45 protein-coding genes and 3 pseudogenes (2 of these 48 running past the window's edge) are annotated in these 57671 nt (G+C 62.2%); 21 read left to right on the top strand and 27 right to left on the bottom strand.

The features are described 5' to 3' along the window. Positions 1–619, top strand: the 3' portion of a protein-coding gene (locus tag ASE22_RS01570) for an NAD(P)H-dependent flavin oxidoreductase (RefSeq protein ID WP_056354028.1). The gene continues 380 nt to the left of window position 1, outside the view; the window shows 619 of its 999 coding nt (coding positions 381–999); the start codon falls outside the window, past its left edge; its stop codon occupies positions 617–619. Positions 620–663: 44 nt separating this feature from the next. Next, positions 664–1161: an SDR family NAD(P)-dependent oxidoreductase gene (locus ASE22_RS01565; protein WP_082545763.1), complete on the top strand. Its 498-nt coding sequence runs from the start codon at positions 664–666 to the stop codon at positions 1159–1161. A 10-nt stretch (positions 1162–1171) separates the two neighbouring features. On the opposite strand, the gene ASE22_RS01560 is transcribed toward ASE22_RS01565, so the two are convergent. The 4 genes from ASE22_RS01560 to ASE22_RS01545 all read right to left on the bottom strand — a co-directional run bounded on the left by ASE22_RS01560 (position 1172) and on the right by ASE22_RS01545 (position 5748). After that, positions 1172–2056: a crotonase/enoyl-CoA hydratase family protein gene (locus ASE22_RS01560; RefSeq protein ID WP_056354024.1), complete on the bottom strand. Its 885-nt coding sequence runs from the start codon at positions 2054–2056 to the stop codon at positions 1172–1174. A gap of 5 nt (positions 2057–2061) precedes the next feature. Then, positions 2062–3495, bottom strand: a complete 1434-nt coding sequence (locus ASE22_RS01555; RefSeq protein WP_056354022.1) for an aldehyde dehydrogenase family protein — start codon at positions 3493–3495, stop codon at positions 2062–2064. Positions 3496–3529: 34 nt separating this feature from the next. Then, positions 3530–4498, bottom strand: a complete 969-nt coding sequence (locus ASE22_RS01550; RefSeq protein ID WP_156397450.1) for a hypothetical protein — start codon at positions 4496–4498, stop codon at positions 3530–3532. 65 nt (positions 4499–4563) lie between these two features. Beyond that, complete coding sequence (locus ASE22_RS01545; RefSeq protein ID WP_162248278.1) at positions 4564–5748, bottom strand: CaiB/BaiF CoA transferase family protein; 1185 nt, start codon at positions 5746–5748, stop codon at positions 4564–4566. 153 nt (positions 5749–5901) lie between these two features. Between ASE22_RS01545 and ASE22_RS01540 the strand changes: the two genes are divergently transcribed. Further along, entirely contained in the window at positions 5902–6651 is a 750-nt protein-coding gene (locus ASE22_RS01540) for an SDR family oxidoreductase (protein ID WP_082545761.1), read from the top strand. A gap of 53 nt (positions 6652–6704) precedes the next feature. On the opposite strand, the gene ASE22_RS01535 is transcribed toward ASE22_RS01540, so the two are convergent. The 5 genes from ASE22_RS01535 to ASE22_RS01515 are packed head-to-tail and all read right to left on the bottom strand — an operon-like array spanning position 6705 to position 11992. Then, positions 6705–7904 (bottom strand): acetyl-CoA acetyltransferase, encoded by a 1200-nt coding sequence (locus ASE22_RS01535; protein ID WP_056356186.1) that lies wholly within the window; start codon positions 7902–7904, stop codon positions 6705–6707. Between the two features lie 23 nt (positions 7905–7927). Next, positions 7928–9376 (bottom strand): hydroxymethylglutaryl-CoA synthase family protein, encoded by a 1449-nt coding sequence (locus ASE22_RS01530; RefSeq protein ID WP_056354014.1) that lies wholly within the window; start codon positions 9374–9376, stop codon positions 7928–7930. Further along, positions 9373–10206, bottom strand: coding sequence for a MaoC/PaaZ C-terminal domain-containing protein (locus ASE22_RS01525; RefSeq protein ID WP_056354011.1), 834 nt, complete (start codon positions 10204–10206; stop codon positions 9373–9375). Before ASE22_RS01525 ends, ASE22_RS01530 begins: the two co-directional genes overlap by 4 nt. Positions 10207–10211: 5 nt before the next feature. Beyond that, on the bottom strand, positions 10212–11132 hold the full coding sequence (locus ASE22_RS01520; RefSeq protein ID WP_056354008.1) for an SDR family NAD(P)-dependent oxidoreductase: 921 nt from the start codon (positions 11130–11132) through the stop codon (positions 10212–10214). A gap of 41 nt (positions 11133–11173) precedes the next feature. Then, positions 11174–11992, bottom strand: a complete 819-nt coding sequence (locus ASE22_RS01515) for a crotonase/enoyl-CoA hydratase family protein (RefSeq protein WP_056354005.1) — start codon at positions 11990–11992, stop codon at positions 11174–11176. A 143-nt stretch (positions 11993–12135) separates the two neighbouring features. Here ASE22_RS01515 and ASE22_RS01510 point away from each other — a divergent pair, with 143 nt between their 5' ends. The 5 genes from ASE22_RS01510 to ASE22_RS01490 are packed head-to-tail and all read left to right on the top strand — an operon-like array spanning position 12136 to position 17503. Next, on the top strand, positions 12136–13218 hold the full coding sequence (locus ASE22_RS01510; RefSeq protein ID WP_162248277.1) for an aromatic ring-hydroxylating dioxygenase subunit alpha: 1083 nt from the start codon (positions 12136–12138) through the stop codon (positions 13216–13218). A gap of 46 nt (positions 13219–13264) precedes the next feature. Further along, positions 13265–14413: an acyl-CoA dehydrogenase family protein gene (locus tag ASE22_RS01505; RefSeq protein ID WP_056354000.1), complete on the top strand. Its 1149-nt coding sequence runs from the start codon at positions 13265–13267 to the stop codon at positions 14411–14413. After that, on the top strand, positions 14410–15168 hold the full coding sequence (locus ASE22_RS01500) for an acyl-CoA dehydrogenase family protein (protein ID WP_056353997.1): 759 nt from the start codon (positions 14410–14412) through the stop codon (positions 15166–15168). The genes ASE22_RS01505 and ASE22_RS01500 overlap by 4 nt, the downstream gene beginning before the upstream one ends. Next, entirely contained in the window at positions 15165–16352 is a 1188-nt protein-coding gene (locus tag ASE22_RS01495) for an acyl-CoA dehydrogenase family protein (RefSeq protein ID WP_056353994.1), read from the top strand. The genes ASE22_RS01500 and ASE22_RS01495 overlap by 4 nt, the downstream gene beginning before the upstream one ends. A 23-nt stretch (positions 16353–16375) precedes the next feature. After that, positions 16376–17503 (top strand): acyl-CoA dehydrogenase family protein, encoded by a 1128-nt coding sequence (locus ASE22_RS01490; RefSeq protein WP_056353991.1) that lies wholly within the window; start codon positions 16376–16378, stop codon positions 17501–17503. Between the two features lie 46 nt (positions 17504–17549). On the opposite strand, the gene ASE22_RS01485 is transcribed toward ASE22_RS01490, so the two are convergent. The 4 genes from ASE22_RS01485 to ASE22_RS01470 are packed head-to-tail and all read right to left on the bottom strand — an operon-like array spanning position 17550 to position 22564. Then, positions 17550–19097, bottom strand: coding sequence for an acyl-CoA synthetase (locus tag ASE22_RS01485; protein ID WP_200933259.1), 1548 nt, complete (start codon positions 19095–19097; stop codon positions 17550–17552). Positions 19098–19146: 49 nt separating this feature from the next. After that, a complete protein-coding gene (locus tag ASE22_RS01480) occupies positions 19147–20259 on the bottom strand; it encodes a CaiB/BaiF CoA transferase family protein (protein ID WP_056353988.1) in 1113 nt (370 codons plus the stop codon). Positions 20260–20280: 21 nt separating this feature from the next. Next, entirely contained in the window at positions 20281–21552 is a 1272-nt protein-coding gene (locus ASE22_RS01475; RefSeq protein ID WP_056353984.1) for a spinster family MFS transporter, read from the bottom strand. A gap of 46 nt (positions 21553–21598) precedes the next feature. After that, positions 21599–22564 (bottom strand): fumarylacetoacetate hydrolase family protein, encoded by a 966-nt coding sequence (locus tag ASE22_RS01470; protein WP_056601328.1) that lies wholly within the window; start codon positions 22562–22564, stop codon positions 21599–21601. A 650-nt stretch (positions 22565–23214) separates the two neighbouring features. Between ASE22_RS01470 and ASE22_RS01465 the strand changes: the two genes are divergently transcribed. The 3 genes from ASE22_RS01465 to ASE22_RS01455 are packed head-to-tail and all read left to right on the top strand — an operon-like array spanning position 23215 to position 28422. After that, the gene (locus tag ASE22_RS01465; protein ID WP_235538112.1) at positions 23215–25410 is read left to right on the top strand and encodes a TonB-dependent receptor; all 2196 of its coding nucleotides are present in this window, start codon (positions 23215–23217) and stop codon (positions 25408–25410) included. A gap of 28 nt (positions 25411–25438) precedes the next feature. Continuing rightward, positions 25439–27232, top strand: coding sequence for a thiamine pyrophosphate-requiring protein (locus ASE22_RS01460; RefSeq protein ID WP_321163663.1), 1794 nt, complete (start codon positions 25439–25441; stop codon positions 27230–27232). Between the two features lie 2 nt (positions 27233–27234). After that, complete coding sequence (locus ASE22_RS01455) at positions 27235–28422, top strand: alpha-hydroxy acid oxidase (protein WP_056353973.1); 1188 nt, start codon at positions 27235–27237, stop codon at positions 28420–28422. Here ASE22_RS01455 and ASE22_RS01450 read toward each other — a convergent pair. From ASE22_RS01450 to ASE22_RS27960, 5 genes are all read right to left on the bottom strand, one after another. Beyond that, positions 28408–29181 (bottom strand): IclR family transcriptional regulator, encoded by a 774-nt coding sequence (locus tag ASE22_RS01450; protein ID WP_156397449.1) that lies wholly within the window; start codon positions 29179–29181, stop codon positions 28408–28410. The two genes, ASE22_RS01455 and ASE22_RS01450, sit on opposite strands and share 15 nt — an antisense overlap. A gap of 1 nt (position 29182) precedes the next feature. After that, on the bottom strand, positions 29183–30910 hold the full coding sequence (locus tag ASE22_RS01445; protein WP_056353967.1) for an N-acyl-D-amino-acid deacylase family protein: 1728 nt from the start codon (positions 30908–30910) through the stop codon (positions 29183–29185). A gap of 137 nt (positions 30911–31047) precedes the next feature. Continuing rightward, positions 31048–33501, bottom strand: coding sequence for a helix-turn-helix transcriptional regulator (locus ASE22_RS01440; protein ID WP_056353965.1), 2454 nt, complete (start codon positions 33499–33501; stop codon positions 31048–31050). Further along, a complete protein-coding gene (locus tag ASE22_RS27425; RefSeq protein WP_056353962.1) occupies positions 33498–35999 on the bottom strand; it encodes a helix-turn-helix transcriptional regulator in 2502 nt (833 codons plus the stop codon). The genes ASE22_RS01440 and ASE22_RS27425 overlap by 4 nt, the downstream gene beginning before the upstream one ends. A gap of 424 nt (positions 36000–36423) precedes the next feature. Further along, on the bottom strand, positions 36424–36672 hold the full coding sequence (locus ASE22_RS27960) for a phage integrase central domain-containing protein (protein ID WP_414894451.1): 249 nt from the start codon (positions 36670–36672) through the stop codon (positions 36424–36426). A gap of 66 nt (positions 36673–36738) precedes the next feature. Between ASE22_RS27960 and ASE22_RS01430 the strand changes: the two genes are divergently transcribed. From ASE22_RS01430 to ASE22_RS01410, 6 genes and pseudogenes are all read left to right on the top strand, one after another. Beyond that, entirely contained in the window at positions 36739–37323 is a 585-nt protein-coding gene (locus ASE22_RS01430) for an amidohydrolase family protein (protein WP_414894450.1), read from the top strand. 162 nt (positions 37324–37485) lie between these two features. After that, positions 37486–37764: pseudogene (locus tag ASE22_RS27420) on the top strand (Lrp/AsnC family transcriptional regulator); the annotation flags it as partial. 148 nt (positions 37765–37912) lie between these two features. After that, positions 37913–38331, top strand: a pseudogene (gene tnpA, locus ASE22_RS01425) (IS200/IS605 family transposase). 286 nt (positions 38332–38617) lie between these two features. Further along, on the top strand, positions 38618–40348 hold the full coding sequence (locus ASE22_RS01420; RefSeq protein WP_082545794.1) for a long-chain-fatty-acid--CoA ligase: 1731 nt from the start codon (positions 38618–38620) through the stop codon (positions 40346–40348). A 167-nt stretch (positions 40349–40515) separates the two neighbouring features. After that, positions 40516–41268 (top strand): enoyl-CoA hydratase/isomerase family protein, encoded by a 753-nt coding sequence (locus tag ASE22_RS01415; protein ID WP_056353957.1) that lies wholly within the window; start codon positions 40516–40518, stop codon positions 41266–41268. Between the two features lies 1 nt (position 41269). Beyond that, positions 41270–42043 (top strand): creatininase family protein, encoded by a 774-nt coding sequence (locus tag ASE22_RS01410; RefSeq protein ID WP_056353952.1) that lies wholly within the window; start codon positions 41270–41272, stop codon positions 42041–42043. A 66-nt stretch (positions 42044–42109) separates the two neighbouring features. On the opposite strand, the gene ASE22_RS01405 is transcribed toward ASE22_RS01410, so the two are convergent. The 7 genes from ASE22_RS01405 to ASE22_RS01375 all read right to left on the bottom strand — a co-directional run bounded on the left by ASE22_RS01405 (position 42110) and on the right by ASE22_RS01375 (position 52746). Further along, positions 42110–43375 (bottom strand): spinster family MFS transporter, encoded by a 1266-nt coding sequence (locus ASE22_RS01405; RefSeq protein WP_235537499.1) that lies wholly within the window; start codon positions 43373–43375, stop codon positions 42110–42112. A 214-nt stretch (positions 43376–43589) separates the two neighbouring features. Beyond that, positions 43590–45719, bottom strand: a complete 2130-nt coding sequence (locus tag ASE22_RS01400; protein ID WP_056353947.1) for a TonB-dependent receptor — start codon at positions 45717–45719, stop codon at positions 43590–43592. 825 nt (positions 45720–46544) lie between these two features. Further along, on the bottom strand, positions 46545–47657 hold the full coding sequence (gene ribB / locus ASE22_RS01395) for a 3,4-dihydroxy-2-butanone-4-phosphate synthase (protein ID WP_056353944.1): 1113 nt from the start codon (positions 47655–47657) through the stop codon (positions 46545–46547). A gap of 72 nt (positions 47658–47729) precedes the next feature. Further along, positions 47730–49577, bottom strand: a complete 1848-nt coding sequence (locus ASE22_RS01390; RefSeq protein WP_056353942.1) for an AMP-dependent synthetase/ligase — start codon at positions 49575–49577, stop codon at positions 47730–47732. A 1-nt stretch (position 49578) separates the two neighbouring features. Then, positions 49579–50367 (bottom strand): enoyl-CoA hydratase/isomerase family protein, encoded by a 789-nt coding sequence (locus ASE22_RS01385; protein WP_056353939.1) that lies wholly within the window; start codon positions 50365–50367, stop codon positions 49579–49581. Positions 50368–50396: 29 nt separating this feature from the next. Then, complete coding sequence (locus ASE22_RS01380; RefSeq protein WP_056353937.1) at positions 50397–51536, bottom strand: LLM class flavin-dependent oxidoreductase; 1140 nt, start codon at positions 51534–51536, stop codon at positions 50397–50399. A 331-nt stretch (positions 51537–51867) separates the two neighbouring features. After that, positions 51868–52746: an AraC family transcriptional regulator gene (locus tag ASE22_RS01375; RefSeq protein WP_082545757.1), complete on the bottom strand. Its 879-nt coding sequence runs from the start codon at positions 52744–52746 to the stop codon at positions 51868–51870. Positions 52747–52981: 235 nt separating this feature from the next. Between ASE22_RS01375 and ASE22_RS01370 the strand changes: the two genes are divergently transcribed. From ASE22_RS01370 to ASE22_RS26570, 4 genes and pseudogenes are all read left to right on the top strand, one after another. Then, the gene (locus tag ASE22_RS01370; protein ID WP_056353935.1) at positions 52982–53485 is read left to right on the top strand and encodes an Lrp/AsnC family transcriptional regulator; all 504 of its coding nucleotides are present in this window, start codon (positions 52982–52984) and stop codon (positions 53483–53485) included. A gap of 172 nt (positions 53486–53657) precedes the next feature. Further along, positions 53658–54434: an SDR family NAD(P)-dependent oxidoreductase gene (locus ASE22_RS01365; protein ID WP_056353930.1), complete on the top strand. Its 777-nt coding sequence runs from the start codon at positions 53658–53660 to the stop codon at positions 54432–54434. Beyond that, positions 54431–55228 carry an SDR family NAD(P)-dependent oxidoreductase gene (locus ASE22_RS01360; protein ID WP_056353926.1) on the top strand — a complete coding sequence of 266 codons (798 nt, stop codon included), beginning with the start codon at positions 54431–54433 and terminating at the stop codon, positions 55226–55228. The genes ASE22_RS01365 and ASE22_RS01360 overlap by 4 nt, the downstream gene beginning before the upstream one ends. Before the next feature lie 96 nt (positions 55229–55324). Next, a pseudogene (locus tag ASE22_RS26570) lies at positions 55325–55663 on the top strand (IS3 family transposase); the annotation flags it as partial. 616 nt (positions 55664–56279) lie between these two features. Here the strand turns inward: ASE22_RS26570 and trpS are convergent. Both trpS and ASE22_RS01345 read right to left on the bottom strand, forming a co-directional pair. Beyond that, positions 56280–57278 carry a tryptophan--tRNA ligase gene (trpS, locus tag ASE22_RS01350; RefSeq protein ID WP_056353919.1) on the bottom strand — a complete coding sequence of 333 codons (999 nt, stop codon included), beginning with the start codon at positions 57276–57278 and terminating at the stop codon, positions 56280–56282. Between the two features lie 48 nt (positions 57279–57326). After that, positions 57327–57671, bottom strand: partial view of an FAD-binding oxidoreductase gene (locus ASE22_RS01345; protein WP_200933257.1) — the 3' portion only. Its footprint extends 1041 nt past the window's final position; the window shows 345 of its 1386 coding nt (coding positions 1042–1386); the start codon falls outside the window, past its right edge — the gene reads right to left on this strand; the stop codon is at positions 57327–57329.

Below are 57671 nucleotides of genomic sequence, written 5' to 3'. Positions count from 1 at the left end.
CTACGCGCTGTCGGCCGAACGGATGGGCGTCGATGCGATCTCGATCGACGGGTTCGAATGTGCCGGCCATCCCGGGGAAGACGATATTCCGGGGCTGATCCTGATTCCAGCAACGGCCAACCAGCTCACTATTCCGATGATCGCGAGCGGTGGCTTCGGCGATGGCCGGGGTCTGGTCGCGGCGCTTGCCCTGGGCGCGGACGGCATCAACATGGGCACGCGCTTCTGCGCGACCCAGGAGGCGCCGATCCACCCTAATTTTAAGGCGCAGATGGTCGCCAACAGCGAGCTAGACACTAACCTGATGTTCCGGAGCTATCGCAACACGGCGCGCGTGGCGAAAAACAGCATTTCGACCCTCGCGGTCCAGCTCGAACGGGAAGGCAAGACCTTCGAGGAGATCAGCCATCTGGTGCGCGGCACCCGTGGCCGCGCCGCGCTCGGCAATGGCGACCTCGAAGGGGGCACCTGGGCCGCGAGCCTAGTGCAGGGGCTTATCTATGACGTGCCGACCGTCGGCGAGCTCGTAGCGCGGATCGTGTGCGAAGCGGAGCAGATCATCGAGAGGCGACTTCAGGTGATGGTCGAGCAGGCCAGCGCGCTTCGCGCGGCATGCTGATGAGCGCCGCCCTGCGACTCGCATCGCCCTCGTAACCGGCGCCAATAAGGGCATCGGCTTCGAGATCGCGCGGGGGGGCGCAAGGTGGCGATCATGTCTTCCTCGCCTGTCGCGACGGCACACGCGGCTCGATGGCAGCGGTTCGCCTGCTCTCGGAGGGCGGTTCGGTCGAACGGCTGGCATGCGATATTCGCAGCGACGCATCGATCGCCGCCGCCGTCGCGGCGATCGAACCCGTTGGCCGCCTCGTCAACAAAGCCGGCTTCGGCGCGGACGATCTGGAAGCGCAGAAGTCGGTGGAAGGTATCCGGGATATCTTCGAGACGAACTTCTTCGGCGCTGTCGCGATGACTTGGGCTGCGCGATGCGCCCATCAAGGTGAATGCGGCCCAGTTCGGGACATTGCGCGACCGACTCTTACCGGGAACAGCGACCGACCGGTCAGCCGCCCAGTGCGGGGCGACGCCGCTGCGTGTGGCGCAGCTTCCCTCCGACGGGCCGACCGGGGATTCTTCGAAGATGCCGGCCGCGCCCCGTGGTGAAGCCCCGCTGTCAATAGGCCGGATCGGTGTACCATGGAAAATAGTCGGGCATGTCGCGCGACACGCGATCGGGATAGTTGGCGGGGCGCTTATCCAGGAAGGACGCGACGCCTTCGGCGGCATCGGCGCTGCGGCTACGGGCCAGCACGCCCCGGCTGTCGAGGCGGTGCGCCTCCATCGGATGCTGCATCGTCAAGCCGCGCCACATCATCTGACGCGCCAGGGCAACCGACACGGGAGCTGCATTATCGGCAATTTCCTTTCCCAGATCATAAGCGGCGGCGAGAAGATCGGCTTCGGGCAGCAGGCGCTTCACCAGACCACCTTCGAGCGCTTCCTGTGCAGGGAAGACGCGGCCGGACATCGTCCATTCGAGCGCCTGGGAAATACCGACGACCCGCGGCAGGAAGAAGGAGGACGCCGCTTCGGGGACGATCCCGCGCCGAACGAAAACGAAGCCGAAGCGGGCCCCATCGCTCGCCAGGCGAATATCCATCGGCAGCGCCATGGTCGCGCCGATGCCGACGGCGACGCCGTTGATCGCGCCGATCACCGGCTTGAGGCAGCCGAAAATCCGGAGCGCGAGTTTGCCGCCCCGATCGCGCGCTTCCTCCGTCTCATAGGCGATCGATCCGTCCGGACGGATGAGTGTGTCGGAATGGTGGCGCTTTCCGAAGGTGCCGCCCCCCTGAAGGTCCGCGCCCGCGCAGAAGGCGCGGCCGGCGCCCGTGACGACCACGGCGCGGACTGCATCGTCGGCATCGACCAGATCGAAGGCGGCGATCAGTTCCTCGGCCATGGTGAAGGTCATCGCATTCATCCGGTCGGGCCGGTTCAGCGTGATCGTCGCGATACCGCTATCGACCGCGTAGAGGATATTCTCGAAACTCGACATCGACGTCAGGCCCTCGCCGGCGCGGGTTCGAAGCCGAGCACCGCTTTCGTTTCGAGAAATTCGTCAAAGGCGCGTTCGCCCCATTCGCGCCCGTTGCCGCTCATCTTGAACCCGCCAAAGGGTGCGGTAGGATCCTGAGCGCCATTGATGGCGACCTGGCCCGCCCGTAGACGGGCGGCGATCGCGCGCGCCGTTTCATGGTCGCTGCCGTTCACATAGGCGGCCAGGCCATAAGGCGTGTCGTTTGCGATGCGGATGGCGTCATCGATCGCGTCATAGCCGATGATCGTCAGGACGGGGCCGAAGATTTCCTCTTGGGCGATCGTCATGCCATTATCGACGCTGGCAAAAATGGTGGGTTTGACATAATAGCCGATCGACTGGCCATCGGGCTTGCCCAGGCCGCCGGCGACCAGCTCGGCGCCCTCGGCGATGCCGGCCTGGATCAGTTTCTGGATCTTCTGCCATTGGATCTCGGATACGACCGGGCCCATCCTGGCGCTGGAGGGATCGCCGACCGTGATACTCGCCACGGCCTCACGCGCCGCATCGGCTGCCTCGGCCATGCGGGCCGCGGGGACCAGCATGCGCGTCGGCGCATTGCAGCTCTGGCCCGAGTTGACCATGATATGCGCGACCCCGCGCCCGACATTGCGCGCGAGCTGATCGTCGTCGAGGACGATGTTGGGGCTTTTGCCGCCCAGTTCCTGATGCACCCGCTTGACGGTCGGCGCGGCATTATGCGCGACCTCAATCCCGGCGCGCGTCGAGCCGGTGAAGGAGATCATATCGACACAGACGTGGCTCGAAAGCGCCGCGCCGGCAGCCGGCCCGTCGCCCTGGATCATGTTGAACACGCCCGGTGGCACCCCGGCGGCGTCCATGATCTCGGCGAAGATTTGCGCGGAGAAAGGCGCGACTTCGGACGGCTTGAGTACCATGGTGCAGCCCGTGGCGAGCGCGGGGGCGACCTTACAGGTGATCTGGTTCAGCGGCCAGTTCCACGGAGTGATGAAGCCACACACCCCGATCGGCATCTTGTCGATTAGCGTCGCCCCGCGACGTTCGGAAAATTCATAGCTGGCGAGGATATCGATTGCCGAGGCGATGTGCACCCGGCCGATCGGAACCTGCGCCTTCTTCGCCAGCGCCGTCGGGGCGCCCATCTCCTGTGTGACGGCCGCGGCAAGGTCCTCGGCGCGTTCGTCATAGCAGGCCAGCACCCGCTTTAGTACGGCGAGGCGATCCTCCCGCGTGCTGTCTGACCAGGCCGGAAAGGCGCGGCAGGCGGCGGTGACCGCCGCATCGACATCCTCGCTCGTCGCCAATGCGATCGTGCCGTTCACCTGCTCGGTTGCAGGGTTGATGACATCCAGCGTCCCGGACGACATCGGATCGACCCATCCCCCGTCGATGTAGAATCTCAGATAATGTCGCATGCTCGTCTCCCTGCCGCCACGTCCACACCGGTTCTCATGCCTCGCGCGCGGCTTTGATATGGATGTCGAAAAGATCGGAAATCTCCGGCGTCGTATGCGCCCGGCCGATCCCGCATTCGGTGGAGATACCGAAACGTTCGATGTGACGCCGGGCGGCATCGATGCGCCGCCGCGCGCCTTCGACCCCGTCCGACAGATGGACCAGACCGAGGAACAGCTCGGTCTCCTCGTGAAGCTTCAGATTCGCGAGCGGGGCGAAATAGGCCTCGTCACTGCGCGCGACTGGCACCGGCATATGGATCCATTGCAGCGGCCTCGCGCTGAGCGCGGTGATCCAGTTGGCAAAAGCGGTGAGCTTGCCCGTATTTGCAGGTTCGATGACATGCTTGCCGTCGAAATCGCCATAGCACAGATGCATGCCCAGATGGACGCCCGGGGGCACGGCGGCGGTCAGTCGCTTGAACCGGCCCGAATGCGCGCCTGCGTCGAAGGGGGGCAGCGCCGGGCTGCCGCCGTCGAACTGTAGCATTTCGAGGCAGATATCCCATTGAATGGCTAGGCGATCATGCGGAATATGATCGCATATTGCCGCGATTTCGCGAAGCATTGCCGCTTCATAAGCGGGCTCCACCTGCGGCAGCGTATCGACCTCGACCGAGCTGATGAGGCAGGCATAGGGCGTCGGCAACGATACCTGAAACCGCATGTGCGCCGGAATCCGGCCGGCCGCCACTTCCTGTTCGAACCAGCGGAACGAATTGCGCGCCTCGCGCGCATAGCCGAGTTCGGGAAATTCGATCTCTTCGGCCCGCACGCCGCTGCGCAGGACTCGCTTAGCGTTGATGTCGGCTATGCCCGTCCGGGCGGCGTCGGGTGAGGCGGCGAGCCATTTGTTATGGGTGAACATCGGCCGCTGATAGAAGATCCAGCCGCGTCGCGGGCCGGGTTCGCCATCGGGCAGGCGCAGCAGGCCATCGCCCATCGTCGATGCAGCGAGCGTCATGGCATATTCCGCCGTTGGGAGATTCATGCTCCCGACCAGATGGATATGACGAGTTTCCGCCATTGTCAGATCGCTTCCCTCTGTCGTTCGATATCTTTCGGCTGATCGCTTGGGCCGGGCCGAGGCCAGGCGCCGCCCGGCATGACGAGCGCGGCATGTTCGTTGAGGTGCGGCGCCCGAAGGAGCGAGTCATGCGCCTCCCGCGGCGGCGTGCCGGGGAGATGGGCGACGGGAAAGCGGCCGACGCCATCTTGCGAGGCCCAGGTGAACATGTTCGTCTGGCGGACATGTTCGTCATCGAGAAAATCGAGATAGGTCCGCACGGGATAGTGGAGGAGGTCCGCCGCCGACAGGCGCTCGCACCATTCGGCCGTGGAGATTTCGGCGAAGCGGGCCTTCAGGATCGGGTCGATGACGTCCGATTGGCGATGCCGATCGGGAAGCGCCGCGTAGCGCGGATCGCCCAGCACCTCGGTCAAGTCCATCGCCGCCAGCAATTTCGGCCATTGCGCGTCGGACATGACGACCATGTAGAGCAGGCCGTCCTTCGTCTCGAACGTGCCACAGGGGCAGGACATGTCTCTCCGCGCAGCCTCCCCATCGAGCACGGCTTCGATATATTTGGCAGACATAAGCGCTGCGATTGATCCGGTGAGGCTGATGTCGAGATGCGTTCCGCCGTGGACCGGCCGAGCATAGAGGGCGGTAATCGCGGCCTGATAGGCATAGAGCCCGGCGGTGAAATCCACCGCGACATAGCTCAGTTTGTGCCCGGGGCCTTCGGGCGGGCGATTGGCGTCGATGATCCCGGTATAGGCCTGGATCACGCCATCGGTGCCGGGCAGATCGCGATAAGGGCCGGTCTGGCTGAAGCCGGTCACCGAGACATAGATGATGCCCGGGTTGACGGCACTGACCTGTGCATATCCCAGCCCGAGCCGATCGCTCACGCCGGGTCGGTTATTCTCGATCAGGATATCGGCCTGCGCCGCCAGGGCCAGCGCCGCTTCGCGCCCGGCATCGTCGCGCAGATCGAGCGACAGGCTCCGCTTGCCCCGGTTGAAGGCGAGAAAATGCGCGGAAAGATCGTCATGGCTTCGGCCGAGCCGGCGAAGCCAATCGCCCGCCGGCGGCTCGACCTTGATGACGTCCGCGCCATGTTCGGCGAAGATCAGGCCGCAATGTGGGCCGGCCACGCCTTGAGACAGATCGAGAACCTTGATCCCCTCCAGGGCCTTGTGTCTTGGCACCCGTCGCTCCTTTATTACATGGATTGACGCTATTCCGCTGCCTTGCCTTGCTCACCCCCCGCCTCGGGTGGGGGAGGCGTGGCTGGCGCCATCTATCCATCCAGGCTCGACCATATGGCGTACAAGGGCCGGACAACGGAAAGGAAGTGTCGCATGGGAAGATTGCAAGGCAAGGTGGCACTCGTCACCGGATCGTCGCGCGGGATCGGGCGCGCGATCGCGGAAAGCTTCGGGCGCGAGGGGGCATCGGTCATCGTCAACTATCAGACGGACCGAGTGGCGGCCGATGACGCCGTTCGGGCTATCGAGGCCGCCGGCAGCAAGGCCGTTGCGGTGCAGGCCAATATGGCGAACGCCGAGTCGATCCGGGCGCTCTATCGACAAGCGCTGGGCGCCTTCGGCCAGCTCGACATCGTCGTGAACAATGCCCATCCCAACAGCAGCATCGGCGAGATCGGATCGCTGAGCGAAGCGCTGATAGACGAGCAGCTGCTGACCCTGAAGGGATACATCATCTCGATGCAGGAAGCGGCGCGCACCGTCCGTGATGGCGGCGCGATCATCAATTTTTCCTCGGGCCTGACGCGCCTCGCCATTCCGAAGGTGGCGCTGTATTCGGCGGTGAAGCTAGCGATTGAGCAGCTCGGGCGGGCGCTATCTCGGGAGCTCGCGCCGCGCGGCATTCGCGTCAACACGCTTGCGCCGGGCCTCACCCTGACCGACCGGACCGCCGCCACCGCATCCGGCGACGGCACCGGCACCGAGCCGGGATCGACTCCGTTCGCGCGCCCCGGCGACCCCCAGGAAATCGCCGACGCGGTGCTCTTCCTCGCCTCGTCGGACGGGCGCTGGGTAAACACCCAGTCGCTCTATGTGAACGGCGGCTCGATCTACGCGCAATAAGCGCTGGCAGAGGGGGGCGGCCCCCTCTGCCCCCCTCTGTCATGGGCCTGCCCTCAGGCGAGGCCGACGATCGCGACGGCCGATACATTCTGACTGGGCATGCCGCCCAGATTGTGGCTGAGCGCGAGGCTGGGCGGCTTCTTGCGCTGCCGCTCACCCGCGCGGCCGAGCAACTGGAGATAATTCTCGTAGATCATCCGCAGGCCGGATGCGCCGATGGGATGGCCGAAGCATTTCAGGCCGCCGTCGATCTGGCACGGAATCGTGCCGCCCGCGTCGAAAAAGCCGTTCAGCACATCTTTCCAGCCTTCGCCTTCGCGCGAGACATGGAGATCCTCCATCGTCACCAGTTCGGTGACCGAGAAGCAGTCATGGACCTCCATCAGGCTGATCTGGTCGCGCGGGGCGGTGACGCCGGCTTCCTGATAGGCACGGGTGGCCGCGACGCGGGTGGTGTGGAAATAGCTACCGTTCCAGCCGGCCCCCTGGATCTCCCATCCATTCGAGGCCGCGATTTGCAGCGCCTTCACGGTGACGAGATCGGTCTTGCCCAGGCTGCGCGCGATTTCTGGCGTTGTCACGATCGCGCAGGCGGCGCCATCGGATACGCCGCAGCAGTCATAGAGGCCCAGCGGCTCGGCGATGAGCGGCGCGTTGAGCACCGTTTCGATATCGATGCGCTTGCGCAGATGCGCCTTCGGATTCTTAGCGCCATTATCATGGCTCTTGACCGAGATGTGCGCCATGGCGCGCTTGAGGTCATCCTTGCTCACATCGTGCGCGGCGCGATAGGCGGAGGCGAGCTGGGCGAACTGGCCCGGCGCGGAGCCGGTGACGCCGACCATATCGAAGGTCGTGCCGCGCGAGCGCACCGGGAGGCCGCCATAGCCCGTGTCCTTCAGCTTCTCGACGCCCATGGCGAGCGCGATATCGGCAGCGCCGCTCGCGACTGCGTAGACCGCGCCGCGAAACGCTTCCGTCCCGCTGGCGCAGTAGTTCTCGACCTTGGTGACACCGACATCGCCGAGACGCAGGGCCATTGCCAGCGGTATGCCCGAAGGCCCGATGTTGACGGCGTCGAACGCGACCGAGAGCCAGGCGGCATCGATCTGCGACGTGCCGATTCCGGCGTCTGCAATCGCCTCCTCATAAGCCTCGACCATGAGGCTGTCTCCGTCCTTGTCCCAGCGCTCGCCGAATTTGGCGCAGCCCATTCCTAATATGGCAACTTTGTCCTTGATGCCGCTCGGCATATCGATCTCCTCCGCGCGCCCGATCAGTTGGCGGGCGCGGCTTTCCAAAAATATTTGACGAAGTCGCGCTGCTCATCGAAAGCCTTGATCCGGAACACCATCCGCATCGCGCATCCCACCTCGATCTGGTCCTCGGTCGCGTCGGCAAATTCGGTCATCATGCGACCGCCGCCTTCGAAATCGATGACGCCATAATAGCTTGGCGGCGCGGGTGAATAGGTCAGCCGATCGGCGGTATAGGTGACGATGCGCGCGGGCAGCTCGGCCAGCGGATAATCCTGCTGCGTGCCGACCGCGTGATCGTTGCGACCCACGCTGACGTCGCTCTTCGGGAACTGCACTACGCCGGTCTGGGTACAGCGTCCGCCGACCAGCCCGAGCACCGCCTTGCGATGCCGCCACAAGGTCGTGCCCGGCTGCTTCTGATCGAACTCCGCGCGCATGCCGCGATCGAGATCGAGCAAGCCGCGATGAAACAGATAACGCGGGTAATTGTCGTCCGGCATCCGCCGATCGAGCGCGCTGGCAACGCCGCGCCGGCCGGGCAGGTCTGCAAGGGCGGCAGTTGTCTCGAAGGCGACGATGTCGACGCCCTGGCCGAAGCCGATCAGCACGATCACCTGCCCGGGCTTCGCCCGTTCGAGCGCCGCCGACAGCATCAGCAGAGGATGCGCGGCGCCCGTGTCGCCGACCTGCTGGAGCAGCGGATCGATCAGGGCCTGACTTCGGATGCCGACGCGCTTCGCGATGCCTTCGCCGACGCCGCGCGCCGTGACCGGCACGATCAGATGATCGACGGTGTCGACGGCGATGTCCATGGCGCCGAGCGCATCGCGCAGCGCCTCCCCGATCATGCAGAGATAGCCTTCGTCCCGGATCCAGCGCGCTTCCCAATGATAATCGAAGTCGGAACGGGTCATCCGATAATGATCGACGAAATCGATCGTCACGCTGCGCGATCCCAGATGACGGGCAATCACCTTGCCCCGGCCGACGAGCAAAGCGGCCGCCCCGTCTCCCTGGGTCATTTCCGCTTCCGAGGCGGGGCGGGCCTTCCGGAGCTCGCCCGCCAAAGCGAGATGGACGCCCCGGCCAGCGGCTTGCAGCGCCTGGGCGAGCCCCGAGGTCGCCGCTCGCTGGCTGCCGGTGAGATCATAGGCCGCCACGTCATCGGGCAGGTTCAGAGCCTCCTTGACGATGCCGGCGTTCAGCCGATCCGCGAAGGGCAGGGTCGTCGAGGCGAGCGAAAGCCCGGTGATCGACTGGCGATCATGATCCTCGAGCGCAGCGCGCGCCGCTTCCACCGCCATGGTGACGCTGTCTTCATCCCAATCGGCGATCGTGCGTTCGCCGCGCGCCAGACCCTCGAGACCGGGTGCGAACCAGCCGTTGGCGGCGTGGATCGCGGCACGCTGCAGCCTCTTGCGAGGCAGATAGACGCCGTAGGACAGGATACCGGATGCCTCTGTCATGCGAACTCCACCAGACCGTTGTTGAGGACTATGACATCGCGATCGGGGATGCTGGCCCGGAACGAGCCGTGATGATCGCCGTCGCTCCAGATCTCGACCCGGATCGTCTCGCCGGGATAGACGGGGCTGGCGAAGCGTGCGCCAAGCGCCTTCACACGTTCGGGCTCATTATCGCAGAGCTCGGCCAGAACGGCGCGGAAGGCGACGCCGAGCGTGCACAGCCCATGCAGGATCGGGCGGGGGAAGCCGCCGTCAGCCGCAATTTCGGGATCGGCATGCAAGGGGTTCATATCGCCCGATAATCGGTAGATCAGGGCCTGGGTTTCGGCCGTCGCCATGTCGATGATGGCGGTGGCTGGCCTCGCCGGGATCGGGTGGGGGGCGGGCTGGCTGTCGGCCGTCCCGCCATTGCCGCCATCGCCGCGCAGGAAGCTGCCGCTCCTTATGGAGGCGACGAGCTCGCCATTCTCGGTGAAGATTTCGCGGTTCTGATAGACGATCGCCCCCTTATCGCCCTTGTCGTAGACCGGGCCGAAGGTCGTACGGCCGACGAGATTGCCGCTCGTCGGCAGCGGCTTGTGGATCCGGGCGTAGCTTTCGCCATGCAGGATGCGCCGCCAATCGACGTCATATTCGGGTTCGGGCCAGAAGAAGCCGGGCGTCGCCATGGTGAAGGCCATGGTCGGCAGCACCTTCAATCCCTTTTCATAGAGGAAGGGAAGTTCGGATGCGCCGACGCCAAGCCCATATAGGATGACATCTTCTTTCGAGAGCTTGTGCAGCGTCTCGATCGGGGGTTTGGCGACCAGCGCCGCAGGGTTCAGAGCCATGGTGATTATACCGGATCATAGGGCCAGATGTCGGCGGAGCGCGCGAGGGGCTCCATCACCGGCTTCATGGCAGGCAGAAGTTCCGCCGCGATGCTTTCGGGCGTCCACCCTTCCGATCGGTGCATCGTCTTGATCGGGCGCGGCTTGGAGAAAAGGAAGATCTCGTTCTTGCGAACCCCGAAGATCTGGCCGCTGATGCCGTCCGCCGCATCCGACAGCAAGGTGGCGACCATCGGGGCGATCTTGTCGGTTGACATCGATTTAAGGCGTTCGAGCCGCTGGACTTCGGCTTCGTCCTTTGCCGGGATGCTCGCGATCATCCGGCTCCAGGCGAAGGGGGCGATGCAGTTCGAGCGAATGCCGAAGCGCGCCATATCGAGCGCGATCGAATTGGACAGGCCGACGATGCCCAGTTTCGCGGCGGCATAATTGGCCTGGCCGAAATTTCCGACGAGCCCGGTCGTCGAGGTGAAGTGGACGAAGGCGCCCGATCCCTGATCCTTGAAATAGGGTGCTGCCGCCTTCGAGACGAGGAAGGCACCGTTAAGATGTACTTCGACCACCTGACGCCAATCGATTTCCGACAGGCGGTGGAAGATACGATCGCGCAGGATGCCGGCATTGTTCACGACGCCGTCGATGCGGCCAAATGTCCGCACCGCATCTTCGATGATCGATGTCGCGCCCTTGGGATCGGCGACGCTGGCATGGTTGGCGATGGCGCGGCCGTCTGCGGCGGTGATCTCGGCGACCACCTCATCGGCAGGGCTGGCATCGCCGCCTTCCCCCTCGGTGCTCACCCCCAGGTCGTTGGCCACGACGGAAGCGCCCTGGCGCGCGCATAGAAGCGCTATGTCGCGCCCGATCCCTCGGCCGGCCCCAGTGATCGCTATTACCTTGCCGTCCAGACGTGTCGAATGATTCAATGCGTCCTCCAATCTTCGTGCTTGCCGGTTGAGCGGTGCGCTCAGGATCCGGTAAAAAGGGGCGCGCGCTTCTGCTGCAGCGCGTCGATGGCTTCGACATGGTCGCGCGTCGCGTGGCCGAGAGCCTGCATTGCCGCCGCCATTTCGAGTGAATGGTCGAGCGAGGCTTCCCGGCTCTGCCAGAGGAGGCGCTTCGTCATGCGGACAGCAAAGGGAGGATTGCAGGCGATGCGCATCGCCAGTTTGCGCGCCTCGTCCATCAGGTCCGCATCCGGGACGACGCGCGACACAAGACCGATGGCGAGCGCATCTTCCGCACCCACCGGATCGCCGGTCAGCGCCATTTCAGCCGCCTTCGCGAAGCCGATCGTGCGCGGGAGCAGCCAGGCGCCGCCATCGCCGGCGATGAGGCCGAGCTTGACGAAGGCTTCGACGAACCGGGCGCTGCTGCCCGCGATGCGCAGATCGCACATGCAAGCGAGATCGCATCCCGCGCCGATGGCGGGGCCGTTCACGGCCGCGATGACCGGGATTTCCATGGCTGCGAACGCCGCCGGCAAGCGCTGTATCCCGGTGCGATAATTGCGCCGCGTGCGTGCAGGCAGAGGATCGTTGACCCCGCCGGCCATGCCCATCTTCTTGACGTTGCCGCCTGAGCAAAAGGCGGCGCCGGCACCGGTGAGGATCGCGACGCGGGCCGCCTCGTCCGCATCGAGACGCGCGATCGCGGCGAGCAGCGCCTCGATCATGTCGGAATCCGAGATGGGGTTGCGCTGGTCGGGGCGATTCAACGTCAGCGTGACGATGCCGTCGCGTTGTTCGTAGATCACCGGTTCGGCTGCTGTCTGACATTCGCTCATGGCATTGGAATGTCCCGCGATCCGCGGATTGCGGCCCCCCCCGTGGAGGGGGGTGGGGGGGAGGCGGCCCTGCCATATGCCCAAAAACATGATCGAGGCCGCCTACCGCAGGCCCGCTGTTCTCAGGGAAGGAAGAAGACGCCGTGCCGTTCCTGCAAAATTCCTGGTATTGCGCCAGCTGGTCGAAAGATCTGACGTCCAGGCCCGTGGGTATCCGGATCCTGGACGAGGATCTGGTGATCTATCGCCGCGCGGACGGCGTGCCCGTCGCGATGACCGGCATATGCCCGCATCGCTTCGCACCCCTTTCGCTGGGCAAGGTCGACGGCGACGACATCATCTGCGGCTATCACGGCTTGCGCTTCGACCCGCACGGCGCGTGCACGCACAATCCCCATGGCAAGGGCATGGTGCCGCCACGCGCGAGGCTGACACCTTATCCCGTCGAAGATCGCAGCGGCGCTATTTGGGTGTGGATGGGCGACCCCGAACATGCCAATGCATCGGACATATTGAGCTTCGACTTCCTGACCGACACCCAGGCCTGGGCTGGTTTCAGCGGCTATCTGCACATCAATTCCAATTATCAACTCGTCATCGATAATCTGCTCGATCTGACCCATGCGGCCTATCTTCATCCGAATTCGGTCGGCGTCGATCCGAAGTTGAGGGGCGATCGCAAGCTCAAATACAAATTCAGTGTCGAAGATGGCGTGATCACTTCGGACTATTCGGTTGAAGGAACGCCGCCGTCTCCACTGCTTCGCCTGTGGACCGATCGCGAAATCGGCGACATCTACTCGCCGATTTCGCTCCATCTGCCATCGAACCTCGTTCTGGATCTGTCGATGACGGACCGCGGCATGGCGCGGGGGACCGGCAGCCGCATGCCGAGCGTCCACCTGATCGTGCCGGAGACCGAGACGAGCTGCCATTATTTCTATGCGCTCAGCCGCAACGGGCGGCTGGACGACCCGGCACTGTCGGAATCGATGGCGAACATCATCCGGCAGGCCTTCGTCGACGAGGACGAACCAATGATCCGCGCGGTGCATGACGCGATGCGGGGGCGCGACTTCTTCGCGCTCGAGCCGGCGATCCTGGAGACGGATGCGGCGGGCCTCACCGCGCGACGCGCCTTGGCCAAGCTGATCAAGCAGGAGCAGGCGGCGTTGAAGAAAAGCCCGGCCGGGCCGTCGGACGCGCTGACCGAAAGCCTCAGCTGATGGCGCTCGCGTTCATCCGCACCGCTGCGCGTGATATCGAACTGCCGTGCTGAACGGTTTCCTTCCCGCAGAAATTCCCCCCGAGGACGAGGCGCTGCGCGCGCCAGTGCGCTCCTTCCTCGAACGGGAATCCGCCAACTTCCCGCCCGAGGTCAGGGCGCGGTCCTGGCTCGGGCATGATGCCGCCTTCAGCCGCCGGCTGGCCACGCAGGGCTGGATCGGCATTACCTTGCCCGCCAGCCATGGCGGCGGCGGGCGCAGCCAGTTCGCCCGCTTCGTGCTGCTGGAGGAGATTCTAGCGGCGGGCGCGCCCGTCGCCGCACACTGGCTGGCGGAGCGCCAGAGCGCGCCGATGATCCTGCGTTATGGAACCGAAGAGCAGAAGCGCCGTATCGTCCCCGCCATATGCCGTGGGGAGGCGTTTTTCTGCGTCGGGATGAGCGAGCCCGGCTCGGGTTCGGATCTCGCCAGCGTCACGTCGCGCGCCGAAAAGACGGCGCGGGGGTGGCGGCTGGAAGGCTCGAAGATCTGGACCACCTACGCCCAGTCCGCCGACTATATGATCGCCCTCGTCCGCACCAGCGGCGCGGTCGGAGACAGGGCGAAGGGCCTGTCGCAACTGCTCATCCCGATGAGCACGCCGGGGGTCGAGGTTCGCCCGATCAGGGACGTTGCCGGAGACGAGCATTTCAGCGGAGTCCATTTCGACAATGTCGAGTTGGATGAGGATGCCCTGCTGGGACAGGAGGGCGAGGGCTGGGAGCAGGTGACCGCCGAACTTGCCTTCGAACGCAGCGGGCCTGAACGGATCTATTCCGCCACGGTTCTGATCGACGAATGGCTGCGTTGCGTGCGCGGGCATGGCCCTGCGGACGCGTCCGACCACCGTCTAATCGGGCGGATCGCGGCGAGACTGGTGACGCTGCGCGCCATGTCGCTTTCGACGACGGCGAGATTGCAGGAGGGCGAGAGCCCCGTGCTGCAGGCTTCGATTGTCAAGGATCTAGGCACATCGTTCGAGCAGAGCATGCCAGAGCTGATCGGGCAGGCGATGGCGCGCGGCGAAGAGCCGCCGTCCGACGCGCTGCTGGCGGTGCATGACTATATCAGCTGCATGAGCCCATCCTTCTCGCTGCGTGGCGGCACGCGCGAGATAGTTCGCGGGATCATCGCGCGCGGACTGGGGCTACGATGACGATCCACGAAATTCTGCTGGAACAGCTTTCGAGGATTCTCGACGCTACGGACGCCGGAAGCCTCGACGACGCCATTGCGCAGGCCGGCTTTCTCGATGTTTTGCGCAGCGAGGAGGAGGGCGGGGCAGGCCTGTCGCTCGAACAGTTTCTGCCCCTCGTGCTCGAACTGGGCCGGCGCGGGGCAGGCAAGCCGATCGCCGAGAGGATGGTCGCGCGCTATCTCGATCCGGCGAGTGCGCCCGAGGCGATCGGCGCCGTCCTGTCCACGGCCCGGCCGCTGGCCGCCGCCGTCACGGCCGGGCTGATGGCCGGCGCGATTGAGCGCCTGTTCGAACTGACGCTCGACTATGTCCAGACGCGGAAGCAGTTTGGCCGCAGCATCGGCCAATTCCAGGCCGTCCAGCAACAGATGGCGGTGTTCGCCGAAGAGATGGTGGCCGCCCGCATGGCCGCCGGCATCGCCTTTCGCGGCGTGCCCTACCGCATCGAGCCGCGATCGGCCGCGATCGCCAAGATCCGGGTGGGCGAAGCGTCCGTCGTCGCGATCGCAACGGCGCACGGCCTGCATGGCGCGATCGGGATCAGCGACGAATATGCGCTGGGCGGACTGGCGCGGAGCCTGAGGCTGTGGCGCAGCGCACATGGCCATGACGAATATTGGGCCGGACGGCTCGGGATGGCGATCATCGAAAGCGACGTCGACATGGTGTCGATCGTCACCGACATTTCACATGCAGACGGGAGATTGGCATGACGGGTGAACTCGATCTGTTTCGAGATGAAACCCGTGCCTGGCTGGAGGAGAACTGCCCGGCCGAGATGCGGCAGCCGGTTCTGGATGAAGGCGATATCTGCTGGGGCGGCCGCAACTTCGCGCCCAGCAGCCCAGCGCAGAAGCAATGGCTGGACCGGATGGCTGCGCGGGGCTGGACCGTTCCCCACTGGCCGGCCGCCTATGGCGGGGGCGGGCTATCGCCCGAGCAGGTGATCATCTTGCGCGAGGAAATGGCCCGGATCAAAGCACGCGATCCGCTGAAAAGCTTCGGTATCTCCATGCTGGGCCCGGCCCTGTTGCATTTCGGCACGGAGGCGCAGAAGCTGGAGCATCTTCCTAAGATCGTCCGCGGCGAGATACGATGGTGCCAGGGCTATTCCGAACCCAATGCGGGCTCAGACCTTGCCAGCCTCACGACGACGGCCGACGATGCCGGCGATCACTTCATCGTCAACGGCCAGAAAATCTGGACGAGCTATGCGGATCAGGCGGACTGGATCTTCTGCCTGGTGCGGACCGACCGATCGAGCAAGCATCGCGGCATCAGCTTCGTGCTGTTCGATATGGCGTCACCGGGCATCACGACGCGGCCGATTATGCTGATCAGTGGCTATTCGCCGTTCTGCGAGACTTTTTTCGACAATGTGTCGGTGCCGAAAAGCAACCTGGTCGGTGAACTCAATCGCGGATGGGATGTCGCGAAATATCTGCTCACCCATGAGCGAGGATCGATCAGCAATATGGGCCTCGGCAAGGATCAGGTGAAGAGCCTGTCCGCACAGGCGACCGAGCAGATCGGGCTGGACGATGCGGGGCGGTTGCGCGAGCCGGTGCTGCGCGCCGAAATCGCGCTCCTCGAAGTTCGCGAACTGGCGTTTCTGGCAATGACCGAGCGCAACCGCGATGAGGTGACCGCCGGCCGGGCCCATCCGGCCCAGCCATCGATGATGAAATATTATGGCACCGAGCTGAACAAGGCCCGGCATGAACTGGCGATGTCGGCGGGCGGGTTCGCCGCGCTGGAATGGGACAGCGATCGATCGCAGCAGGGCCTCGTCCCGCGGGCTTGGCTGCGGACCAAGGCCAACTCGATCGAAGGCGGCACGAGTGAGATCCAGCTCAACATCATCGCCAAGCGCATCCTCGACCTGCCAAGCGCGTGACCTCGAATCAGAAGGAAGCTTGAATGCCGCTCCTGCTCGACGACGAACAAATCATGCTTCGGGAGATGGCCGGAGGTTTTCTGGCGGATCATTCCTCGCCGGCCGATGTGCGCGCGCTGCGCGACGGCGGCGACCCCCCGGGTTTCACACCGCCATTCTGGCGGCAGCTTGCCAGGCAAGGGCTGCTCGGCGTCCTGATCGCCGAGACGCATGGCGGGCTGGGCCTCGGTCATGTCGATGCGGGCATCGTGCTGGAGCAGATGGGCCGTAATCTTTCGATGTCGCCCTATCTGTCGAGCGCCGTGCTCGCCCCCGAGCTTCTCGGCCCATCCCGGCATGCCGAGCAGTGGCTGCCGAAAATCGCGCGCGGTGACGCTGTCGTTGCCTTTGCTTTCGAAGAGTTTTCCAAGCACCGGCGAGAGATCGGCCTGCGCGCGGAGCGGTCGGCCGACGGCTATCGCCTGTCGGGCTGCAAGCGCTGCGTGCTCCATGGCCATGTCGCCGATCTGCTGATCGTCGCCGCCCGAACGAGCGGCACCGCGAGCGACCATGATGGGCTCAGCCTGTTCGCTGTCCCCGGTGGCGCGCTAAGCCTGATATGCACGCCGGTGCGTCTCGTCGACTCCGGCATCGCGGCGGATATCGCATTCGAACGCGTCATGATCGGCCATGATAGCCTGATCGGCGAAGAGGATCAGGCTATCGGGCCGATCGTAAGGCTGCTGAACGTCGGCGCGGCGGCAGCCGCCGCCGAACTGCTGGGTGTCGCCGAAGGGGCCCAGGCGCTGACTTTGGCTTTCCTGAAGGAGCGTCGCCAGTTCGATGTGCCGATCGGCAGCTTTCAGGCGCTGCAGCATCGCGCGGCGCATCTCTATGCCGAGATCGAGGTGGCGCGATCGGCGGTGCTCAAGGCCCAGCAAGCGCTGGACGATCGATCGCCTGAGACCTCAATCGCGGTTTCGGTTGCCAAGGCGATGGCGGGCAATGCGGCCATGCTTGCCGTCAAGGAGGGTGTTCAGATGCATGGCGGCGTCGGCATGACGGATGCCTATGACATCGGCCTCTACATGAAGCGGGCGCGGACGCTGGCGGAGTTGTTCGGCGACGCGGCCTTTCATGCCGACCTGATCGCCAAGCGGCGAGGTTACTGATCGGCTGCACGGCACCGCTGACGGTTCGTGGATGCGGGGCGCGCCTTCAGCCGACCAGACGCGTGCGCCCTTCCCAGAAGGGCTTGCGCAATTCCGCCTTGAGGATCTTGCCTTGCGGTGAGAGCGGCAGCGGCTCCTGCCGAAATTCGATGGTCCGGGGGCATTTGTATGACGCGATCAGCGTGCGGCTATGCGCGACGAGGCTATGTTCATCGGCGGACCCGCCGGGCTTGAGCCGGACAATCGCATGCACGCGTTCGCCCCAACGTTCGTCGGGGACGCCGATCACCGCGCATTCGGCGACGTCGGCATGGCTGCTCAAGGCGTTTTCGACTTCCGACGAGAAGATATTCTCGCCGCCCGACACGATCATGTCCTTCAGGCGATCGACGATGAAGAGGAAGCCGTTCTCGTCCATATGGCCGGCATCACCAGTGCGCACCCAGCCGTCGACGATGGTTTCGGCGGTGAGCTCGGGCTGATTCCAGTAGCCGATCATCCGGCCCGGGCTCCGGACTCTGATCTCGCCCACCTCGCCATGACCGCAGTTTGTACCGTCGGGCCGGGTGATCTTCACATCGACGCCCAGCGCCGCGCGGCCGGCGGATCGCAGTAGCAGATTGCCGTCGCGCCCGTGAAACCGTGGCTCCAGGATCGTGGCGATCGGGGCCAGTTCGGTCTGGCCATAGCCCTGCATGAAGCTGGCATTGGGGAAGATCGCGATCGCGTGGCGCAGCAGGTTTTCGGAGATCGGCGCGGTGCCGTAGCGAACCAGCTTCATCGACGAGAGATCGCAGGGATGATCGGCCAGATGCTCGCGCAGCATCTGGAACATCGTCGGCACGATCAGGGCCGCCGAGATGCGCTCCCGCTCGATGGTCTGGACGAGCGCCGCCGGACTGAAGGCCGGCAGGATGACATGGGTTCCCGCGAACAGTGTGTTGGCGATTACCGCGCCCGCGCCGCCGACGTGGAACATCGGGGGGAGGTGCAGGAAGATGGGATCGGGCGGAAGGGGAACGGTCGCCTGCACCGCGAAAAAGCTGAACATCAAATTTTCATGCGACAGCATCACCCCTTTCGATCGCCCGGTCGTGCCGCCAGTGTAGAAGAGGGCGCACAGCGCATCGCCCCGTCCGCACACATCCGGCACCGCGCCGTTGTCGGTGATCAGCTGTTCGCTGGTGGCCATTCCGGCGGTCTCTTCGAGGGCCGCGTCCAGGGCGATGATCGTGACCTCGGGCATCGTCTTGCGGAGCAAATCGGCGAGCGGCAGATAATCATGGCCCAGCAGGATAGTGCGTGCCCCGCAATCCTCGATCGCGAAGAGATGTTCGCCGGCGCTCCAGCGATAATTGCCCGGGACGAGCACGGCGCCTGCCCACCAGATCGCGTACATCGCCTCGATATAGAGATCGCTGTTCTGGGCGATGATCATCACGCGATCGCCGGGATCGAGCCCGAGGCTCTTCAGGCCGGCCGCCAGCCGCGCGATCCGATCGGCAACCTCGCGCCATATGCGCCGTCTGTTGCCATAGACAGTCGCCGTAACATCCCCGCGGAGCCTGGCCGCACGGTGCACGCCTTGCGTCATGCGTATGATGGTGTGTCCTCCGTTCGGCAGGGGGCATGCAGGCCTGTGGTCACAGCGCACCTGCGGCGTAAAGACGGGCGATCCCTTCCTGCGACAGCCCCCGACGGGCGAGGATGTCGCGGCAGTCTCCATCGTGTTTCTGGATCGCGCCGGGCGTTACCGAGAATCGGGGAAGGGGGCTCGGCTGGGTTACGCCGTCGACGACGGTGAACGACCCCCTGGCGATATTGTGCGGATGGTTCGGAGCGTCGCGCATCGACAGGACGGGTGCGACGCAGGCATCGACATCGGCGAACATATCCGCCCAGTGTTGAAGAGGTTTGCCCGCGATCGCTGCCTCCGTCCGCAACCGCAGTGCAGGCCAGCACGATCGATCGTTGCGCTCGTCCAAAGGCGCGGCGACGCCGATCCGCTCGAAGAAGGTCTGATAGAATTGCGGCTCGATACAGCCGACCGCGAGAAACTCGCCGTCGGCGCAGCGATAGGTTCCATAATAGGGCGCGGTGCCGTCAAGAAAATTGGTAGCGCGTTCATCCTGCCATCGCCCATCGGCCAGGAAGCCGTAGATCTGGCTCATCAGGGCGGCAGCGCCGTCGCTCATGGCGGCATCGACCACTTGGCCGGTGCCAGTCGTGCGGGCGTGCAAGACACCTGCCAGCAGGCCGACCGTGAGGAACATCGCGCCGCCGCCATAATCGCCGACCAGATTGAGCGGGGGCGTAATGTGATCGGTCGTCCCGATCGCGCTCAGGGCACCCGAGATCGAGATATAGTTGATGTCATGGCCGGCGCGCTGGGCGAGCGGGCCCGTCTGCCCATAGCCGGTCATCCGGCCGTAAACGAGCGCCGGGTTGCGCTTCAGGCACGCATTCGGCCCGAGCCCAAGCCGTTCCATCACGCCCGGCCGAAATCCCTCGATCAGTGCATCCGAATTCTCGACGAGCCCGAGCGCGGTATCGACCGCCGCCGGATCCTTCAGGTCCAGGCGGAGGACAGGACGCCCGCGTCGCGTGACTTCGGCTGCAGTGCGCCGGGGCATCTCCGGGCGCTCGATTCGCAAAACCTCTGCGCCGAGATCGCTCAGCAGCATGGCGCAGAAAGGCCCCGGGCCGATGCCGGCGAACTCGATTACGCGCAGTCCTTCCAATGGTCCTTTAGACATGACGATTTTTCCTTGAATGGGTCAGGCGGCCGCAGGGCGCATGTCCGCCGGCAAGGCAGCGGCGCTGCTGCTCTGCTCGGATGCGATGTCGGCGGCGACGTGGCGGGTACCGAAGAGGTAGAAAACGGGCGGGAACGGGTAAAAGAGCATTCCGGCCAGCAGGCCGATCCGCAGCGCGTCGGCAAAGCCGTTGGCCTGGGCTATATCGCTTACGGTGCCGACCACGACCGGGCCGAGGCCGACGCCGATCAAGTTCGACGCCAGGATCGTGAGCGCCACGGCGAGCGCGCGCAGGGTGGACGGCACGACCGTCTGGATCAGGGCATAGACCGATCCAAAGCCCGAGGTGAGGATCGCGAAGCCTATGAACAGCAGGCCGACCGCGAGGTGAAAGGACGGAACGAATAGCGACGCCAATATGAAGGGCGAGGCGACGATATAGCCGCCGATTGGGATGAAGAGTGCCCAGCGCGTATCCTTGACGACGAGCGGCGTCGCGATCAGGCCGCCGATCAGGATGCCGGTCATCGAACCGATCCCGTAGGCGAGGCCGAAATAGGTGCCGATCTCTCCCACGCCGACATGGAAAGTGCGGGCATAGAAGGAGGGTAGCCATGCGACGAGGCCGCCCACCGGGAACCCCGAAAAGGCAAGACCGGCGAGGAGGTAGGCGTAGGATTTCCGACCGAAGAGCAGCTTGAGATCGGCCCAGATATTGGAGGAGCCGGGCGCGGCCGCGGAGTGGCTGCGCTGCGGCTCCGAAACCCACATCAGCACGATCGGCACGAGCAGCACCCCGGCCACACCGAAGATGTAGAAGGTTTCCCGCCAGCCGACGATCTGCGACAGCCAGCCGCCTAACGAGAGGCCGATCATCGCGCCGAGCGGCTGACCGGCGGAATAGATGGACAGGACCGCTACCCGTTCTTTCAGCGGAAACATATCGGCGAACATCGAATGGGTGGGCGGCACGCAGCCCGATTCCCCGGCGCCGACGCCGATCCGCGCGAGCAGTAAGATCAGGAAGCTGGTGGCGCCGCCGGTGAGCGCCGTCATCACGCTCCAGACCAGGACGGCAAGCGCAATGATGTTCCGCCGGTTACCCCGATCGGCCACGCGTGCCACCCACAGGCCGACCAGCGCATAGGATGCGGTGAAGGCGAGGCCGCTCAGCAGGCCGAGCTCGGCATCGCTAGCGCCGAATTCCTTTTTGATCTCCGGCAGGAGCACCGATACCGCGCTGCGATCGACATAGCTGATGATCTGGCAGAGCAGCAGGATGAAAACCGCCATTTTCAGGCCTTGATAAGCCTGAGGGCGCGCGGATGGCTGCGCGGCCTCAGCCATGCGTCGCCACGATTTGGTTACGCAGGATGCCGATGCCTTCGACTTCAAGCTCGACGATATCGCCAGTTTCGAGCAGGCGGCCGGTTTCGAGCCCGCAACCCGTGCCGATGGTACCCGAGCCGAGCAGTTCGCCCGCGTGCAGCGTCTCGCTCATCGAGATGAAGGCGATTAGGTCCGCGAAGGAATATTGCATCGATCCCATCACCCCGCCTCCCTGTACGACCCCATTGATCCGCGACGTCATCTTCGCGTTGATCGGATCGAATGCGTCGGCGGTGACGATACATGGGCCGATGATGTTGGCCCCATCGAAATCTTTGCTGCGGGCCGGGCCCAGCGCCAGCATTTCATCGGGCTGAACGTCCCGCGCGCTCAGATCGTTGAAAATCGTGTAGCCGAAGATATGGGTGTTCGCATCGTTCTTGGAGATATTGCGGCCGGTCTTTCCGATCACCACCGCGACTTCGAGTTCGTAATCCATCCGTAACGAAAAGGGAGGCCATTTCACGACGGTATCGGGCCCGACGAAGGCGAAGCGGTTGCATTTGTACCAATAGGGCCGCGTACTGAAGAAATGATCGATCTTCGCGTGTTGCTCAGGCGTGCGCTCAGCCCGTCCATCGATCAGGTTTCGGCGGTCGATCGCGTTGACGATATGCTCCTTGAAGCACAGACAATCGCGCATTTGGGGAGGAAGCGGGATGGGCGCTAGTAGATCGCCTGTGCCGGCGAGCGTTACCTCATCGGCCGGGTCATGCGCCTTTACGAGGCTGCGCAGCGCCGCGAGCGCCGCATCGCCGCCCTCGATCAGATCCAGCATCGAGCCGAAATGCGGATGCGGGCTGCCAATGCTGCGCTGGTGCGCCGCCTGCGCATCGAGCACAAGGCCTTGCCGATCCAGCATCACGCCCAGTCTGCCGGCTGGAAATCCGCCGGCGCGGTAGGTGACAAGTCGCATTTTTGGCGTTCCTCTCGCTGATCGCACCGTGTCTGAACAAGGGCGATATCGGTTTCCCCCCCTTGCTCGGGTGGCTGCAAAGGATGCCTGGTTCAGGTGGCAAGCGACGCGCGGGCTGCAAAGTCCAAATCGCGGGTTTACGCTGCAATATCATGCGGCGGACATTGCCGTTTCCGACCAGTCCACGCCGATCAGAATGACGAAACATGGCGATCAGCTCCTGAATCTGACGCTCCTCGAAGCCGCGGCGTCCGCCGCGCACATGGGCGAACGCCACAGGATCTCGTCTAACATCGCGCGCGTGAAATTACGGACCAGCGCGCGTCCGTAAGGCCTGTCGCGCCGAGAATAGCGATCGTCGACGGTTGCTACATCGTCATGGATACCTCCCTCACACTGGTCAATCGCGCGATGTTGATCTGGACTTTGGCGTATCCCGCTTCCCGGGTTTCGAATATCGCGCGATTTCGATTGGTGGGTAGGATCCTCAACTGCAGAACATGTCGATTGCGGCCACCACCCGTGAAGGGGGGCATTCGGCTAATGAGGACTTGTCATTCTCAATGTCCCAGCAAGGCGAGCACAAACGAGGCTCGCGATGAAGGAATGGGGAGGGGATAGCTATGGAAAGCACCAATCACTTTGTGCGGGTGAGCCTATATACGCTGGCGGTCGGCAGCTTGCTGCTAGGTCCGCAGGCTGCGCTGGCGCAGGCCGCGGCGGCACCGGCGGGCGAAGCGCCGTCGGCGAACAGCATTCAGGATATCGTCGTTACCGCGAGAAAGCGTTCGGAATCGCTGCAGGCGGTTCCAGTTTCCATCACTGCCGTGACGGGCGATGCGCTGGCACGCGCGGGCGGCATCAGCTTGGCCGACGTCAGTCGCCAGGCGCCGAATCTGTATTTCGAGAAGGCGGATGCCTCGATCCCGTTCGTCTATATCCGCGGCATAGGTAACCGCAATTTCGATCCAGGCACCGACACGTCGATCGGTATCTTCGTCGACGGCGTCTATCAGGCCCGCCTAAGCGGCCTCGATCTAGACCTGTTCGACGTCGATCGCATCGAGGTGCTGCGCGGACCGCAGGGCACGATCTATGGCAAGAACACCATCGGTGGCGCAATTTCGGTCACGACCCGCGAGCCAGGGCCCGAATTCCGGGCGCGCGCCATGGCGGAGGTCGGCCGTGGCGAAACCAGCGGAGACTGGTTCTATGGCACCACCGGTTCGATCTCGGGCCAAGTGGGCGAAGGGGTCTATGGCTCGATATCGGGCGTCTATCGCCAGCGTGAAGGTTGGGCGCGCTACCTCACCATTCCCGGCCAGCGCGGCGGCGGCAATAAGAACTGGGGCATCGACAGCAAGCTGAAGTTCGATCTCGGCGAAAATGCCAGCCTGAAGCTTGACGCCTTCTACAAGTGGCAGAATGCGACGCCGCTCGCGCTGCACATGAACGACTTCAACAATACGCGTCCGGTGACGACGCTGGCGCCGGGCGTGGTGTCGCCCGATTATCCGGACAATCCGTTCACGTTGATCGGCAACGATCCGTCCTATCTGCGCAAGCGGCAACCCGGCGGATCGGCCACGCTGAACGTGTCGCTCGACAGGGTCGACCTCACCTCTATCACGGCCTATCAGCATAACAGCCTGTACGAATTCTATGATGCCGATGCGTCGAACCAGTTCTTCTTCAATTCGGATATCGGCGAGAAATCGTCGCAATTCTCTGAGGAACTGCGCGCAACCGGCACGTTCGGCCAGTTTAGCGGCTTGGTTGGCCTCTATTATGGTCAGGAAAAGGTCCGTCGCTTCGATACGAACTATTATGGACCCAGCAGCCGTAACGGCGCGCTGGCGGGCGGCACTCTGAACCGGCGCGTCGATTTCGACCTAGATACGAAGAGCTATGCCGCCTTCGGACAGATCGACTGGAAGCCGACCGATCAGCTTACGGTGACGGCGGGCGCACGCTATAGCCGCGACCGGAAGCAGGCGGATTATCAGCTTACCAATGATCGCGGACCGCTGATCTTCATTCCCTATCAGCTCAGCCTGCCGACGAAGACGTTCACTTCGTTCGATCCCACCGCGTCCGTCAAATATCAGTTCACCCCGGCCGTCATGGCCTATGCATCCTTCGCGACTGGTTACAAATCGGGCGGCTTCCAGTATAATGCGCTGACGCCTCTTTCGGCGAGTCAGACGGTGCGGCCCGAGGATGTGAAATCCTATGAAGTCGGCATCAAGAGCCGCTTCCTGGACAACCGCATCCGCGCGAACCTCGCGGTGTTCCGGATGGACTATAGCGACCTCCAGACGCTGCGTTTCATCACCGTCAACGGTCAGAGCATCAATGTCATCAACAATGCTGCCAAGAGCCGCATAACGGGCGTCGAGCTGGAAACCCAGTTCCAGATCACGCCAGAATTGCGCCTAACGGCCAACTACTCACATCTCAATGCGAAATATCGCAACTATGTGTTCAACGCGACGGTCGACTTCAGCGGAAACCGTATGCAGTTCGCACCGCGGAACAGCTTCTACATCGCGGCGGACTATGATGTGGATCCCTTCTCGCTGCATGTCGGCTATAATTGGCGGTCGCGCTTCTTCCATGCCGCCGACAACAACAAGACTGATCTCAACTCGATCGAGAAGCCGCTCGGCTTGCTTGAGGCGATGGTGGCCTACAAGATCACGCCGCAGCTTCGCCTGAGCGCTTTCGGCAACAACCTGCTCGACAAGCGCTACCGGACGCTCGTGATCAACGTCACCGGCTTCACCCAGCGCGAGGTCTACGCTTCGCCGAGAACGGTCGGCCTGCGTTTGAACTTCGACTACTGAGTAGCAAGGGGGCGACTGCCTTGGAGGGCTGGCGGGTATCCCGTCGGCCCTTTCTTTTGGTGGCGCTTCCCGTGCCGTCCACCCGAAGCGGGTAGGGGATCGGGCGGCTCGCAACATTATCCCCTCGGCATCACATGAGACGGAGACCCGAACGATGAAGGTGGGCGCGGCGATCGCCGAGATTTTGAAGCGTGAAGGGGTCGAGTATATTTTTGGATATCCGGTGAACATGATCACCGAATTCGCCGCCGATGCGGATATCCGTTCAATCATCGCCCGTTCGGAACGCGTCGCGGGGCACATGGCGGATGCCATGTCGCGCGTGAGCAGCGGCGAGAATATCGGCGTCTATTTCATGCAGCACGGGCCCGGCATCGAGAATGGCATGGGCGCCGTGGCGCAGGCGTTCGGAGAGTCGGTTCCGATACTCGTCATCCCGATGGGCTATGCCCGCAACGAGGCGTGGGTGGAGCCTAATTTCAACTCTTCGGTGAGCCTGCGGAGCTTTTCCAAGTCGGTCGAGCCGGTCGTCTCTGGCAAGCATCTGCCCGATGTGATGCGGCGTGCTTTCAGCCGGCTTCGTTCGGGGCGCGGGGGTCCGGTCGTGGTGGAAGTGCCGATCGACATGTGGGACGAGGAGGTGCCCGAACCGCTGCGTTACACCCCGGTTCGCAAGGTACGCTCCGGCCCCGATCCGGATGCTATCGTTGAAGCGGCGGACATGTTGCTCGCAGCGGAGCGTCCGGTCATCTATGCTGGCCAGGGCATCCATTATGCCAAGGCCTGGCCGCAGTTGTGCTGCCTCGCCGAAACTCTCGGCGCGCCGGTCACGACCAGCCTCGAAGGCAAGAGCGCCTTTGACGAGACTCATCCCTTGTCGCTGGGCTCAGGCGGCTTGGCGCTGCCGCGCACGGTGCGCCATTTCCTCGACAATGCCGATGTGATCTTCGGCGTCGGCTGCAGCTTCACCAAAACGCTGTTCGGCGTGCCGATGCCGCGCGGCAAGCGGTTCATCCATGCGACGCTCGATCCCGCGCATTTCGACAACGAGGTTCCCGTAACGATCGGCATTTTGGGCGATGCGGCCCTCACGCTCGATGCGCTGATCGCGGAGATCGACCGCCGGCTGGACGGGAAGGCGCGCGACTGGTCAGCCGTGGTCGAGGAGATCGACATGGTTCGCGCCGAATGGATGGCGGCCTGGGCGCCGAAGCTGACGTCCGACGAGACGCCGATCACGCCCTATCGGGTGATCGGGGATCTCATGAAGACCGTGGATGTGGCGAATACGGTCATCACCCATGACGCTGGCAGTCCGCGCGATCAGCTTTCGCCTTTCTGGCGGGCCGTCACGCCGCTGGGCTATCTCGGCTGGGGTAAGACCACGCAGCTTGGATATGGTCTCGGCCTCGCCATGGGGGCGAAGGTAGCCCACCCGGACAAGCTCTGCATCAACCTGTGGGGAGACGCGGCGATCGGGTTCACCGGCATGGATTTCGAGACCTGCGTGCGCGAACGAATCCCGATCCTGTCGATCCTGTTCAATAATTTCTCCATGGCGATGGAGACCCACATCATGAAGCGCTCGCACGAGAAATTCGGCACGATCGACATCTCGGGCGACTATGCGGCCATGGCGCGGGCCTTCGGAGGCTATGGTGAACGGGTGACCGACCCGGCCGAGATCGTCCCGGCGCTCAGGCGCGCGATCGCGCAGACCGAGGCGGGCGTGCCCGTCCTGCTCGAATTCATAACCTGCAAGGAACTCGCGACATCGAAGGAGACGCAGCGTTATGCGCAGGCCGAGCGGCCGGCGAACTGATCATGGGCAGCAAGCGCGTCCCCGCCTATAATATCCATGATCTCGAACGGCTGGCGCGCCGCCGCTTGCCCCATGGCCTGTTCGAATTCATCACGCGCGGCGCGGAAGATGAGATCACGCTCCACGAGAATCTGGCGAGCCTGAAGCGGATATTCCTGCGGCAGCGGGTCGGGATCGACGTTTCTGACCGCGATCTGTCGATAGAGCTGTTCGGGCAGCGGCTGCCATTGCCGATCATCGTGGGCGTGACCGGCCTGTCGGGCATGGTGCATTATCGCGGCGAAGTGGAGATCGCACGGGCGGCGCTGCGTGCCGGGGTGCCCTACACCGTGGGATCGACGAGCTTCACCGCGCTGGCCGATCTTCCCGCCGAGCGGCGCGACAAGCTCTGGTGCCAGATATATCCGACAAAGCGCCGCGACGTGTTCGACTACCAGGTCGAGAAGGCTGCCGAGGCGCGGGCCGGGGCGCTGGTGATCACCATGGATTCGGCGATCGCATCGAACCGCGAATATATGCGCCACAACGGGTTTAACATTCCCATCAAGCCGACGCTGCGGACGGTGATCGATACACTTGCCCATCCCGGATGGCTAATCGGCACCTATCTACGATACTGGCTGGAGGGCATGCCGCGCTTTGCCAATCTGCCGCCGGGGCATGGCCAGCTGTTCAAAAAGGATGCCGACGTCACGGGCCTGGCCTTTGGCGAAGATTTCACCTGGCAGGATATCGCCGAGCTGCGCCGTCGCTGGCCGGGCCCGCTCGTGCTGAAAGGCATTTCCACGAGAGAGGACGCAGCGATAGCCGCCGATCATGGGATCGACGGCATCATCGTTTCCAACCATGGTGGCCGGAGCCTCGATGGCTGCGTGGCATCGATCGCGGCATTGCCGGAGGTCGTCGATGCGGCCGGCGAGCGCTTGGCCGTGATGGTCGATGGGGGCTTTCTGCGCGGCTCCGATATCGTGAAGGCGTTGGCGATGGGTGCGCGTGCCGTGATGGTCGGCCGGGGCACGCTATATGGCCTTGCGGCGGCGGGCTATGAGGGCGCGTCCCGTGCACTATTCTTGTATCGCGAGGAGATATCCCGCGCGATGGGCCTCGTCGGTTGCCGTACCGTGGCCGCGCTCGGGCCCAACCATGTGACGGTGCCTTCTGCAACGGCGATGCCGTCAGGTTGGCGCTAGCGGCGCGAGGCTTCTGAGTCGGGAAATGACCCGGTCGATATGCGGATCGTCGTCGCTGTCGAACATCACCGCTGCAACCATATGGGTCAGCGGCCCTTCCGGTTCGACGGGTAAGGCGATACCTATGAGGCCCCGGTTGACGCTGCCCATGTCGACCGCGACGTTGGACGTGCGCGCCTCGTCGATGTCGCGACGCCACCGGTCATAGGAGGGCGCATTGCCCCAGCGGATGAGATCGAACCGCTTCCGCAACTCGCCATCGGGCCAGCTTTGACGGGCCGCGACCAGACGCCCCATAGCGCCCAGCAACATCGGCAGTCGACGGCCGACGGCGAAGGTGATCCGCATCGGCGAGGATGACTCGGCGGCCTGCACGAGTTCCAGCGTATCATCGACGCGCCGCCACAGGGCGATCGTCGCATCGAGGTCTTCCGCCGCGCTTTGCATCAGCTGCCCGAAGCGAACGGCCCGATCATGCTGTTCGATCAAAGGCACGGCCAGCTCGACGAGACCGCTACCGAGCGCATAACATTTGCTGTACGCATCGAAGTTGACGACGCCTTCGAAGTGCAGCGTTCGAAGGATGTTGTGGACCGTCGAAACGTTCAGTTCGAGCTCGCGCGCGATGGTCGACAGGCGCATCGGGCCATCGGCACAGCCGAGGCAGCGCAGGATCCGCAAGCTCGCGGTGACTGCGCCGACCGCCTTAGCGGGAGCGACCGCCGCAGCGTCACCCGATCGGGACGACGGCCCCGTCACATCATGCGCCCATCATGTCGGGCGCCCCCTGAGCCCCCCGAACCAGGCGGCCCGGCAGCTCGCCTGTGGCTTGGCCATCGCGGTAGATCACCTTGCCGGACTTGATCGTTGCGACATAGCCTTCGGCATCCTGCATCAACCGGCGCGCCCCCGTGGGAAGATCATAAACCATATAGGGCACCGATAGCTTGAGGCGATCGAAATCGATGACGTTGATATCCGCCAGATAGCCCGGCGCGATCACTCCGCGATCTAGCAGTCCGACGGCTTCCGCCGTTTCCGAGGTCTGCGCGTGAATGGTTTCGGCGAGATCGAGCAGCGGGCCGCGCGAACGATCGCGGCACCAGTGGGTAAGCATGAAGGTGGGCAGGCTGACGTCACAGATCGCGCCGACATGGGCGCCTCCGTCGGACAGGGCCGATAGCGTGTCCGGATGAGTCAGCATCGTACGGACGTTGTCGAGATTGCCTTCGTGATAGTTCTGCATCGGGAAGAAAAGGAAGGCGCGGCCTTCATCGGCGAGCAGCGCGTCATAGACGATCTCTTCTGGATTGACGCCCGCCGCCTTTGCCCGCGCGCCCACGCTGGTGGCGGGATCGGGTTCATAATCGACATCGCCTTTGATGAGGTAGATCTTGTCATAGGCACCGACGAGCGAGTTGATGAACGGATGGCCGTCGAGCGGCTTCTCCGCGACCAGCTTCGCCCTGAAGGCCGGATCGCGCATGATCGCGACCTTCTCCGCCAGCGGTTTGTCTAGGATTTCGATGAAGGAGGGCCGACTGATGAAGGGATGGGCGGACCCCTGCAGGCCGAGCATAAGGCCCACCGGCCGCCCCGCGACCTGCGCCTTGATCGGGTAGCCATCGGCCACGGCCGCTTCGAGGCGTGTGAGAAGTTCGCGCCACTGATCGGGAAAGGCCTCCGCTTGGATCAGCGAGAAGGTGAGCGGCTGGCCCGAGATGCGCGTCAGATCGCGCATCAGCTGAAACTCCTCCTCCATATGGTAGAAGTCGCTCACGCATTGCATGACGCCGCCCCTGGCGTCGGCCATACCGCCGGCGATTGCTTCCATCTCCGCGCGGGCCGCGCGGAAGGTGGGCGTATAGTCGCCGTCCGCGGTGCGATGCAGAATGGTGCGCGTGGTCGTAAAGCCGAGCGCGCCCGCGCGGATGGCATCCCGCAAATAGGCTCGCATCTGCTGGTTTTCGGCGTCGGTCGCCGCCGAACGGTTCGCTCCGCGATCGCCCATGACATAGACGCGGAGCGCGCCGTGCGGCACCTGTACCGCGACGTCGATATCGTGCGGCAACCGCTCAACGGCATCCATATATTCGAGGAAGCTTTCCCAATCCCAGGACATGCCTTCCGACAGGGCCGAGCCGGGAATATCTTCCACCCCCTCCATCAGCCGGATGAGCGTATCCCGATCGCCGGGCCGCACCGGGGCGAAGCCCACGCCGCAGTTGCCGGTGACGACGGTCGTCGCGCCCAGCGTCGACGACGGGGTCACGCGCGCATCCCAGGTAATCTGGCCGTCATAATGGGTATGAATATCGACCCAGCCCGGGGTGACGATCCGGCCGGCCGCGTCGATCTCTTCCCGGCCTTTTTCGTCGACGACGCCGACCTGGACGATCCTGTCCCCCGAGATCGCAATATCGGCCCGGACGGGCGCGCTTCCCCGCCCGTCGAACATAAGACCGTTTCGAATGACCATATCTAGCATGACGCTGCTCCGACTGTGATGCCATCGGGCATAATCGGGATCGGCATAGCGTCCATGGAAAATACTATGTGGAGTAAATTTTACTCTATGGAGTAAATTGCACTGCGGCAATGGTGCCCGAACGTGGGCGGTCGGACTTAGAGAAAACCTAGGGCTTCGGCGCTTTTCAGGACATTATGACGGTCGCCGACGTCGAATTTCGCGTAGATGTTCTTCTGGTGCCACTTGATGGTCTCGCCGGAGACCGTCAGCATCTCCGCGATCCGCTGCTTGGTGAAGCCGCGCGCCATGAGTTCGAGCACCTCACGCTCTTTCAGCGTGAGGATGACGCCGGGCTCGGCGGAATGGGGAGCGGCTTTAGGCTTGATCGAAGCATGGGCGGCCGGGCTTTTGTACAGAACTGCCATGTCCGCTTGCAGCACGCCCGCATCGGCTTCGTCGATGCTCAGATCGCGGGCCCGTTCGAGAGGCGATGCCGGTTGCGCGCCACCGCAATGCGCGAGCAGCTCCGCGATCATCAGGCGGTCATAGGCGCGCCCGCGTCGCCTGGCGATCTCATCGGCTTCGGTGAGCCAGAGGCGGGCATTGTCCCATTGGCGGAGCCAAGACGCCATTTGCGCGAGGCCGAGCAAGGCGCTCAGCCGCGTCAGATCCTGCCGGATCGGCCCGAGGGCGGCTGACGCGTCGATGATGGTGCGCAAGGCGCGCTCGGCCTGTAAGGCGAGCATCGCTCGGCCGCCCATGATCGCGATCCGCCCGGCCTCCGCCTGCGCCTGGGCATGGACCTTGTGCAGGCCCCGGCTTTGCGCCTGGTCCGATAGAATGGTCAGATAGCGAAGGGCATCGGAGAAGCCGTTTTCGGCCGCCGCGAGCCTGGCTGCGGTTATATATCCCATTTGCAGCGCCGACGGGTTGATCCCATCCAGCTCGGCCTCCCCCCAATGCGTGAGGAGTTGCCGCGCCTCTTCCTCACGCCCGGATTGGCGGTGCGCGGCAGCGAGGGCGGCGGTGAGCTGAAGGGTGGCATTAGCGTCACGGCCGAGACGATTCTCCGCAAGCGCCTGCATCGGCTGGAGCACGCGGATGGCGGCAGTCGCCTGGCCAAGATCGAGCAGGGCTTCCCCATCGCGGAACCCGGTGGAGCAGCGGAAGCCGAAGTTGCCGGCGTGGCGCCGCGCGTCGTCCGATGGCAGGCTGTTCGATACGAAAAGCTCGACCTCGCCGGACTGCTGCGCAAGCCAGCGCGCGAGATTGCGAAGCGCCGTGTCCAGCAGCGCGGGAAGGGGCCTGCTGCCACTGATCCTTTGGAGCAGAGAGGCCACCTTGTCCGGATCGTCGTCCAGCGTCGCCAGCATCGCCAGTATTACCAGATGCTCGTCGGTAAGCCCGCTCGAAGCCGGTCCATCGATACCCTGCGCCTCTAGGCAGGTCCGGACCGCGGTGGCATCTCCCAGCATTCCCAGGGCGTAGATCGTCGAGGGGCTGCGAAGCAGATCGAGCGAGATTTGCGAAAGCCATTGCTTGGCGATCCGCCCTTCGCCGGATGCCGCCAGCTCCGCCAGCATTTCGTCGATCAGCTTCACCGCATGCTCCATCTCGCCAGCGGCGAGCGCGTGTCCGATGGCGTGATGATGGTGGCGAGAGATAAGTATACGCGCGGCGTTGCTATGAAGCTTGCGATACTGAGCCGGGCGCTCGGCAACGGTGACGAGAAAAGCCATGCCTATCGGGCTCAAGGCGGTCCGGCCTTCGCCGTCATAGCGGAAAAAGGATGTCCGCCGTGTCAGGCGTTCGATGAGATGACTGACATCCTCCACCCCGGTCAGACTGGCGATCAGGGCATGATCGTCGAGGCTCTCGGTCAGAACTGAGAGTTCGAGCAGGAAGCTGTGTTCCATCGCATCGAGCGTGGACCAGATATTGTCCCTGATCCACGCTTCGATCGAGGGCCATATGCCCAGCAGGCGCAGGGACTCCTCCAGCGGCTGCGTCGCCTGGCTGATATGCTCGGCGGCGCATTCGACGGCGATCGGCCAGCCGGCGGTTATCGCGAAAAGATGCCGCAAGGCGGGCCCCTGTAGGTCCGCGCCGGAAAAGCGCTTAACGCGCTCGGCGGTTTCCGTGAGGGTGAGCGAGAGAAGCGCTTCGTCCAGAATGCGCAACTGGCCACCTGCCACCAGCGGCATCAGCCATTTCATGTCGAGATCAACGGCGCTCAGGATCGCGCCGAAGCCGTTCGGCATATCGGAGAGCAGTTCAACGAGCGCTTCCAGATTCCGGTCGTCGAGATGATGGAGATTATCGACGATGAGAATGCCGCCATCGGGATTGGCCTGCAGAAAGGTTTCGGCGGCTTCCCGCGAATAAGGCGAAAAACCTGAATGGCTTTGTGGCGCCGACGCATCCAGGCTGCAGACGGATTTGCCACTTGCCGTCAGCAGCCGCCGCCATCGATCGAGCGTGCGTTTCTTTCCGAAGCCGGGCGGCGCCAGGATCGCCAGGACCTCGAAGTCGTCGAGCAGGTCGAGCTGCTGATCAAGCCGTGCTTGCCAGCTGTTGTCAAACCAGTCTTCCGGCAGCTGGGATTTCATCGCCCTATCCTAGCTGCGCGTAGCGCAGTGAGCTCGCCGCCGCCGGCATCGCGTGGCGCGCGCGAAAAGGAAAGCCGAAGCAGCCCCAGGGCATTGGCCCGGTTGACCGCGTGGCGGCGATCATTAGCGCCCAGCTTGTCGAAGAGGCGGCTGACATACCATTTTACGGTTTCGCTGCTAAGCTTGAGATCGCGGGCGATCGCCTTGTTTGAGAGGTCGTTGCTCAACCCTTCGAGGACACGTTGCTCGCGCGAGGTCAGTTTGACCATCACCGGCTTCTCCAGTACTTCTATCCCGGTGTCTTCGGCCGCGTCGGTGCGGAGCGATCCAAGGGGAAGCCGCTCGATCCCTAGGCGGGCCATCAGCGAGCGCCAGTCGGCGGTCCCGATGCGCCAGCCCTTGCCCGACGGCGCATCTTGCGGCCCGCCTGCCCGCGCCGTGCGAAGCGCCTCGATCTCCGCGAGATCCATGGTTCGGCGAAGCTGCTGTGCCGCGGCTGCGGCCTGGTCCAGCACTGCCGCCAGCTCTTCCTGCTTGTCCAACGAACTGAGCAGATGCGCGCGCGCCAGCAATACCTCCAGATCGATACGGGCTGCGTCGATCGGCATATCCCTGGCGATCTCTAGCTGGACCTTCTCCAGCGTTCCGAACGTGAACGATGCGAGCATCTGCTGGCGCCCGAGCGCATAGACACGGACACGTTCCGCCAGCGCCAAGGCGCGCAGGCGGGGAAAGTCCTGTTCGAGCGCGATCATCTCGAGCCGATCCAGATGATCGAGACATTTTGTATAGTTGGATTGCAATGCGGCCAGCCGCGCGGCCGTCAGCAAACTGGTGTAGATCACGCCGGGGATGCTGTGCCCCGCCATCGCATCGAGCCGTTCGACCAGCAGCGTGGCGGCCTGATCGACCTTGCCCGCCTGCAGATAGGCTGCGGCCAGCATGGAGGATGCGAGCGCGGTAAGGCTGGCCGCTCCACCAAGCCGCGCCTCGCATTCCTCCACCAGCGGTTCGATCGCGGCGACCGCATCGTCGGCGCGGCCCACGGTGAGCAACCGTTCGGCATCAAGGAACACGGCGACCGACCGAGTGAGGCGCAGCGGCGCATCATCGCTCCGCACCGGGCTGGCAGGCATGGTGCTGCGTGCGGATGTCCACAGGCCCCGCTTGGAATCGGCGCAGCGGCGCATGTTTGCGTAACAGGCGGCGGCGATCTTCGTCAGGCGTTCCGGCGCGGAGACAGCGGCGAGCAGCGTTTCGACCTCATCATAATGATCCCGCCGGGATGCATAAAGCGCCCGCACGATCAGCCGGTGATCGGCTGTCAGATGCGCCAGAACCCAGCGGGCCCGTTCGAGATTTTTCGCAATGAGATGCGTCAGCGCAACGGCGAGGCAGAGATCCTGCGATGCGATCAGTTGATCGCGCGGGATCGAGGAAATCCAGTCGAGCGCGCGTTCGAGCTCGCCTGCGGCGACTAGCTCGAGCAGATGGGGCTCCATAAGGCTCAACGCGAAGGCCTGATCGCCGCCGGCCAGAGCGTGATGGATCGCCTCGGCATAGGCGCCATGCTCCGCGAACCATCGTGCGGTAAAGCGATGGGTGCGGTTTCTGCGGACGGTGTTCGGCGACAGGCCGTTGAGATGATCGCGGGCAATCGGGATCAGGGCAAAGGCATTTCGGCCGGATCGCATGAACAGCGGGGTTCGGATCGCCAGCCGCGCCAGTCGACGACTGCCGTCCCGCCTCTCGGAGATATGATTGGCCAGCTGCGGAGACACGGCGTCGAAGAGGGCGATGCTGGACAGGAAATCCCGCTCTTCCTGCGTCAGCCTGGCGAGCGCAGCCATCAGCCATTCCGAGGCCAGGCCCTGCTCGCCACGCGCCAGCGATAGCTTGCGGGGCAGGCGGCCCATATCCGCAACGGCGATATTGAGCAGGGCGGGGATGCCAGCGCAGCGGTCCAGATCGTTCGGCGAGCATGTCGTTCCGCCAGCCCGCTGCCGCACGAAGAACGCCGCCTCGGCCCTATCAAACCGCAATTCCTCCGGATCGATAATCCGCGTGAAGGGCAGGGACGAGCGCAGCGCCTCACTCCCGGCCACAAAGATCGCAACGCCCCGCTCGATTAGGGGTGCCAGCAGATCCGGCGAGCAAGCATCGTCGAGCGCATCGATGAAGACGGCGCGCTGGGCGGCCTTGGATGCTTCCATCCGGAAGCGGAAAGGCCGGGCCATATCGCGCCCATCCAGATCCTTGCCCGAGAGCCACAGCGTATCGACGTCGCGCGAGCGCAGTTCGTAGAACCAGTAAGCCAGCAGCTGCGTCTTGCCGAAGCCGGTGGGGGCGAGAATGCCCGTGAAACCCGCGGGGTATGGATCGGGAAGCTTGAAGCGCTCGCGCAACATGAAGCCCGTCCTTAACCGGGGCATATCGGTGAGCACATGATCGCAATCGATCAAGGGCGCGCGCGCGCCAATGAGCTGCTCATTCTGCATCGCTCTCTCCATCGCCGCCGTTATTAGGCGACTGACGATCACTTATTATACAGTTGTTCGTCTAATGGCAATCGGGCGCCGTTACCACGCTGCCGCACCGCCTTCGATGCGATTCGGATGCAGCGCCCATCTCGGCTGAAACAGCAGGCAGATACATGGAGCCTGATCGCATGGAGCCTGATCGCATGGAGCCTGATCGCATGGAGGCTGATTTGCCGGCTGGGATGACCATGGGCTCACGTATAGGGTAGGCGGCTTGCCTATTAGGCGCGTCTCTTTATTGAGCGGCATGCGCATGCCGACTTTATCTTCACTAATCGCGATGGACCATATTTGCTGTCGGTTAGCCAGATGAGAATGGAAGACCGCTGAAGCCATATTGTTCGATCGCGCGGATGAGGACGGATGCTTCCCGCAGTTGTGATTACTGCGAGGTTGGTCGCCTTGGGCGTTGCGTGGCGCCGCGCAGGTCAGCGGCAGGATCGCGTTTGATCCGGACGGTGGCGACCGCGTACCGAAACACCCGGCTGAGCACGCTGCGAAGGCGATGGGCGGTCTCGAGCGCGCCCACGGCCTCGACCTTCTTCAGCACCGCGAGCGCAGCCTTCGGACGGGTGGCTTCGATGGGGAGGGCGCCGAGATCCGGGAAGGCCTTGCCGAGCTGCCAGCGTATCGTATTGATCGTGACTTCGGACAGAGCCTCGCGCTCGCACTTCTCGATTTACTCGTCGGCGACGTTGTGGAAGCTATTGCGGCGGACGACCGGCGGGAGCGCGCCCATATCGATTATGGCGACTTCCAATGGGCGGCCACGGGCGAACGGCTGACGGCCGAAACCTTCGCCAGATATCGCAAGTCGGATCCCGCCGGCGGCGTGGTGATCTTCGTGATCCCGGAGTCGGCCGTCGACGCGGCCGTCCTCGATCCGCAGGTCGCCATTGCTTCCGACGGGCTGCCGATGGACCGGCCCAACGTCCATCCTCGCGGCGCGGGCAGTTTCTCGCGCGTACCTCGGCTATATGTTCGGGAGCGCAGGTTGATCGGTCTCAAGACGGCGCTTGCCAAGATGACGATCGTGCCGGCCAGGCGGCTCGAGAAGATCGCGCCCGCCATGGCCCGCAAGGGGCGCGTCCAAGTCGGCGCGGACGCCGATCTTGTTGTTTTCGATCCCGAAACCGTCAGGGACAACGCGACCCATGAGATGCCGCTGCGTGCGTCGACTGGATATCGCTACGTGCTCGTCGGCGGTGTGATCATGAACGAAAATGGCGCCATAGACCGGACGCGTTTCCCGGGCGTTGGCACCAAACGGTCAACACCCTAGGCAATTGCCCAGTCTGGCAGCCCCAGACCAGGGGGGCACGGGAGGTGGGCATCGCGCCCGCAAAGCTTCGAGTGCTCGGGCAGGACCCACCAATGCCATTGAGCCATTAAAAATCTGCCGGTTTGGCCGCCGCGATCGGCGATCTCCCAACTCTCCGACAGGGTGGGTCTCTCGCCCTCACCGTGCCTTCGGCGGCTGCGCCAGCTTGAGGATCGAGGCGTGATTTCGCGCTATGTCGCCCTTGTCGACCCCGAGACCTTCGGCCTGGCAGTGACAGCCTTTGTTCGCGTTCGGCTCGACAGCCAGGATAACAAGCATCTCGCCATATTCGAGCAGGAGATTTCAGAGATCGCCGAGGTCATGGAATGCTATTTGATGTCAGGAGACGCTGATTATCATCTCCGGGTGCTGGTTCGCTCTCTCGACGATTTCGAATATTTTCTTAGGCACAAACTCACCAGGATTTCTGGCGTATCCCAGGTCACAACGAGCTTTGGTCTAGGCAAGTGGTGTATCGGACTGCGCTTCCGTCGGACATCGCGAGCCAAGATCGTGCAGCCGCAAACCTCTCTCCGACGTTCGCATGGCTATGGGCTACTTGACCGGTTGTCACACGACATTCCACCATCGCTACCATCTCGTCTGGGCACCGAAATACCGGTTCAAGGTGCTCCGCGGCGAGGTTCGCCTGAGGGTTCGCGAGATCATCCGGCAGGTATGCGCGGAGATGGGCGTGATGATCATCAACGGCGTCTTGTCGAGCGACCACGTCCATATGTTCGTCAAAATCCCGCCGCACGTCTCGGTCAGCGATTTTGTCCGTCGCGCTAAGAGCCGCTCGTCGCGCAAGATCCAGCAGGAGTTCGAGCATATCCGAGCCCGCTACTGGGGGCAGCGCTTCTGGCAGAGGGGCTATTTCTCAATCACTCCGGCAACATCACCGATGATATCATCATGCGATATCTCGACCGACATACCCACAAGCAACGCTTCAGCCCCGCCCGATGACCCTACCGGCGTCAGCCGGTCAGTCGTTCAGATGGTGCCGTGAGCGCGGCATTGTGTCCCGGCAAACTCACCTCACCCGGCACGTCATGCTCCAAACGCGGGGTGCGGGTGTAGCCTTCGAAACTAAACTTTCTCGTGCGCCCTCTAGCTTCCGGCCAGCAGCTATTCGCTTCAGTTCCCTGGCACTCCATTGCGGCAGCGGCCGACGAGCGCTCGCTCGATCATTTGGCAGAGGCGCGCCGCGCGCCACCTGCGCCATGCTGCGACAGGGGAGGGAACTATGCGGATGGCCCAATATCGCCTGGCCGGTAACGCTCAGGTGAAAACCGTGGAGAATGATGTGGGCTTACGCTTTGCCGAAGGATGCGAGGAGACGTATAGATACCCTTTGACCATCGGCCATCTGCTCGATCGTGCACTGATCACGTCTGCGGATCAGGAGATCGTCTATCGCGACAAGGTTCGCTACTCCTACCGGGAGTTCGTCCGACGCATAGGAAGGCTCGCTTCGCTGCTTTCCTCACTTGGAGGTGAGGAAGGAGAGACGATCTCGGTTCTGGACTGGGATAGCCATCGATATCTCGAAGCATATTTCGCCATTCCCATGATGGGCGCGGTCCTGCAGTCGGTGAATGTTCGCCTGTCTCTCGATCAAATCCTCTACACTCTGGTACACGCCAACCCCTGCGTCATTCTCGTCCACCGGGACTTCTTTCATCTCGTAGAAGATATCCGGAAGTCCCTCCCCGGTCTGAAGGCGGTCGTCGCCATCATGGACGGAAGCGACGAACCGCTGCCGGCATGGGCGGCGGGGGAATATGAGGTGCTGAGCGCGGCCGCCAGCGCGGACTTCCCGTTCAGGGACTTCGATGAGAATGCGATAGCAACCACCTTCTTCACGAGCGGCACGACGGGCAACCCCAAGGGAGTCTGCTTCAGCCACCGGCAGTTGGTTCTTCATGCGATGGCCTTGTGCGGCCATTCGGGAGACACGCGGCATCGGGGCTTTGGCATCGACGATGTTTACATGCCGCTTACCCCAATGTTCCATGTGCATGCCTGGGGCATGCCCTATGTCGCGACAATGCTGGGGCTGAAGCAGGTATATCCCGGACGCTATGAGGCGGGGATGATCTGCAAGCTTCGCACCGAACACGGCGTCACCTATTCCCATGGGGTGCCCACGGTGCTTCAGATGATCCTTGCCGCCGCAGAGGAATCGAGCACCGACCTTTCGGGATGGATGATGGTGATCGGCGGATCCGCTCTGACGCCAGCCCTTTTCCAGGAAGGGCGGCTGCGGGGCATGGAACTGGTCTGTGCTTATGGCATGTCCGAAACTGGGCCCATCCTTACCGTGACCCGTCGTGCACCGCGAACCGATGCGGGCGCGGCTGACGAAGGCTATCTGCTGACCCGCGCGGGCGTGCCCATTCCCTTGGTCTCGACCCGGATCGTCGACGAAAACATGAACACGCTCCCTAATGACGGGCTCGCCCGGGGTGAACTGGTGGTTCGCGCGCCTTGGCTGACTCCCTGTTACGTGGGCGACGACGCCGGGTCCCAGGCACTCTGGCGCGGCGGCTGGCTTCACACGCAGGACGTTGCCACGATAGATCCGCAAGGCAATGTCACGATATGTGATCGCCTGAAGGATGTCATCAAGAGCGGTGGTGAGTGGATAGACTCCATCCAGCTTGAAGCCATCATAGCCGGTGCAGCCGGCGTTTCCGAAGTGGCCGTAATCGCAGTGCCGGACGATCAGTGGGGCGAGCGGCCGCTCGCCGTGATCGTGCCCGCCTTCGGGCACGACGTCACACTTCCGGCTATCAATGCACCGATACAGGCCGTCATCGCGAGAGGCTCAATCACGCGCTACGCGAAGCTGGAACGGTTTGCGATCGTTTCGGAACTCCCGAGAACCAGTGTCGGCAAAATCGACAAGAAGAGGCTGCGTGCCCAGTTCGCCATGGCGCCTTCGGCCGATCACCGTTCAGGCCTCGGTACAACCGGATAGGAATGGGGGGCCTCCAGAGGGGGCTGTCGCCAGCCCGCCGAACTCGACGCGGCTGGCAGAGAAATCCGCGGAACATCGTCCTGCGCGGCGGTGTCGTCGATCGTGACCTTCGGCAGATTGTGCCGCGCGGGAAAAGTTAGAACGCCAAGCCTGAAAAAGGATGCGCCATGCTGAGAATCGATCGCCTCTCTCCAACGCTCGAATGGCTGACCATCGATCGCCCTCCTGCCAATGCTTTGACCTATGATCTGCTCGGGAAGCTGGTCGAGCGCTTTGCCGAATTGCGCCAGAAGGCCGATGCTCCCGCCATCGTCCTCACGGGATCGGGTGAGCGTTTCTTCTGCGCTGGCGGTGACATCGGCGAGGTGACGACGAGCCCGGACCTCGCCATCCCGCGGATGCGCGCATTTCACCGATTGCTTGTAGAGCAGGAGCGCTACGGCGCACCCGTCGTCAGTGCAGTCAACGGCTACGCGGTGGGGGCGGGCATCGAGCTGGTCCTCCATTCGGATTATGTTGTCGCGAGCGAGAACGCGCAGTTCGGCTTTCCCGAAATCAACAATGGGCTGCTGCCTGCCGCCAAGGGCATGCGTCGGGCGATGAACTGCTTTGGGCGCCGCGTTGCCGAACAAATGCTCTACACCGGCGAACTTGTGGGCGCAGCCAAGGCGCTCGAGATCGGCCTCATCAACGAGGTGGTCAGCCTCGGCGAACTGCACGGTCGCGCAAGGGAGCAGGCGGAAAAACTTCGCGCCAAAGATCTACATCTCTTCGCAGCGATCAAGCGGTCATTCACGGACGGAGAGGGCATGACGGACGACCAGATGGAGAGCCGGACGATCGACGATATGGCTGCTTACATGAATCGACCGGAAACCGCGGCCGCCAGAGAGCAGTTCCTCCGGCGTAAGGCGAAATAGCATGACGCAAGACCACGAGAACCTTCGGCTTGAGCTGATGACGTCGGTCGAGGTGGCGAAGGCGGTCGAAAGCGGTATCCGCACCGTCATCATTCCGTGCGGCGCTGTCGAGCAGCATGGCGCGCATCTGCCGCTCAGCGTAGACGCGGACCATGCAGACCATCTGGGCATTCTCCTGGCCAAGCGTGTTGGACAGGCCCTGGTCGCTCCGACCATCAGGGTCGGCTGCTCATCCCATCATCTGGAGTTTTCCGGCACGATCTCGCTGAAGGACGAGACATTCGAGAGGGTCGTCAGCGATTATTGCACGAGCCTTGCGAGGCACGGGTTCGACCGCATTTTGATCTTCACGGCGCATGTGGGCAATTGCCCTCCTTTAGCGGAAATGCTGCCCCGTTTGAAGTCGGCCGTGGCGCCGACATGCCGCGTTTCGGCTTTCACGGATTCCCGCGCCTGGCTCGAGACCTGGCGTGACGCCGTGGCTGAAGCAGGCGGGGAACCGATCAAGGTCGGGGGTCATGCCGATCTCGCCGAGACTTCCGTCATGCTCGACATCCATCCCGATCGGGTGCGCCCGCACGCCTATCAAGCTGGCAAGCTCGGCCTGCTGTCGCAATCCGAGCTCGAGCTCATGTGGCAGAAGGGCCTTCGCGCCCTGAGCGCCAACGGCATTTTGGGAGATCCGCACGGCTCCACCGTCGCCATCGGCAGACACTGCATTGAGCGTATCGCTACGCTTCTGGTTGAGGCCTTTTCCCATCCCGACACTGACTGAGGCCTATTCTGCGGGCAATCCGTCAATAGAGACGTTGGAATAGGCCGGCCAATCAGGGGAAGCCCATCAACTCACCATATCCTCGCGGATCGTCCGGCGTGCTATCAGAAAAGCTCCGGCCGCTGGAACATAGACAAAGGAGCTGATGATCAACGACCAGCGTATCCCACTGGCACTCCCGATGTGGGTCGCGAGCAGATCGCTCAACAGACCGACCGTGAGCGGGCCCAGACCGAGGCCGATCAGATTGGCAAAGAAAAGCAAAATCGCGGCCGCTGTCGCCCGGTTGCTCGGTTGGACCAGACTCTGGACGCTGGCGAAGAGCGGGCCATAGTAGATCGCCTGAAGCAAAATGGGTATGCTCAGCAGAGCCAGGGCCGCCAATGCGCCGGATGCAAGATAGGTCGCGAGCATCGAGGGCGGCAGCAGGAAAGCGGCAATTGCCGGCACTGTCGCATAGGCCCGCACATCGTCGCTCGCCGCGCGATCGGTCAACGCTCCACCAAGCCATGTTCCTGCTGCGCCGAATATTCCGAAGATCAGACCCAGCGCGGTCCCCATGAACCCGACGGGGCCGAGGGAAAGGCCGAGGGCCTTGTCCAGCAGCCCCCCGAAATGCACCAGATCATCGTTGTGGTTGCGCAGGAAGAACGAACCCAGAAACGCGAAATGACCATAGGTGACGAAGGCCATCGCGGACATGGCAGCTGTCAACCAGATATAGGTGCGGTTCCGACGCAACTCGTTCAGGCCTGCACGCAGGCCTGGCGGCGAAGTGGTTGCGACCTTGTTGGCCGACGAGCGCCGGGGCTCGGGCAATGTAAACAGCGCGACGCAGCCGAGGATTACACCGGGGAGGCCCACGACCAGAAATGCCGCACGCCAGCCGAAGCTGTCAGCGATCAGGCCGCCGATCGTCATGCCGATCAACGATCCGGCCGGAATGCCCAAGGAAAAGGCCGCCATCGCCGATGCGCGCTTCTCTCGCGGGACATAATCGCTGATCAGGGAATGGGAGGCGGGAGTGCAGCCGGCTTCGCCGACGCCCACGCCGATCCGTGCCAGGAACAGGTGCAGGAAGCTGTGGGCAACGCCGCACAAGCCCGTGAAAAGACTCCAGATCACGGTCGAGGCCGCGATTATCTTCACGCGGTCATAACGCTCCGCTAGGCGCGCAATGGGCAATGCCAGCGTGGCGTAGAAGGTCGCAAAGGCGAGGCCGGTCAGCGATCCAAGCTGCCAGTCGGCAAGATGAAGATCCCGCTTCATAGGCTCGGCCAGTATATTCACGATCTGGCGATCCAGGAAGTTCAGCGTATAGATCAGGAACAAGATCGCGAGGGAATAGCGGCGATATATCGGGCTGAATGACATTGTTCATGCGCCCAGTAAGAAACGTTCAGCAGGGCATGGCCCCCAAATCTTCCGAGCGCGGAAATATTCTGGAGTCATGTTGGTTCCTCCCCAAAGCATGTGGCGGCCTAGCTTGTAACGCTCAGGTAAAACTGCATAAGGGGAGCATTCCAGAATGCTCCCCTTATATTCGTCAGAACTTGTAAGAAAACGAAACCGTGTACAGGCGCGGTTGGCCGATACGCGCGTTGCTGCACAAGTTGCAGGCGCCGGATACCGGGTCGATCTCGGAATTGATCTGATCCTGATATTCGTAATTGTACTTTTCATTGAACGCGTTGACCAAGCGCGCCGCCAGCTCCCACCGATCATCGATGTCTGCGAGAGAGAGTCTGAACCCTACGAGGTTGTAGTCTTCCTGCTGGGTCCGGTTGGGAATATCCCAATAGAATCCGCTGTTATGTACGATATCGGCACGCAAACCGATTTTCAGCTTGTCGGATACCGGGTGAGAATAGTCGGCGTTAAGCGTTCCGGTGAAGCGGGGAGCGTTGGGCGTTCTATTGCCGCTAACATCTGCCAGGTCGTAAATGCCGTTTTCCCATGTTGAATGGAGATATCCGGCGCTTCCCGATATGGTCAGATTATCCGTCGGTCGCAGAGTTCCGGAAAACTCCACACCGTAGGATTCTGAATCGCCCACGTTTACGATTTTCTCGACAATGATGCCGTTTTCATTGACACGGGTCTCGAACTGCCGATCCTTATACGTAATATAGAATCCGGAAAGTTCGTATTGGAAAAGACGATTGAACGTCTCCCCCTTAACGCCAACTTCATAGTTGAGAGATGTCTCAGCCTTATAGGGCTGGAAGGCGCCGTCGCCGTACACCGGAACTTTCCCCGGTTCATAACCCTTGGCGAGCGATGCGTAGACCATCAGGTCGCGTGAAGGCTTATAGGCTAGAGATAATTTCGGCAATACGATGGTTTTGTCGATCTTGCCGGTTTGCGCCGTGGCATTGTCGGTGCCCTTGAACGTCGAGTGGTCAAGGCGTGCACCCACATTGGCTTCGAAGCCGCCTGCCTTATATCCCATATTCGCGAAGCCGGCATATGTCCGCTGCATGGTCTTGGTATCATAGAAGTCCGGCACGTTCGGATCGCCGATCACCGGCACTCCGAAAAACAGGTCTACCTGGCTCAGCAAATCGTAGTTCGAGTACGAGCTGTAGTAGAGTCCGGCCAACCAGCTGAGCGGACCATCGCCATTGGATGCAAGGCGGAGCTCCTGCGTCACCACATCCGATACGACCGGATCATCCTGCGACGCGACAACCGACGTATCAGGATCGCCTGTGAGTGAGAAATCCCAAAGGATGCGGTTCTCGCGGCGGGTATATGACGATAGCGAGGTGAAAGTTGCGAAGTCGAAATCGTGGTTGAGGGAGACGATGCCGCCCAAAACTTGCTTGCGGTTGAAGCCGTTCGTTATGCCCGGCGAGACAAACGAATAGTCGGACGGCCCGCTGGTGGGATAATAGGGGTAGCCACCATTATTCATCCGAATGTAACGAAGCGTGGCGAGAATTTCCGTGTTCTCACCGGGGTTGAGGCGTAGCGTGCCACGAACCCCATATTCCTTGCTCTCATCAGGACGAGTGTCAACAATCAGGGGGTTCGTCAGATAGCCGCCGTTTGAATCGGCATATGCGGAAATGCGAACGGCCGCGGTGCCATCGGCGATCGGTATGTTAACCGCGCCTTCGAGGTTAAGGATCTCCTGGCCTCCACCTTCGACGGTGACATGCCCCTCGATGCCATCATATGAGGGCTTCTTCGTGACAAACTTGATCGCTCCGCCAATGGAGCTACCGCCATACAGCGTTCCCTGGGGGCCCTTCAGCACCTCTACGCGCTCAAGATCGATCAGCCTTGCCGATTGATCCGTAACGTTGCGGACGTCGTCGATGTAGAAGCCTACGCCCTGCGTGTTGCCGAAGCCGCCGACGCCGCGGATGACGGCGTTGGGTTCATTGTCGCCCCGTCGGTTCAGCACGACGTTGGGGAGCTGACGGCCGATGTCATCGACATTGGCGATACCTGCCTTGGTCAGCGCTTCGGAGGAAAAGGCCGTGATCGTCTCGGGGACATCACTCAGCCGCTCGTTTCTTTTCCGCGCGGTGACAATGATCTCGCTCGCGGAAGAGGGTTGGCCCTGCTGGGCGTTCTCTTCGCTTGAATGGTCTTGAGCCAGGGCGGGCGAGGCGGCACCCACCACCAGGCCTACCGTCGCCGCGCCCGAAAGGCAGGTCTTCAGCATTGAAAATTTTCTCATGTTACTCCCCTTCATGGCAGATACCTCGGTCGAGGCCCTGCGTCGCATTGATTGATCGAACGGGGGGCGGCGAACGAGCGCGCGCATCTGCGCGAGCGTAATTTGAACGCTAGAAGCCCCTCGATATTATTATAGGCGCAATATTAAGTATATTTAATTATGAATAATGCGCTGTAATCCTGCGAACTTATTATTATAAGTTTTATATAAAACGAATTTGTACTTATTTTTTACAAGAATTTACTGACACCGCAATATGGGGTGGTCACGGGTTGAAGCGATCGACAGGCGGTTCGGGCCCGCAGATGTCCTTGTCACCTTTCAATCAGGCAAACTCCCACGGACCGCACAGCATGAGCTTCCGATCTCATGCGGGGAGGGCAGGGCTCGCGGAATAATGTGCCGCCCATTTTCGCGGGTCGGCTCAACGGCCCTCGATTGCCGGAGGCCCTGCCTCCTGAGAAATATGGTCTGAGAAAAGCAAGACGACGGACAAGTTTGGACCCACCTCTCATGAGCGTCCGGCACAAGCATGCGATCCGGTGCGTCAGTCCCTGTGCGTTCGCGGGATGAACGCGCGGAAGCCCGACGCGCGGCGCGAAGGGCTTCGGAATCGCCCGCTGCACGGCAGAACGGCTGATGAGCGATCTGGGTTTAGCCGGCGCGATACGGGCCAGCCGTGAAGCCTACTCTCCTGCCGAAGCATAGGAGCGCTACCACGTCATGCTGACCCTTCCGCCATGGCCGCATAATTCAAGCCAACGGGCCTCGGGCAATCCTGGGGCGGTTCAGTGAAAGCGCACCCCTGGCCTAGAGACTCCTGCGCTCCAGGATGTTGAGACCATAGCCTTCGAGCGCAACCGGTGTGTTGCGCGAGTTGGTGAGAAGGATCATGTCGTGGATACCGAGTTCGGCCAGCACTTGGGCGCCAACGCCATAGTCGCGCAATTCCTTGCGGTCGACCAGAGGTTCGCCCGCCTTGACGCGAAGGAGGCGGGACATCGGCACATCGCGGCTGAACAGCACAACGACACCGTTGCCTTCGCGCGCAATCTCCTCCATCGCACGGGACAGCAGGTCGCTCCGGTCGTCCGCCTGTCCCAGGACATCTGCGAAGATGTCGAGAGCATGCATTCGCACCAGTGTGGCCGCGCCCGGATCGATGCTCCCTTTCACCAGCGCGATGGCCTCGCTTTGGACGGCCTTGTTACGAAACGAGATGGCAGTCCATTCGCCGCCCCATCTGCTCTCGATCCTGGCGGTGGCGAGCCGCTCAACATCATGGTCGTGGCGGCGCCGATGAGCAATCAGGTCGCGGATCGTGCCGATCTTGAGGCCGTGCAACTGCGCAAAGTCGACGAGGTCGTCCAGACGGGCCATCGTCCCGTCGTCGTTCATGATTTCGCAGATGACGCCCGAGGGATTGAGGCCCGCGAGCCGCGCGACATCCACGGCCGCCTCAGTGTGCCCGGCCCGGACGAGGACTCCGCCCGGCCTCGCGATCAACGGAAATACATGACCGGGCGTGACGATGTGTTCGGGACCCTTGGTGCCGTCTATGGCAACCGCCACCGTTCGCGCCCGATCAGCAGTTGAAATACCGGTGGACACGCCCTCGCGCGCCTCGATGGACGCGGTGAAGGCGGTCTCATGTCGGGTGCCATTGTTCGGGCTCATAAGATCGAGTCCGAGCTGTTCGACTCGCTTCCTGTCGAGAGCGAGGCAGATCAGTCCTCTGCCGTGCGTCGCCATGAAATTGATGGCGGTCGGTGTTGCCATCTGCGCCGGAATGACAAGATCTCCTTCATTCTCCCGGTCCTCGTCGTCAACGAGAATGAACATCCGGCCATTGCGGGCCTCGTTGATTATCTCTGCCGTGGACGCCAAGAGGATGTCGCGAGGCTGGGAATGAAAATCTGTCATGTGCACACTCTCGCGCTGGCAGCAGTTGAATCTAAGAGTGTCCGGAACGGCATGTTCTTAGTGATCTATAAATTATAGAAGCGCTTTTCTAATGATGGATTCTTCTGAGTCGTCGTACAACGAATCAATAATTTCCTTGTAACGATCATTCAGTTTTTTTCGGCGCTTCTTTCGTGTCGCCGTCATTACGCCGTTTTCGACGGTGAGTTCTTCATGAAGGATTCGGAAAGCCTTGATTTGTTCGACTTGCGCGAGCTTCTGATTGGCTTTCGCGACCTCGCCTTCGATGAGATGAATGACAGCCTCTGACGTACACAGGTCGGAATAATTGTTGATCGTGCCAACCCGTTCCTTCGCCCAATCCATCATCGCGATCCGGTCGACTTCAATGAGTGCAACGAGATATTTCCGGCCGTCACCGCATACCGCCGCTTCAGAAATATAGGGGCTCTGGCGCAGCTCATTCTCGATCTGCGCTGGACTGATCGACTTGCCGCCGGAGGTGTTGATGATCTCCTTTTTCCGATCGATGAGAGCAAGCAGGCCATCAGGCCGCAACTCCACTATGTCGCCCGTATGGAGCCATCCGTCACGCAAGGCGTCCACCGTGTCGTCCGGCTTGTTCAAATATCCTATGAAGAGGCCGGGTCCCTTGACCAGCATTTCGCCATCACCGGCCACCCGCGTTTTCCAGCGCGGGTCGGCGATGGCCTCGCCGATCGTGCCAGCCTGTGACCAGTCCCTCAGCTGCGCGGCATTCGCGCCGACCAGTTCGGTCTGGCCGTAGCATTCCTTCAAGTTCAAGCCCCAAGTCTGCCACAGTTTCATGACGTCGGACGACATGGGCGCCGACGCCGTATAGGGATATTTCAGCTCATGGAGTCCGATCTCCGCGAGCAGCGGTATGAAAACCTCCTCGCGGCACGTCTCGAACAGCGCCTGAAGAAGCGAACTTCCCGGCCCCGCCGCTTGACGGTCGGCAAGTGCCTTTTGACCGATCGACATCGCCAGATGGTAGGATTTTCTTTTTGCCGGGCTGGAGGCGTTGATCTTGCTGGCAAGCTCGGCGGCATAGCGTTGATAGAAACGCGGCGGTGCCATCCAGTAGGTCGGCTTCACCTCGCGAATGGTCGCGGCGAAATCGGCGCTGCTTTCCCCGAAATAGGGAAGGACCCGGCTGATAAGCGGCAGCACGATTCCCTGGCCGAGACCCACGACGTGGGAGATGGGAAGGTGAACCACGACACGCTGGGCTTCGGTAAAAAGCGCCGGGCAAAAGCAACGCGTGGTCGCGACACCTTCGATGAGGGAGCGGTGGGTCAGCATTGCGCCTTTGGGGTTGGCGGTCGTTCCCGAGGTGTAAACGACGCAGGCCATATCGTCGGGCCCTGCCACCTCAGCCTGCTCGTCCAGCAGAGCTGAGCAGTTGGAAGCCGAAGCCGCAAAAGCCGATAGCGAAAGGACGTTGTCTGCGGGGGTCACGTCGGAATCGAAGGTGATGATCTTCTCAAGCGCGGTCGCGCGGCTGGCGCGAAGGGCGACGCGGAGTTCCTTCTCCCCGGCGACGAACATGAATCTGGCGCCGCAGTCAACGAGGTAATAATCCACTTCCTCGGCCGAAGAGGTGAAATATATCCCGACCGCCACCCCACCCGCGCAAGCCGTCGCCATGAAGGCAATGACCCATTCCTGCGACACATCGCCCATGATCGCGACATAATCGCCCTTTTTCAGGCCGCTATCGAGCAGCGCGCGTGATAGGCGCGAGACTTTCCGGGCAAATTCGCCCCAGTTCGTCCTGTGCCATTCACTGCCCCGTTTCTGGAAAAACGCAGCCTGGTCGCTGATCGTATCGCGGCGATCCCGCAACAATGAGGGCAGCGTGTCGTCGTCGAAAGCGGCAGGATGGACCGTGCTCACTTCAGCGGTTGCCTTCAGCGAAGCGCTTGCGCTTGTCACGGAACGCCGCCACCGCTTCCTTCCGCTCGGGGCTGACGAACGTCAGCATTTCATGCGCGGCAGCGGTATCGAGGTTCAGGTGGACCTGTTCCTTGATGAGTTTGTTTACGGCGTATTTTGTCCAGATAATGGCATCTCGCGGCCCGCTGGCCAGCATTTCCGCATATTGGATCGCGTGATCGAGAACCTTGCCGTCCGGAATGACCTTGTTGATCATGCCCGCTGCGGCGGCCTCCTCCGCCGATATGAATTCGCCGGTCATCAGATAATGCTTGGCGCGCACGGGGCCGAGCAACATCGGCCAGATAATAGCGCCGCCATCGCCAGCGACTACCCCGGCCGTCACATGCGTGTCGGCAAATCGGGCGCTGGGGTCGGCGAAGACGACATCGCAGTAGAGGGCGAGCGTAGCGCCCAAACCGACGGCGACGCCATTCACCGCGGCGATCAGAGGGGACTCGATCTCCAGCATATTGCGGATGAGATGCCTCCCCGAACGGGTTGGCGAGATGGTGTGCAAACCGTCGTCGAGCGAGTTCTGATCGCCCCCGGAACAGAAGCCGCGACCTGCGCCGGTAAGCACGATAGCCTTCACCTTTGGATCGTTGTCGAGATCGACAAAGACCTGCTCGAGCGCGGAATGCATCGGCCAGCTGATCGCATTCAGTATTTCGGGCCGGTTCATGGTGACGACAGCTACTCCGCTGTCGCGAAGTTCAACGAGCAGCCCCTCGTAGGCGCGATCTTTCATATTTTGTGTCTCCGGAATTCGGTCGGGGGTCAGGCGGCGGCTGCGGGCTCGCGCATGGAGCGGATTTGCTCGAGCACGTCGTCATAATCCCGCACGACATTGTTGCGGTCCTTGAAGTACGGAATGACGTGACGCCCGATCAGATCGATCGCCTTCATGATCTCGGCATGTGGAACGGAGTCGAGATGAAAGAGAATCTCGTCGATCCCAAGGTCGACATATCTCTCCAGCTGACGGATCACGGTGTCCGGGCTGCCGCATACAAGGCTGGCGGATTCGTTGATCAGATAATCCCAGTCGCCGGCTGCCCGCTGCAGTGCTTCCGCACCCTCAGCCATATAGGCATAGTCTTTCGAGAGCTGGGCGAGCTTGGGATAGCCCGAGGTTGAAATGCGCGCATAGTGCTTAAGCGGCTGGGAATAAGTGTCGTATGCTTCCTGATCGGTATTTCCGATGCCGATGAAGAGCGGCATGCCGATGCGCGGCTTGTCGAGTGGCCCCGTGGGATCACGTCGCCAGTTGGACTTATAGGCCTCGATCAGCTTGGACTGAACATCCCAGCCCTTGTACAGGCTGTGGCTCATCACGGCGAGACCCTGCTCGCCAGCCCAGGCGTGGCTGCGCTCGCTCGTGGCGGCAATACCCATGGCCGGATAGGGTTTCTGCAGCGGTTTTGGGACCAGCATGCGCGGGGGAACTTGGTAATGCTTGCCCTTGAACGTGAAGACGTCGTTGGTGAAGGCTTCACGGATCAGGTCCATGCCTTCTTCCATCTGCTCCTGTGTCTCGGAAGGGTCCACATTGAAGCCACGCATGGCAATCGTCGTGTTCGCCCGGCCGCAGTAAAGCTCGTAGCGCCCGTTCGACAGGATGTCGATCACAGCCGCACGCTCCGCCGTGCGCAGCGCATGGTTGAAGTTTTTGGGCATGAGGACCACCGAGGGGCGCAGTCTGATCCTTGAGGTCTTCGCTGCAAGATATCCGTATACGACTTCGGGCGCTGAACTCGAGATACCGCCGAGTGCCAGATGCTGTTCGGACAGGGAGACGAGGTCGAAACCCATCTTCTCCGCAAGCACCGCCTCATCAACGAGTTCGTGAAGGCGCCGTGCATAGCTTTGCCCGACCTGCGTCTCCTGCTCCGACCAGAAACCAAAATTGATAGACACTTCACCGCTCCTTCCGGCCAGTCGCCGATTCATCCGATGCGTGAACGGTCTCACCAAGCCGTCGGCAGAACCTGCCGAATGCAAAGGATATGGCCTGAAGCCGCAGAACTTTGTTGCGTTGTTCAAGCTCACTGCAGGCGGTGCCTGCCCAGCGCCGAGGCGTGCAGCCGCGCGGGTCGATCGGTCGCGAGCGTACAAGGATTGCTTGCGAGAGGCGGGAAGTATGTGACCCGGAAATCTGAGCCGGTGCCGACCGGCTGAAGGCCTGTGCCGTCGGGTCCGCTAGACGGCGGCTACTGGCTTATTGCGGCAACAAAATACCTATCTCGGTTCAAGCCGCCTCGACCTCGGCGCGATCCTGAAGATATCTGCGGGGAGGCTGGCCCATATATTTCTTGAACATCGCGGTGAAGGCGCTTGGGGAGTCATAGCCCAAGTCTTGCGAAATGGTCTGTACGGTGGCCCCGAAGCCCAGTTTCTGCACCGCGATAACGATGTGCAGCTGCTGGCGCCACCGGCCGAACGTCATGCCCGTATGCTTCAGGATCAGGCGGGCCAATGTGCGCTCGCTTGTCGCCACCTTTCCCGCCCATTCTCGTATCGTCCTGCGGTCGTCAGGCGCTTCGAGTAGCGCCGCGGCGATGAGCTGGATCTTGGGGTGCGTGGTGATGGGAAAGTGCAATGGCTCCGCCTTCATCTGGGCCAGTTCATCCAGAATGACTTGCGCGAGCCGGCTCGTCGGCCCTTCCAAGGGGTAGAGCGCGGGCAATTTCGCCATGTGCATGATCATCTCGCGAAGCATCGGATTGATCGAAAAGGTGGCACACGTATTCGGAAGCGGAGCCACTTTCGGGTCGATGAACATGCAATAGGACCGTCCATTGTCCGGGATCGATATCCTGTGTGCCACGCCGCCGGGAACCCATACCGCCCCGTTCGACGGGACGATCCGTATGCCATCGAGCGTCCTGCACGCGATCGAGCCTTGGGCGCTCACCACGAGTTGGCCTTTGCGATGCTTGTGGATCGGCAACTCGTCGTCGTTCTCCTTGCGCGGCACTTCCGTAGAGATCACCGGCCTTGGCATTTCGTCAGGGTCGAACGACGCGAAGCTGACGCGCAGGCCCTCCACGCTCCACGGCCTCATGATCTCCGCGTTCACGGCGCTGCTCGTGGCGGAATGTCCCGTGATCGGTGCCATCTCGGACATACTGGTCAGCCTCCTTGGGCCCGCTCATAGCGTCACTTTGTCCGTTTTGCGATATAATTTGGCAATCATATGAATCCTGCCACAGCTTGGCAGGCATATACTCTGCCGTGGTTCTGGCAAAAGGCCGACGAAGCGAAAGGCTGAAAATCGCGATGTACTGCTCCGCGGAATTAAATGCCGATCGCCTGGCGGATTTGCCGTTGGAGTCTCCCGAGGCGGAGAAAGGCTGGCAACGATGAACATGCTCACGCTCGACAGAACAGACATCAAGATTCTCAACGAGCTGCAAAGGGACGCAAATCTCACGAATGTGGAACTAGCGGACAGGGTTAACCTGTCTCCTTCCCCGTGCCTCACCCGGGTCAGGAAGCTGGAACAGACCGGCATCATCTCGCGCCGGGTGACACTGCTAAATCCGAAAGTGATGGGGCTGGAAGTCAACGCCTATATTCAGATCTCGCTTGATAAGCAGCCGCGCGCCGCGCTCGAACACTTCCAGTCAGCCGTAGAGATGCTCCCGGAGGTCATGGAGTGCAATTGGATGACGGGCGAATGTGACTTTCTTCTTCGCGTCGTGGTTCGGGACGTGGACGAGCTTGAGTGGCTGATCTCAAGCAAGCTGTCGAAGATCGAGGGTGTTGCCGGGATCCGCTCTAATCTCGTGCTGAAGCAAGTCACATATAAAACTGCACTGCCTATCGATGCTTCGAGAAAGCTGAGCCTGCGGCTAGACGCCTAGGCGCCCAAGCAATCGATCCTGCAGGGCCGATCCAAACGGCCTTCGTCGGTCGCGCCGGGACAGAACTCTAGCCGCATCAACAAAGATTTGTGGGGTTGATGAAGCTGCCGGCAAGGCGCCAATTTCTATACGTGTCCCGGCTCCATCAGTTGGATCCGGCGAGAGGAAGAACATGAAACTTTTCGACCTGACGGGTAAGGTCGCCCTCATAACAGGTTCATCACGAGGTATCGGGCGAGCCGTCGCGGAAGCGCTGGTCGAAGCAGGTGCGACTGTTGTGATCTCCAGCCGCAGACAGTCGGCGTGCGAGGAAGTCGCCAGCGCCATCAATGCGGCATATGGCGAGAACCGCGCAATTGCAGTCGCGGCGAACATTTCTGACAAGTCTGCACTTCAGGCGCTGGTGGAAGAGACACGACGGTGCTTCGGTCGAATTGACATTCTTGTCTGCAATGCCGCGACCAATCCCTATTATGGCCCTATGGGAGGAATCAGCGACGAGCAATTCCAAAAGGTTTTCGCCAACAACGTCCTGGCCAATCACTGGCTGATACAGATGGTGGCCTCAGAAATGATCGAACGTCAGGATGGCTCAATAATTGTCGTCTCATCGATCGGCGGACTTATGGGTTCGGATGTCATAGGTGCATACAATATCTCAAAGGCGGCAGATTTTCAGCTCGTCCGTAATCTGGCTCTCGAACTCGGCCCGCACAACATCCGCGTTAACGCTATTGCACCGGGCGTAATACGAACGGATTTCGCGCGCGCCCTGTGGGAGGATTCCCAGGCCCTGTCGAAACTTCAGCAGTCGACGCCCCTTGGCCGGATCGGCGAGCCACGTGATATCGCAGGCGCGGCGGTATTTCTTGCATCAAACGCAAGCAACTTTGTGAGTGGCCAGACCATCATCATCGATGGCGGCAGCACGATAAAAGGCATTCTATGAGCGCGCGTTTCGACGGGAAGAGCGTCCTTGTAACGGGGGCGGCATCCGGAATTGGAAAGGCGACTGTGGACCTCTTTGCTGATGAGGGCGCCAATGTGATCGCCGTCGACCTCAACATAACCGCCAGGCCAGGGCCCGTCCGTGTCGATTCCATCGTGACCGTACTCGGAAACGCGGGCGACGAGCGAGAGGTCGCCGCGATGGTGGCGACCGCTGTGGAACGGCATGGTGGGCTGGATATTATCTGCGCCAACGCCGGGATAAGCGGCGGCATGGCCGGTCTCTTCGAACAGAGCGCGGAGGACTGGCAGTCGCTCTTGCAGGTAAACCTGATCGGGCCATTTCTTGCCATCAAGCACGGGGCGAAGGCAATGATAGATGCAGGACGGCCGGGGGCGATCGTCTGCACTGCGTCGGTCGCAGGCCTGCGTGCGGGGGCCGGCGGCCTGGCCTATTCGGCGTCGAAGGCGGGCGTAATCAATCTGGTCCAAGGGGCGGCACAGCAGCTTACAGGTTCCGGAATTCGCGTGAATGCGGTGTGTCCCGGACTGGTCGATACTGGCATGACACAGGATCTCTACGCCGTCGCCCGATCCAAAGGCCGTGAAGATTTGATCGGACAGCTTAATCCGCTCAAGCGCGGCGGCGAACCGGTCGAGATCGCACGCACCATTGCGTTCCTTGCCTCCGACGAAGCCGCATACATCAACGGTCAGGCCTTGGTGGTCGATGGCGGTCTTTCGACATCCCTTCCCTTCGCCAAACCGCGGAAGCTTGGGCAAGCCAGTTTCTGAGAGCGCGGCTGCCAATGGTTTGTGAGTAGCCCTAAATTTCTGGACGCCTTCGATCCTAATTTTGATGACAGGAGGCGACGATGGGGAAGCCCAACTTCAGTATGGCGGCGCAGCCGAAGCACCGGGTAATGACCCACTCGAACTAAGGCTCGCAGTTCACCAGCATGGACTGGGCTGCCTTTCATCCGGGCCCACAATCTTGAGCACTCGATGAGCCGGCGTGGCAACTGCCACGACAATGCCGTCGCCGAGAGCTTCTTCTCGTCGCTCAAGCCTGAGCGCAGCCGGCGTCGGACCTACAAAACACGCGAGGAAGCCCGGCAGGACATGTTCGATTACATCGAGATTCTACAACCCGGTGCGCAAGCACCCAGGAACGGGATGCTGCCACCCGTCGAGTTCGAACGGCAGCAGATTTTGAAAGCGGAAGGCGTCTACTCGCAAAAGACTGACGTTGGTATTCAGCACTCGAGAGCGGTCCGCCTACCATGCGCAAATCGACCAATGTTTGCTCGCTGCCTCGATTTGCCCATAGATCCAGCAGAAATTGTCGTTTGCGATGATGCGACTGAGATGACCGCAGAATGCGAACCGGGCTATGACGGTGAGGCCAAGGTTCGGGTTACCGTGTTCTGGTTTCATTTATGCAGGATATTGGCGTTGAGGTCTATTCAGTGCGATGCTGGGTTCAGACATTTGAGGCTGACGGCAGCGGGCGTTCCATTTGGGATGGAATGGAGACGCGCTCCGTAATCAAGGACAAAATGGATCGACGCGTTGCTCGTGAAGCCATTTTCGCCTGCACGTCTCTGCTGATAGCCTCTTATCGCCCCGAGAGGCTGGTTATGTTTACACATACTGCAGATCTGCCGGAGGCGGCGGTAGAGAAGTTCGACCAGCTTGCGAGTGTTTTCGAAGCTGCTGGCTATAGTTGATCGCGAACCGCCTCGCCATGGTAGGCATGCCTGGAGCTTCAAGACCTAAGTGTCGGGCCTCGCATGGTCAGCGAGCATGGCCTTGGAAATAGCCAGGACCATGCTCGCATCGTGGCTTAAACGAGAAAGCCTACGACATCCTTCACCTGCGCCATGATCGGATCGGCGATCTGCGCCGCCTGCTCGGCGCCCTTTCGCAGCAACTGATCGATCTGCTCCGGATTGGCTTCGAACTCGCGCAACCTCGTGGCGATTGGCCCCAGATGGTCGTTGAGCGCTGCGGCGAGGGTCGGTTTGAAGGCGCCGAAACCCTGGCCGGAAAACTGATCCAGCACAGCCTGGATCGTGCTTCCCGTGATGGAGGCGTAGATACCGATGAGATTACGCGCCTCTGGTCTGCCTTCCAATTCGGCCTCGGTGGCGGGTAGAGCACCTGGATCGGTGCGGGCTTTCTGGATTTTGAGGCTGATCGTGTCGGCCGTATCGGTGAGGTTGATCCGGCTCATGTCGGACGGGTCCGATTTGCTCATCTTGGCGGTGCCGTCGCGCAGACTCATCACCCGGGCGGTTTCGCGCGGGATAATCGGTTCAGGCAGCGGAAACAGCTCGCTGCCGAAATCGAGATTGAATTTCTGCGCGATGTCGCGTGCCAGTTCCAGATGCTGTTTCTGATCGTCGCCGACGGGGACATGCGTCGCCTTGTAGAGCAGGATGTCGGCCGCCATCAGCACCGGATAGGTGAACAACCCGACACTGACCTGTTCCCGGTTCTTGCCGGCCTTGTCCTTGAACTGGGTCATCCGGCTCAGCCAACCCATGCGGGCGACGCAGCTCAGAGTCCAAGCCAGTTCGGTATGGGCGCGAACCATCGACTGGTTGAAGAGGATCGAATTGGCGGGGTCGATGCCGCAGGCCAGCAGCGCGGCGGCCATGCTCCGCGTATCCGCGCGCAGTTGCGCTGGATCATGCTTCATCGTGATCGCATGCAAATCGACGATGCAGTAGATTGATTCCATCTCGTTCTGCATCGCCACCCAGTTCTTGATGGCGCCGAGATAATTGCCGAGATGAAGCGCTCCGGTCGGTTGGATGCCGGAAAAGATACGTGTTTGCATTTTCACCCTTTTAACCGCAAAATTCCGCTGTTGTCGTGGGCCTGACCGTCAAGGCAGTACCTTGCCGGGATTGAGGATGCCGTGCGGATCCAGTGCGCTCTTTATCGCCCTCATCATAGCGACACCCGCTTCGCCATGTTCCTCGATCAGCTTCAGCCTTTTTGAGGTGCCAATCCCATGTTCCCCGCTACACGTACCGCCCATCGCAATGGCGCGGCTGACAAGGCGGTCGTAAATGCCCCGCGCCGCCGTTACCTGTCCAGCTTCTTTTGGATCGGGAAGAAACAAGACGTGAAAATTACCATCGCCGACATGTCCGGCGATGGTGGCCAGTAGACCTTCGCGATCGATATCCCGCCGGGTCTGCGCGACGCAGTCAGGCAGGCCGGAAAT

The organism is Sphingomonas sp. Root720 (assembly GCF_001428605.1).
GTDB lineage: Bacteria > Pseudomonadota > Alphaproteobacteria > Sphingomonadales > Sphingomonadaceae > Rhizorhabdus.
The sequence above is the reverse complement of the archived record's forward strand: the minus strand, read 5'-3'. Positions and strand labels throughout refer to the sequence as shown.

Excerpts from the sequence above, each read along its gene's own strand:
- ASE22_RS01560 (WP_056354024.1), bottom strand. The coding sequence starts at position 2,056 with ATGTCGAGTTTCGAGAATATCCTCTACGCGGTCGATAGCGGTATCGCG.
- ASE22_RS01555 (WP_056354022.1), bottom strand. The coding sequence starts at position 3,495 with ATGCGACATTATCTGAGATTCTACATCGACGGGGGATGGGTCGATCCG.
- ASE22_RS01550 (WP_156397450.1), bottom strand. The coding sequence starts at position 4,498 with ATGACGCTCGCTGCATCGACGATGGGCGATGGCCTGCTGCGCCTGCCC.
- ASE22_RS01540 (WP_082545761.1), top strand. The coding sequence starts at position 5,902 with ATGGGAAGATTGCAAGGCAAGGTGGCACTCGTCACCGGATCGTCGCGC.
- ASE22_RS01535 (WP_056356186.1), bottom strand. The coding sequence starts at position 7,904 with ATGCCGAGCGGCATCAAGGACAAAGTTGCCATATTAGGAATGGGCTGC.
- ASE22_RS01530 (WP_056354014.1), bottom strand. The coding sequence starts at position 9,376 with ATGACAGAGGCATCCGGTATCCTGTCCTACGGCGTCTATCTGCCTCGC.
- ASE22_RS01525 (WP_056354011.1), bottom strand. The coding sequence starts at position 10,206 with ATGGCTCTGAACCCTGCGGCGCTGGTCGCCAAACCCCCGATCGAGACG.
- ASE22_RS01515 (WP_056354005.1), bottom strand. The coding sequence starts at position 11,992 with ATGAGCGAATGTCAGACAGCAGCCGAACCGGTGATCTACGAACAACGC.
- ASE22_RS01500 (WP_056353997.1), top strand. The coding sequence starts at position 14,410 with ATGACGATCCACGAAATTCTGCTGGAACAGCTTTCGAGGATTCTCGAC.
- ASE22_RS01495 (WP_056353994.1), top strand. The coding sequence starts at position 15,165 with ATGACGGGTGAACTCGATCTGTTTCGAGATGAAACCCGTGCCTGGCTG.
- ASE22_RS01490 (WP_056353991.1), top strand. The coding sequence starts at position 16,376 with ATGCCGCTCCTGCTCGACGACGAACAAATCATGCTTCGGGAGATGGCC.
- ASE22_RS01485 (WP_200933259.1), bottom strand. The coding sequence starts at position 19,097 with ATGACGCAAGGCGTGCACCGTGCGGCCAGGCTCCGCGGGGATGTTACG.
- ASE22_RS01480 (WP_056353988.1), bottom strand. The coding sequence starts at position 20,259 with ATGTCTAAAGGACCATTGGAAGGACTGCGCGTAATCGAGTTCGCCGGC.
- ASE22_RS01475 (WP_056353984.1), bottom strand. The coding sequence starts at position 21,552 with ATGGCGGTTTTCATCCTGCTGCTCTGCCAGATCATCAGCTATGTCGAT.
- ASE22_RS01470 (WP_056601328.1), bottom strand. The coding sequence starts at position 22,564 with ATGCGACTTGTCACCTACCGCGCCGGCGGATTTCCAGCCGGCAGACTG.
- ASE22_RS01455 (WP_056353973.1), top strand. The coding sequence starts at position 27,235 with ATGGGCAGCAAGCGCGTCCCCGCCTATAATATCCATGATCTCGAACGG.
- ASE22_RS01445 (WP_056353967.1), bottom strand. The coding sequence starts at position 30,910 with ATGCTAGATATGGTCATTCGAAACGGTCTTATGTTCGACGGGCGGGGA.
- ASE22_RS01440 (WP_056353965.1), bottom strand. The coding sequence starts at position 33,501 with ATGAAATCCCAGCTGCCGGAAGACTGGTTTGACAACAGCTGGCAAGCA.
- ASE22_RS27425 (WP_056353962.1), bottom strand. The coding sequence starts at position 35,999 with ATGCAGAATGAGCAGCTCATTGGCGCGCGCGCGCCCTTGATCGATTGC.
- ASE22_RS01420 (WP_082545794.1), top strand. The coding sequence starts at position 38,618 with ATGGCCCAATATCGCCTGGCCGGTAACGCTCAGGTGAAAACCGTGGAG.
- ASE22_RS01415 (WP_056353957.1), top strand. The coding sequence starts at position 40,516 with ATGCTGAGAATCGATCGCCTCTCTCCAACGCTCGAATGGCTGACCATC.
- ASE22_RS01410 (WP_056353952.1), top strand. The coding sequence starts at position 41,270 with ATGACGCAAGACCACGAGAACCTTCGGCTTGAGCTGATGACGTCGGTC.
- ASE22_RS01400 (WP_056353947.1), bottom strand. The coding sequence starts at position 45,719 with ATGCTGAAGACCTGCCTTTCGGGCGCGGCGACGGTAGGCCTGGTGGTG.
- ribB (WP_056353944.1), bottom strand. The coding sequence starts at position 47,657 with ATGACAGATTTTCATTCCCAGCCTCGCGACATCCTCTTGGCGTCCACG.
- ASE22_RS01385 (WP_056353939.1), bottom strand. The coding sequence starts at position 50,367 with ATGAAAGATCGCGCCTACGAGGGGCTGCTCGTTGAACTTCGCGACAGC.
- ASE22_RS01375 (WP_082545757.1), bottom strand. The coding sequence starts at position 52,746 with ATGTCCGAGATGGCACCGATCACGGGACATTCCGCCACGAGCAGCGCC.
- ASE22_RS01370 (WP_056353935.1), top strand. The coding sequence starts at position 52,982 with ATGAACATGCTCACGCTCGACAGAACAGACATCAAGATTCTCAACGAG.
- ASE22_RS01365 (WP_056353930.1), top strand. The coding sequence starts at position 53,658 with ATGAAACTTTTCGACCTGACGGGTAAGGTCGCCCTCATAACAGGTTCA.
- ASE22_RS01360 (WP_056353926.1), top strand. The coding sequence starts at position 54,431 with ATGAGCGCGCGTTTCGACGGGAAGAGCGTCCTTGTAACGGGGGCGGCA.
- trpS (WP_056353919.1), bottom strand. The coding sequence starts at position 57,278 with ATGCAAACACGTATCTTTTCCGGCATCCAACCGACCGGAGCGCTTCAT.